We start from the raw sequence: 56915 nt of genomic DNA on the forward strand, positions 1-56915 counted from the left end.
ACCTCCGGCGACGCGGCGAAGGCGCTGATGGCAGGTGCCGACACCGTGATGCTCGGGAGCCTCTTCGCCGGCACGGAGGAGGCGCCCGGCGCGGTCGTCGAGGTCGACGGGACGCGGTACAAGCGGTCCCGGGGGATGGCGACCACCGCCGCCGCCGAGGACCGCGACGACAAGGGGGCGGACGTGGGCGCCGACGAGGGCGTCGAGGCGCTGACGCCGTACAAGGGACCGGTCGCGACGGTGGCCGAGGAGTTCTGTCAGGGGATCCGGTCGGGGCTCTCGTACTGCGGCGGCCACACGATCGAGCGCGCCCGCGACCGGGCCGAGTTCGTGCGCGTCGCGCCCGGCGCGAAGGAGCGTGAGGGGTTCCACACCGACGACGACTGGGAGGGGATCAGCGTGGACAGCGAGACGAAGCGCGTCGCCGACTCAGCCGGCGGGTCGGCGGCCGAGAGCGACGACTGACCGGCCGTTTCGGTGTCGGAGCGCGCAGATACACCGTGTGATTGTGTGACTAACTCGCGTGCGGTTTTTCACGGTGACGCGGGTCGTTCGAACCATGACCGACGCGTTCGGACGCGCGATCCGGGACCACCACCGCGGCGACCGGACCGGACCCCTCCGACAGGGCGACGGCGAGGAGACGCGCGACCACCCGATCGAGGCGTTCTACTTCGACGAGTTCGACCCGGAGAGCGACCCGGGCTCGTGGCTGGCGTCGCGGCTGGACGGGCCGCTCGTCGACCTCGGCGCCGGCGCGGGCCGGCACGCGCTGGCGTTTCAACAGCGGTTCGAGACGGTCGCGGTCGAGCCCAGCCCGGCGCTCGTCGAGACGATGCGCGACCGCGGCGTCGCGGACGCCCGCGAGGGCGACATGTTCGCGCTCCGGGACGCGTTCGAGCGGGACCGGTTCGCGTCGGCGCTCGCGATCGGCACGCAGGCCGGACTGGCCGGATCGATGCGGGGGCTCTCGGCGTTCCTCGGCGACCTCGCGTTCGTGACGACGCCCGGCGCGACCGCGGTGGTCGACTGCTACGCCCCGGCTCACCCCGAGGCCGCGGCCCTCCTCGGCTACCGCGAGGACCCGACGCCGGGGCTCGCGCACCGAGTCATGTGGTTCGCGTACGAGGGCGAGCGGGACCCGACGCTTCAGTTCCGGCTGTTCTCTCCGGACCGGCTCCGCGAGGCGGCCGTCGGGACCGGGTGGGAGATCGAGGCGATCGACCACGAGGGGACCGGGGAGGGGCCACATTACCGGGCGGCGCTCCGGAAGCGGTAGGGTGATCCCGCGGCGGAGACGAGGGGAGGGGTAACGCGCCCTACCACGCCGTCAGCGCCGCGCGCCCGTGGTCGTGCGCGAGGATCGCGAGGAACGCGAGGACGCCGGTGATCGCGAACGCGCCGCCGACGTAGAAGACGGAGGCCATGCTCACCTCGACCATCAGCCAGCCGGCGATGAGGGGGCCGGCGACGGAGCCCGGCCGCCAGACGAGCTCGCGGATGCCGAAGCTGGAGGCGACGCCGCCGTCGTCGGTGCCCTCGTCGGCGAACAGCGCCATGCTCGCGGGCTCGCGGAAGGAGTCGGCAACCCCGAGGAGTCCCGAGAAGGCGACAAGCGGGAGGTACGCGGCCGGGAGCGTTCCGAGCAGCGGCAGCGTCACGTCGGTTCCGACCGCGGTCCCGATCGCGGTCGAGAACGGAATGGCGACCGCGATCAGCCCGTAGGCGCCGCCGCCGGCGAAGACGAACAGGGACCGACCGTAGGCGTCCGAGAGCCGGCCGGTGAACAGCTGGCCGACCATGTTCGTCGCCTTCTCGGCGGTGACGGTGACCGCGATGGCGATGCCGGCCACGCCGAGGCCGCCGGCGGCCATCTCCGTGCCCGCGTAGATCGGAATCCACGTCCGCACCATCGTCACGGCGAAGGCGTACTGGGCACGGAAGCTCGTCATCGTGAGGATCCGTCGGTTCACGGCCAGGTCCGAGAACGGGAACCCCTCGACGCGGGTGTCGTCGTCGTCGAGGACGAGCCACGTGACGACCCAGGCCGCGACCATCAGCAGCGCGATGATCGTGAAGATGGGACCGAAGCCGAGCGCGTCGTATATCGCGCCGGCCGACAGCGAGCCGACGATCGACGCGGCGAAGGAGGCGGCGTTCGCCTTGCCGATCTTGTCGGCCCGCGTGCCCACGTCCGCGATCTGGCCGACCAGCGACAGCGTCATCAGCCCGGCGCCGGTGACCACGAGCCCCTGTAGGGCGCGGACCAGGATGAACGAGGCCGAGGAGTCGACGAGCGGGAAGAGGGCGTAGACGCCGGCGCCGACGCCGAGCACGCCGAGCAGGACCCGCCGCTTGTCGAAGCGGTCGCCGGCCCACGCCAGGGGGACGACGGCGACGGTCTGTGCGAGGGTGAACCCGGTGGTGTACATCCCGATGATGAATCCGGCCGAGACGGTGACGCCGAGCACCGTCGTCGCCTGCGGGTCGAGCGTGTTGATGTACGGGCCCAACAGGGTGACGAGCGTGATGAAGCCGAACCCCTCCGCGAACCGGGTCAGATAGAGCGCCCAGAACTGCGATCGTCTCGTCCCGTTGCCGGCGTCCGCGTTGCTTCCGTTGCCGGCGTCCGCGTTGGTCACACCGGATCGGTGCCCACCGCTTCAAAAGGGGTTTCGGTTCGAAGCGTCCTCAGGGCTCGGACCCGCGGAGCGGCCGGCGTCGGAGTTATGTCGCGCGCGAGTGAATCCGGACGCATGGGTGATCAGGCCTGCGACCGCCGGTTCTGCCCGGAGTGCGATCTCGCGGTGTCGTGCGCGAAAGAGGTATGTCCCGAGTGCGGGGCGCGGATCGAAGGCGTCGACGCCTGAGCCGGGAGGCCGTCGAGGCTTGTCCCCGGAGGCATGGACGCCTGAGCCGTGGGGACACGTCGGGACGCGGTTCGGAGCCGTCGGAGGCCGACCCTCGTCCTCGGCGTCCTCGCTTTTCGTCTCACTCCGCGGACGGGAGCACGAGCGTCACGGCCGTCCCCTCGCCGTCGACCCCGGGGCCGAACCGGATCTCGCCGCCGTACGCCTCCACGACCCACGCGACGATCCACAGGCCGACGCCGGTGTTGTGCCTGAGCTGCGTCACTTCTCGCTCGCCGGTGATCACCTCGCGGACCGTCGCCGGGATCCCCGGGCCGTCGTCGGCGACCGTCACCCGCGTAACTCCGGCGTCCGGGTCGCGGTCGGCGGTCACCTCGACCCGCGGCGCGTCGCCGGCGTGGTCGACCGCGTTCTCGACGAGATGATCGAGCGCCGTCGCGAAGCGGCCGTCGCCGCGGACGGCGATCCCGTCGGGGACTCTCGTCCGGATATCGGCGTTCGGTGCCCGCTCCGCGTGTCTCTCGACGACCTCGTCGGCCACGGGGCGGACGGCGATCGGGTCCGGGTCCGTGACGTACCCCTCCTCGACCACGCGCCGGATCGTCGCGGCGCCCTCGGCGACGTCGACCAGTCGCTTGCCGGTCGCCTCGATCCGCCGGGCGTGGTCGCGGATCGTCTCGTCGGCGGTTTGCGCGGCGATCTCGCCGGCGAAGCCGAACACGACGTTCAGCTCGTTCCGGAGGTTGTGCCGGAGGATCCGGTTGACGATCCGCACGTACTGCTCGCGGCGCTTCCGGTCGGTGATGTCGGTGTAGATGCCGAACGCGCGCCGCGTCCCGCTCGCCTCGTAGGTGAAGCCGCGGAAGAGGAACTCCCGCGGGCCGTCGACGGTCCGTCGCCGGATCTCCTCGGTGACGAAGCCGCGCTCGCGAAGCAGCGCGTCGAGCGATTCGGCGCCGAGCCCGCCGCGGCTCTCGTCGCCGCCCAGCCGCTCCTCGTCGATGTCGAGGGCGTCGATCGTCCGCCCCCGGAGGGCGGTCCCGTCGGCGCCGAACCGGTCCTCGAACGCCGGGTTGAGCCCGTCGATCACCGTCTCGTCGTCGTCGAGGACGACCTCGATCACCGGGTCCGGGATCCGGTCGAACAGCCGCTGGAAGCGGTCGCGCTCCGCGGACAGCTCCGTCCGAGTCCGGCGGAGGTCGGTGACGTCCGACAGCGACGCGACGACGCCGTTCGTGCGCCCCGACAGGGCGGACAGCCGCAGCTCGCCGTGTCTCGCGCGCGACTCCCCCTCGCGTCGGAGCGTCAGGTCGACCGTCCGCGTCGCGTCGTCCCGGCGCTCGCCGTCGACCGCCGGGCCAGACAGCGACGCGATCGCGTCGCCGAGCCGCTCCCCGTCCGGCCCGGAGACGAGCCCGTCGAGCCGCCGTCCCGCGATGCCGGGGCCGTCCGCCGTGCGGGGGTCTCCCGGGTCGCGACCTCGCCGTTCGCGGTCTCGCGAGCCGATCCCGAACCACGCCGCGAACGACGCGGTCGCGTACGTGACGACGCCGTCGTCGTCGAGGACGCACACCATGTCGTCGACGTTCTTCAGGGCGTCCTCGTAGGTGTGAAGCCGCCGGCGGCGCTCGTTGGCGTCCATGGTGGCGACCGCGTTCGTCGCCAGCAGCTCGAGGACGGTGACGTCGCTCTCGTCGAAGGCGTGCGACTCGACGGACCCGACGATGAACACGCCGTGACTCCCGAGCGGGACGGCGACGAACGAGCGCATCCCGTGGTACTCCCGGTCGTCGTCTCCCGCCGACAGATCGTCTCTCGCCGGTCCCTCACCCCCCGCCGCGAGGTCGTCGCACACCCGGGTCTCTCCCCGCTCGAACACCCGTCCGGTGATCCCCTCGCCGGGGGGACGCGGCCCGCGGGAGGCGGCGAACTGCTCGCCGACCCCGTCGCTCGTGACGGCGAGCCGGAGCAGCCCGGCGTCGGGGTCGAACAGGCGCACGCCGCTTATCTGGTGGTCGAGGACCTCGTCGGCGGCCTCGACCAGCCGCCCCGCGACCCCCTCGGCGTCCCCCTCGCGCTGGATCCGCTCGACGGTGCCGAGGAGGCGTTCGAGCGTTCGCTCGCGGCGCTTCCGCTCCGAGGCGTCCGCGAAGAACACCGACAGCCCGTCCGGCGACGGGTACGCGGTCACCTCGGTCCACAGGTCCAGCGGCTCGTAATGCGCATCGAAGGAGACCGACTCCTGGGTCGCCATCGCCCGGCGGTAGCGCCCCTCGTACTCCGCTCCGAGCGCCGCCGGGAACTCCGTCCAGACGTCCTCGCCGATCAGCGCGTCGGGATCGCGGTCGAGCAGCGCGGCCGCCTTCCCGTTGACGTAGGTGAACCGCCAGTCGGCGTCGAGCGCGAAGAACGCGTCGTCGATGCGCTCTAAGGTGTTCTCGAACCGCTCGACCGCGGCCTCGCGTTCCTCGAGCGCCCTCTGCCGTTCGAGCGCCCGACCGAGCCACGCCGCGAGCAGCTCGACGAACGTCCGCTCCGACTCGTCGAACGGTCGGTCGCGACGCTCCGGGTCGAGGAAACACAGCGACCCGAACACCTCGCCGTCGACGACGACGCGCCCGCCGACGTAGCTGCCGAACCCGAAGCGCTCGTAGGCCGGATCGCTGCCCAGCCCGGCGGCCTCGGGGTCGGTGAACGCGACCACGCCCTCACCGCCGCCGTCGTCCGTATCGCCTCCGGCTCCGCGGTCGCCCCGTATCGTCCGCCGGCAGTACGTCAGCTCCAGCGGGATCGATCCGTCGTCGTCGAGGGCGGTCGCCGAGAGCGACTCCAGGAGTCCCGCCCCGTCGCGGTACTGCCGGAGCCGGAGCCGGTCGCCGTCGACCCGGGAGGAGTAACCGATCGACAGTCCGAGGTGGTCGCGGCCGAGGTCCAGCAGCGCGTCGACCTTCTCCTCGAGGTCGGTTCCGCGGTCCGAGACGATCCGGACGAACGGCTCGAGGAACCCGTCGCCGCGGTCGGCGGTCTGGGAGCGCTCCCTTCGATCGGCGGCCCCAACCCGGTCCGCGAGGGTCTCGCCGTCGGCCGCGAGCCGCCGGCCGGAGACGTATTCCACGCCCAGGCGGCTCGCGTCGATCGCGGCGTCGGGATCGTCGCGGACGGAGTACGCGAGGATCCGCGCGTTCGGATAGCGCTCGCGGATCGTCTCGATCCTCACGGGCGCAGTTGCACGGCCGGCGCCGTGAGCCTCGCTGCCGTCGGAGGCGTCGCTTCCGCCGCGGTCGCTCTCGGCTCCGCCGTCCGACTCGGCGGCGCCTCGCAGGCGAACGATGACGACGGGCGGATCAGCGTCGACCCCTCGCTCGGCCGGCTCCCGGATCGTCTGCGTCCCCTCGGGGAGCGCCCCCCACGCGGCGTCCACCGGCTCGCCGACGTGAACTGACGGTTCCTCAGGTGTCATACCCCTCGCCCGCGGATCGGTGCGCACGAGCGGTCGGCCGTCCGCGGAGCGTCCTCCGCACCGGACGCACCGGTCGCCGCCGGCACCCGTTCGGTCCTGTCACTCACGCGACTACGACCGCCGTTATAATAACCGTTCGCTCGAATTCTCAGGGCAGACAAACTCGATTTTGAGATGCGAGGAGACGGGATATATTACCGAACAAACATATCTGCTATCGGTTCCGGATCGATCCGATTGCCGTCACGCGATTTACGCGACTCGGGATTTGTCGGTACAGGAGCGGGCCGGGCGCGATTGTGAACGACGAGAAGACGATCGCTCGCTACGCTCGCGCTGCGACTTCTCTACTTCAAATCGCTTCCGTCAGGTTCCGTCACCGCATCGCTGTCGCTCTGCGGTTTGGAACACGGGCCGGGCGCGATTTGAACACGCGACCGACGGATTAAGAGTCCGTCGCTCTCCCTAACTGAGCTACCGGCCCTCATCCAACCGTATCCCCGTCGACGTAAAAGGCCTTTTCATTCGCCGGCGCGGGTCGCGTCTTCCGGTCAAAAATTCGACCGAAGAAGCCGGGATAACCGGATGGTGTAGTCGCGCCCATGGGAAACCGTTATCAACGCCCGTTGTGTATCACATGTCGTATGTCAGACAACCCAATCAGCGAACGGATCGACCGGCGGACGCTCCTCCGCGGGGCGGCCGCGGCCGGCGTCGTCGGCATCGCCGGCTGTTCGGATAACGGTGGCGACGGCTCCGACGGATCCGACGGCGAAGACGGCAGCGACGGAATGGACGGCGACGACGGCTCCGACGGATCCGACGGCGAAGACGGCGGGAGCAACGACGTCATCCGCTGGCACGCCGGCGGCACGGGCGGGACCTACTTCCCGCTGTCCGGCGAGTTCGAGGGGATCATCGAGGACAACACCGACTACCCGGTCGAGGTCTCCTCGACGGGCGCGTCGGTCGAGAACGTCGGCAGCCTCGGAAACGGCGACGCCGACTTCGCGCTCATCCAGAACGACGTCGCCTACTTCGCCCGCAACGGCGAGGGGCTCGACGCGTTCGACGGTTCTCCGGTCGAAAACCTCCGCGGCGTCGCGACGCTGTACCCGGAGACGATCCACGTCCTCCTCAACCCCGAGTCGGACGTGAGCTCGCTGTCCGACCTCGAGGGCATGCGCGTCAACACCGGCGACCTCGGCAGCGGGACGCAGGTGAACGCGCTCCAGATCCTCGAGTCGGCGGCCGGCCTCACGACCGACGACTTCGACGAGCAGAACACCGACTTCACGCAGGCGGCCAACCAGCTCCGCGACGGCGACGTCGACGCGGCGTTCGTCGTCGGCGGGTGGCCCGTCGGCGCGGTCGAAGAGCTCGCGACGACCACGGACGTTGAGATCCTCAACATGTCCGACGAGGAGCGGCAGGCGGCCCGCGACGACGCCTCGTGGTTCGCGGACGACACGATCCCCGGCGGCACCTACGAGGGCATCGACGAGGACGTCGACACCGTCTCCGTGCAGGCGATGATCGCGACGCGGTCCGAGTACTCCGCCGACGCGGTCGAGGCGGTCACCGAGGCCATCTTCGAGAACCTCGGCGAGCTGTCGATCAAGACGGACTTCATCAGCGCCGACTCCGCGCAGGACGGGATGTCGATCGAGCTGCACGAGGGCGCGGCCCGCTACTTCGAGTAACGTGGCGCTCCGGTCGCGACTCCCGTCGGGTCGGCGCGGAACCGCCCTGGCCGCGGTCGCCCTCGTGGCGGTCCTCGCGGCCACCACGGGGGCGGCGTTCGCCGTGGGGGCGGTCGACACCGTCGCCGGCGGCCCGACGCTGGTCGTGACCGACGAGCGCGGCACCGAGCTGGTGACGGCCCCGGTCTCCGACGAGACCGAGATCGTCATCGAGTATACGCACAGCGTCGAGAAGACGACCGTCCGCGACGTGTACGCCCCGAGAGACGGTGAGCTGGTGATGACTCGAATGGAGTTCAGCTCGTTCGGGGCCGGGCTCCCGTCGCAGGCGGACGTGACGGAGCGCGACGGCCGGTACGTCTTTGAGCCCCCGTCCGAATCGTACGCGACGCTGCACCTCAAGACGGGCACCGTCGCCGATCACGACCTGATCGTCGGCGACGAGCGGTACGACATCGCGGGGATGACCGACGGCGGCGCGGTCGATCTGACGGTCGAGCGGCGGGTGGCGCCGGGGCTGTAGCCGTCGTCGCACCCGCCGGGCGCGGAGACCGAGGCGAGACAGGACACGAGAGGGTGACACAACTGTGACGACGAACACATCAGACGGGATCGAACCGGACGCGGAAGGAACCGAAGCGGCCGACCAGGTATTCGAGGAGATCGACAACCGACGCTCGCTGACGGGCGTCGCGCTGGTCGCCGTCGCGCTCGTCGGGATCGCCTTCTCGGCGTACCAGCTGTGGCTCGGCGCCAGGGGGTTCGTCTTCGAGTTCACGATCCCGGGGCTCACCACGGTGCGGCTCGGCTCGCTCTCCTCGCTGCAGGTGCGCGCGATCCACGTCAACTTCGCGCTCGTGATGGCGTTCCTCCTCTTCCCGGGATCGACAGGCAACGGGGCGATCACGGGGCGGCTCGCCGCGCTCCCCTCGATCGCACGGGACCGGTTTGGCGACTCGCCGGTGACGAGAGCCGCCGAGGGGATCCGCCGAGGGATCTGGTGGCTGTTCGTCGACGAGGAGTCGACTCGGATCGCGCCGTCGGACCTCGCGTTGGTCCTCCTGTCGACGTTCCCGACCGCCTACTACCTCACCCAGTACGACGAGATCACGGACATCATCCGGGTCCGGGGACTCGCCGGCGCCGGCACGCTCGGCGAGGTCGTCCCGTGGCTCTCGGCCGCGGAGGTCGGCTTCCTCGCCGAGTACAGCCTCGCGTACCTGATGGGCGTGCTCGCCATCCTGCTCGTGTTGGAGGCGACGCGACGGGCGCTCGGCCTGCTGCTCACGCTGCTCGTGAGCCTCTTCCTCCTGTACGCCAAGTACGGGTACCTCCTGCCGCGCGACCTGCCGGTGGCGCAGACGTTCGCCACCTCCGAGCTGCGGTGGAACCAGATCGTCCAGAACCTCTGGTACACGGTCGAGGGGATCTTGGGCGTCCCCGTCGGCGTCTCCGTGCGGTTCATCTACATCTTCATCCTGTTCGGGGCGTTCCTAGAGATGTCCGGCGCCGGGAAGTGGTTCATCGACCTCGCGTACTCGATCACGGGCACCCGGAAGGGCGGTCCGGCGAAGGCGAGTGTCGTCGCCTCCGGGTTCATGGGGATGCTCTCCGGCTCCTCAGTCGCGAACACGGTGACCACCGGGGCGCTGACGATCCCCCTGATGAAACGCTCCGGCTACTCGCCTGAGTTCTCCGGCGCGGTGGAGTCGTCCGTCTCCTCCGGCGGGCAGATCCTCCCGCCGGTGATGGGAGCGGCCGCGTTCCTCATCGTCGAGTACACGGGGACGCCGTTCCGCGACGTGGTCATCGCCGCGACGCTGCCGGCCATCGCCTTCTTCTTCGGGATGTGGGTGATGGTCCACTTCGAGGCCGCCAAACACGGGATCGGCGGGCTGAGCCGGTCCGATCTGCTCGATCTGGGACCGCACATGCGGCGCGGGTGGTTCTACCTCGTCCCGCTCGGGCTCCTCCTGTACTACCTCGTGATCGCCCGGCTCTCCGTGGGCCGCGCCGGGTGGCTCACGATCATCGCGACCGTGGCGCTCATCTCGATGGTCGCCGCCTACAACGAGCGGACGGGTCCGTACCTCGTCGGCGCCGTCGCGGCCGGCTACGCCCTGTTCGCCATCTCGCTGGCCTCGCTCGGGGTGACGCCGATCGAGCTGGCGTACGGCGCCGACGCCGCCGAGTACGGCGTGACGGGAGCCCTCGGCGAGGCGCTCTCCTCCCTGCCGACGATCATCACGGCGATCAGCGTCGCCTTCCTCCTCGCCGACCCGCGCGGGGACGCGCCCCTGCTCGACCTCGACGACGACGTGGTCGACGCGGCGACCTGGTTCGACGATCGGACCGGCTTCGAGGTCGCATCGTCGCGGGCGGGACAGTTCGGATCGTTCGTGCTGAAGGCGATGGACTCCGGCGCGAAGACCGCGACCATCGTGGTCGTCGCGGTCGCCGCCGCCGGGATCATCCCCGGCGTCATCGGGATCACCGGGCTCGGCGGGAGCCTCCGTGCGCTCATCATCAGCGTGAGCGGCGGGTCGCTCGTCCTCCTGTTGATCCTCGCCGGACTCGCGGCCGTGATCGTCGGCATGGGAATGCCAACGACGGTGATGTACATCATCATCGTCGTGCTGCTCGGTCCCGTCCTCCCCGAGTTCGGGATCGCGATCTTGGCGGTCCACCTGTTCGTCCTCTACCTCGGGCTGATGGCCGACGTGACCCCGCCCGTGATGGTCGCCGCGTACGCGGCGGCCGGCATCGCGAAGTCCGACCCCTTCGAGACCGGGAAACAGGCGTTCCTCCTCTCGCTGAACAAGATCCTCGTTCCGTTCGCGTTCGTGTTCTCCCCCGGGATCCTGCTGCTCCGCACGACCGACGGGCAGGGATCGATCCTGACCGGTGCCGACGTCTCCGACCTCGGCTTCTTCCTACCGGAGGTCGTTGCGCCGGTCGTCGCGGTGTTCGCCGGCGTGTACGCGCTCGGCGTCGCGATCATCGGCTACTACCACACGGACGTGCGGGCCGGGGCGCGCGTCTCGCTCATCGCGGCCGCGGTGTTGCTGTCGGTCCCCGGCATGGTGCTGTTGCCGGCCAGCGCCGCGTTCGGGCTCGTCGGGATCGACGTCGCGCTGTACTCGGTCACCAACGAGCTCGTCGCCCGCGGCGTCGGCGGCGCGCTGCTCGTGGTCGGCCTCGTCCGCAACCGCCGGCGGGCGGGCGGCGAGGAGGGAGACGACGCCGGGTCGGACCGGCGCGAGCGGCCGGACTCTCAGACGGCGGCCTCGCAGTAGGTCCGGGCCCCCGCGCGGAGAGCGCACTCGTTAAGTGTCGTCCCGCGGAAATCACGGGCAATGAGTAGTGGGGCATCCGGATCGGCGCGAACGCGATACGCCATCCTCGGCTGTGGGAGCGTCGGGCACGCCGTCGCGGAGGACCTGACCGGCCGCGGCAAGGACGTGCTCATCCTCGACCGCGACGAGAGCCGCGTCGAGGCGCTCCGCGACCAGGACCTCAACGCCCGCGTGCAGGACATCGCCGACCCGGACGTGATCGAGGCGCTCGACGACCGGGACATCGTGTTAATCTTAGCGAGCGACGTCGAGGCCAACAAGGCGGCCGTCTCGGCGGTGCGCGACACCGGCGGCGACCACTACGTCGTCGTCCGCGCCTCGGACCCCGTCAGCGAGGACGAGCTGCGCGAGCGCGGCGCCGACGTGGTGATCAACCCCTCGACGGTGATCGCCGACAGCGCGCTCCAGTCGCTCGAGACCGGCGAGCTGGAGTACATGGCGCGCCAGCTCGCGGAGATAATCGAGGGCGGCGACGGGCGGATGGCAATCTTGACCCACGACAACCCGGAGCCGGACTCAATCGCGTCGGCGACCGCGCTCCAGGCCATTGCCGGCGCGTTCGGCGTCGACGCCGATATCCTCTACACCGGCGACGTGGGCCACCAGGAGAACCGGGCGTTCGTCAACCTTCTCGGGATCGACCTGGTGGCGCGCTCGGAGGCGCCCGACCTCTCGGAGTACGGGACGGTCGCCGCGGTCGACCTGGCGAAGTCCGCCGAGGACGGCTTCGACTTCGACGTCGACATCGACATCTACCTCGACCACCTGGAGGCGGAGGTCCCCTTCGACGCCCGGTTCGTCGACGTGCGGACCAACGTCTCCTCGACGTCGACGATCCTCACGAAGTACCTCCAGGAGTTCGACCAGTCGCCGACGGAGGCGGTCGCGACCGCGCTCCTCTACGGGATCCGCGCCGAGACGCTCGACTTCAAGCGGGACACGACGCCCGCGGACCTGACGGCGGCCGCCTACCTCCACCCGTTCGCGAACCACGACACGCTCGAGCAGGTGGAGTCGCCGTCGATGAGCCCCGAGACGCTGGACGTGCTCGCAGAGGCGATCCAGAACCGCGAGGTGCAGGGGAGCCACCTGTTCTCGACGGCGGGGTTCATCAGGGACCGCGAGGCGCTCGCCCAGGCGGCCCAACACCTCCTCAACCTGGAGGGGATCACGACGACGGCCGTGTTGGGGATCGCCGACGACACCATCTACCTCGCGGCGCGCTCGAAGGACATCCGGCTGAACATCGGCAACGTCCTCGACGAGGCGTTCTCCGAGATGGGCGACGCCGCGGGCCACTCGACGCAGGGATCGTTAGAGATCCCGCTCGGCATCTTCACCGGGATCCAGTCGAGCGGCGACAACCGCGACACGCTGCTCCACCTCACCGAGGAGGCCGTCCGCCGGAAGCTGTTCGACGCGCTCGGCGTCGAGGGCGGCGGCGAGGGCGGCAACGGGTCGTGATCGGATCGCCGGAGCGATTTTCTTCCCCCGGGCCGTAATCGGAGCCAACAGGGACTCCAAGCATGTACGTCCCCGAGGACCCCCCGGAGACCTGTCCCGCCTGCGGCGACCCGTACGCGTCGGTGTCGCGACACGACGACGGGTTCGTCGTCAACTTACTCGACAACGAGCGGTACCGACGCGTGTGTTTCCACCCGGTCGACCCGGACGCCGACCCGGGGGCCGCGTTCGACTGCTTCCACCACACGCACCGACAAGCCGGGAGCTCCGCGGGGGAGTGACGGGGGAGAAAATCGGCATCGAAGGCCGAGCGCCCGGCGATCGATGACGCCGCGTTAGAACTCGTCGCCCTCGGTGATCGAGGTGTACGAGCCGATCAGCGCGCCGGAGAGGTCCACGTTCTCCAGGGTGACGCCCTCGTCGAGCACGGAGTTTCGGATCTTCGAGTCCGTGATCGTCGCGTCCGGGAAGACGACGGTGCGTTCGAGCGTTGAGTCGGTGACGGTCGCGCCCGACATGACGTGGACCACGTCGCCGAGCTCGGAGTTCTCGACGGTGGCGTCGTCGGCGACGAGCGTGCCGCCCTCCAGGGCGTACTCCACCGCGTCGAGGTAGCTGGCGGCGGTGCCGATGTCGAACCACGCGCCGTCGAAGGTGAACGCGTGGACCGCGCCGCGCTCTTGGAGCCACTGGAGGAACCAGCCCGGCTCGTCGGGGTTGTTCCCGTCTTCCAGGTACGTCGAGAGGTCCGGCAGCGTCTCGGCGGGGAACGCGTAGCAGGCGATGGAGACGAGCGTGCTCTTCGGATCGTCGGGCTTCTCTTGGAAGTTCACGACCTCGTCGCCGTCGAGCTCGACGAGCCCGTACGACTTGGCTCGCTCGCGGTCCTCGACGTCGTAGGCGGCCAGCGTCGGCGTCCCCTTCGACTCGAAGAAGTCGGCGAACTCGCCCAGATCGAAGCTGATCATGTTGTCGCCGGCGACGACGATCAGGTCGTCGTCGACGCCCTCGCGCTCGACGAGCTGGGCGAGCGCCCCGACGACGCCGAACTTCTCGTCCTCCTCGACGGTCTCCTCGACCGAGAGGGTCGGCTTCTCGAACGGGCTGTCGGCGATGTACTCCGCGAACGTGTCGGCGAAGCGCTCGTTCGTCGAGACGAACACCTCGTCGACGCGGTCGTCGGCCTCGAGGTCCTCGAAGATCTCGTCGATGACGGTGTTCTCGCCGACCGGCAGGAACATCTTCGGCCGGGTCTCGGTGATCGGCCAGAGCCTGGTCGCATACCCCCCAGCGAGTACGACTGCTTTCATACGGGTCTCGTCTCACCCCGGTGCCATACTTCTTGTGCTCCTGTCAACGGTCGAAAACCGGAGTGAAGTGGCGATCGCGACGATCGCTGGCGGGGGGCGCGACCCTACTCGCTCAGCCGGTCGGTGTCGATGGTGACGCCGGGCGGCGTGACGATCAGGAAGCCGCGGAAGTGCATCAGCTCGCCGCCCATGTCCTTGACCTCGCGCGCGAACCCCGCGGCCAGCTCGTTGAGGTCGCCGTCGACGGACAACACGAGGGTGTTCCCGTAGTCGACGCTGCGGACCCACTCGTCGGGGTCGGTCGTCCCGTCAAGGACGCCGAGGACGACGTCGCCGGCGGCCGCGAACGCCTCGTCCATCTGCTCTTCGGCGTCGCGTAGATCGAGGTCCCAGTCGCTCATACCTCAGGGTCGCGAGGCGGCGGCAAAAACGTTCGGACGCGTTCACGTCACCCCCGGCGGCCCGGCGGCACGAGAGCCGGGCCGGCCCGCCGCGGAACTCCCCTTCGCCGCCCGCCGGTTTCCCCTCTCGGTGCGGTTAAGTGCGCTCCGACCGGATCGGCGGTATGGAACACACGCGACGGTCCCTGCTCGCGGGGGCCGCGGCGGCCGGCGTCGTCGGCGCGGCCGGCTGTCTCGGCGGCGGAAGCGGCGGCGGTGGCGGCGGAACCGGCGACGGAAGCAGCGACGGGGGCAGCGACGGCGATGACGGCCTCGACCTCGGCGGCGTCGACCTCGATCCCGGCCAGTACGACTGCGACCTGACCGAGCCGGAGGGCCCGGACCTCGGCTACCGGCCGACCCTCGGCGACCCCGACGCCGACGTGGTCGTGCAGGCGTTCGAAGACTTCACGTGTCCGCACTGCGCGACCTACAAGCTGGAGGAGTTCCCGACGGTCCGCGAAGAGTACGTCGATCCCGGCGAGGTCCGGTACGAGCAGTGGGACTTCCCGATCCCCGTCGACGAGCGGTGGGCGGTCCCCGTCGCCAGCGCGGCCCGCGGGGTCGGCGACCGGGAGGGAGACGAGGCGTACTTCGAGTTCTCGTCGGCCGTCTACGAATCGCAGGGGAGCTACAGCGGAGAGGCGATCGGCGCCGCCGCGGAGACCGCCGGCGCGGACCCCTGCGCGGCCATCGCCGACGCGCGGTTCGCGGCGTACGGGGAGGCCTCCGCGAGCGACCGGAGCGAGGGGGTGTCGATGGGGCTCAGGGGGACGCCGACGATCTTCGTGAACGGCGAGGCGGTCGACGGGGCCGACGCGGACGCCATCGCGGCGGCGATCGAGTCGGCGCTGTAGGCGGGCACACGCCGCGTCAGTCGCGGTTCGGCCCGAGCGTCGGCCTTTTGAGCGTCCGGCGCGTTTTATAAGTAGATGACGGGGGACGACCGCGGCGACCGGCGGCGGCTGGGCGCCGTCGTGCTCGCCGTGCTGATCTCGCAGGTGCTCCTGTACCCGGGAGTGCCGGGCCTCGTGGTCGCGCTCGGCGCCCCCGCCGGCATCGACGCCGGGATGTGGTTCCTCGTCGCGGAGTTCGGCGCGTTCGTCTCCTTCGCGGTCGTCTGGGGCGCCGCCAGCGACGCGCTCGGGCGGCGGGCGCCGCTGATCGTCGCCGGCGCCGTCGGCGGCGCGGCCTCGTACGTCGCGCTCGCCGCGGTCCCCGAGCTCGGGTTCGGCTTCCGGGCGGCGCTCGCGGTCCGAGTCGTCGGCGGCGCGCTCACCATCGGCGCCTTCTCGCTGGCGATCACCTCGCTGATGGATCTGGAGGGCGGCAACGGCCGCAACATGGGGACCGCCGGCGTCGCGATCGGGCTCGGCGCGGCGGTCGGATCGGTCGTGGGCGGGACGCTCGCCGACATAAACGCCTTCTACCCCGTCTACGCCGGCGCCGCGGTGCTGGCGGGGTCGGGACTGATCGCGGCCACCGTCGACGACCGGGTCGTCGCCGGAGGGGAACGCCCCGAAGACGACGTGGGCTTCCGCGACGTGCTCGCCCGGGCGCGGACGACCCGGGGACTCATGGTCCCGCTCGCGTTCGGCTTCGTCGACCGACTCACGGCCGGCTTCTTCGCCCTGGTCGGCGTCTACTACTTCCAGGACCCCGAGACGTTCGGCCTCTCCGCCGGGGCGGCGGGCGCGACGCTCGCGCTGTTCTTCGTCCCCTTCGCGGTGTTACAGGCCCCGTTCGGCTCGCTGTCGGACCGGGTCGGGCGCTTCCTCCCGGTCGTGTTCGGCTCGGTCGCGTACGGGATCGTGACGATCGGTGTCGGCGCGGCGCCGATCTATCCCCTCGCGGCCGCGCTCATGGTGTTCGTCGGCGTCTGCGGCGCGCTGATGGCGCCGGCGACGATGGCGCTCGTCACGGATCTGGTCGAGCCGGAAGCCCGCGGCGCGGCGATGGGGCTGTTCAACGTGTTCGGCTCGCTCGGCTTCCTCGCCGGCTTCCTCATCGGCGGGAGCGCGACCGACGCGTTCGGCTACACGCCGGCGTTCCTCGCGGTCGGCGGCCTCGAACTCGCCATCGCGCTGGCGCTGTTCCCGGCCGTCAAAGCGATCGCGCCCGGCGGTGGCCTCCTCGGGCTCGGCGGCGGGACCGGCCGGTCGCCGTCGGAGTGAGCCCGATCGCGAGCGGAACGAGGGCCGTGCCACCCGGCCGAGTCGAGTCCTTTTAAGGCGCTCGCCCCCTCCGTACGGACGACAGATGGACCTCCTCGTGGTGGGCGCCGGCGAGATCGGCCGCTGGATCGCCGACACGGTGTCGGCCGACGAGTCGCCGGTCGACGCGACCGTCTCCTTCGCCGACAGGGACCCCGACGTGGCCGCCGACGCGGCCGCGCCGCGCGGCGCGGAGACGGTCCCGACCGACGGCGACACCGCCCACGACGCGGTGTGTCTCGCGGTGCCGATGTCGGCCGTCCCCGCCGCCGTCGAGGCGTACGCCCCCCGCGCGGAGCGGGCGATCCTCGACGTCTCCGGGGAGATGACCGACGCGGTCGCGGCGATGCGCGAGCACGCCCCGGGGCTCGAACGCGCGAGCTACCACCCGCTGTTCGCCCCGCCGCGCGTCCCCGGCAACGTCGCCGCGGTCGTCGACGAGGGCGGCCCGGTCGTCGAGGGGATCGCGGCGGCGATCGAGGCCGGCGGCAACGAGGTGTTCGAGACGACGCCCGCGGAGCACGACGACGCGATGGAGACGGTGCAGGCCGGCGCGCACGCGGCCGTGCTCGCGTGGCGGCTCGCGGGCGACGACGTGCGCGAGGAGTTCCACACCCCGGTCTCCGCCGCGCTCGACGACATCGCCGACACCGTCACCGAGGGGTCGCCCGCGGTGTACGCCGAGATACAGCGCGCCTTCGACGGGGCCGACGACGTTGCCGCGGCGGCCCGCGAGATCGCCGACGCCGACCCGGAGGCGTTCGCCGACCTGTACGAGGCGGCCCGCGGCGACCGCGAGGAACGCGAGCGACACGAGTGAGCAGAGGCCGAGCGACACGAGTGAGCCGACCGACCACCCAGTGATTTCATGATAGACAGAGCAGCCGTCCGGAACAACGCCAACTACCTGCGCAACGTCAGACCGATCGACCCCGAGGAGATCGCGGAGTACATCGAGGGCGGCGCCCACCCCGCGGTCGTCCGCGAGACGCTCCGCGAGGAGGCGTTCGACCTCCGACTCCGCGAGCGCGAGGACGGCGCGTTCGAGCCGGTCCCCGACGAGCCCGTCGCGGCGCCCGGCTGGGCGCCGACGGCGTTCCCCGAGGAGTACTCGTTCGCCCTCGAAGACCTGCTCGTCCGCGAGTTCGGCGCGAACTGGCACCGCGGGGAGTCCGGCGCGGAGCTGCGCGAGGCCGTGCGCCGGCTGAAGGACGACTACCTCTACGGCAACGATGTGGCGTACGACCGCGTCGCGGCGCTCGGCTACGCGATCTACCACCTGCCGGCCTACTACGCGACGATCGGCTACGTCCTCGACGACCTCGTCGAGAACGGGCTGCTCGACCGGACTCTCCGCGTCCTCGACGTGGGCGCGGGCGTCGGCGGCCCCGCCTTAGGACTCCACGACTACCTCCCCGACGACGCCGTCGTCGACTACCACGCCGTCGAACCGAGCGCGGCCGCCGACGTGCTCGACCACGTGCTCGGCGAGACCGGCCGGAACTTCCGGCCGACGATCCACGAGGCGACGGCCGAGTCGTTCCTCGGGACCGACGGCGGCGGCGGACCGGAGGGCGGGGACGCGGCGGCGCGCGACGCAGTCCCCGAGGAGTTCGATCTGGTCGTGTTCGGGAACGTCCTCTCGGAGCTCGACGACCCGGTGGCGGTCGTCGAGGCCGCGCTCGGCCGGCTCGCGGACGACGGGAGCGTCGTCGCGTTCGCGCCCGCCGACCGCAACACCGCCATGGGGCTCCGGGACGTGGAGCGCGCGGTCGCGACCCCCGAGAGCGGGGTGTCGGCGTACGCGCCCGCGCTCCGGCTCTGGCCGAACGCGACGCCCTCGGACGGCGGGTGGTCGTTCGACGTGGCCGACGACCTCGAGGTCCCGCCGTTCCAGCGCCGACTCGACGAGGCGGCCGAGCGCGGCTCCGGCGACGAGCCGGGCGAGTTCGTCAACGTCGACGTGCAGTTCGCGTACGCAATCTTGCGCCCCGACGGAAAACGGCGGGTGGACGTTCAGGCGACCGCCGACCGCTGTGCGCGCATGGCCGACTCCGAGGACCACGTTACCGACCGCGTGAACTACCTCGCCGTGAAGCTGAGCCACGACCTGAGCGACGGCGACAACGCCCTCTACCGCGTCGGCGACGGCTCGCAGGCGGTCGACCACTACCTCGTCTGCACGCGAGAGACCGTCCTCAACGACGACCTTCGGGCGGCCGACTACGGTTCCGTGGTCTTCGTCGAGAACGGGCTCGTGCTCTGGAACGACGACGAGGGGGCGTACAACGTGGTCGTCGACGACGAGACGGTCGTCGACTTGGTCGCGCCCTGACCGGGCCGCGGCCCTCCGATCGCGGAGGAGCCTCGAACCGGGGTCACGGTCGACTGCTCGCGGTCAACCCGTTTCCGCCGACCTCGTCGCGGACGACGAGGTAAAGCGTCCAGACCACGACGCCGCCCAGAAGCGCGGCGATCGTCCACGCGAGCACGTGGCCGCTGTTTCGCTCCACCGCGTCGAGATAGATGATCAGGGAGGCGCACACCGCCGCGACGGCCGCCACCGCGGCGAGGAGGAGGACGACGATCAGTTCCGCGCCGCCGGGAACGCCGACTTGGAGGACGGAGGGCATCACTCCTCGTTTACCTAACAGAAATATAAAGATTACCTCCAGCGGACACGTTGTGGGGCCATCACCCCACCGGCTCGATCAGCTCCGGCGCGTCGACGCCCGGCGAGTTCACGCGCGTCGAGACCGAATACGCCGTCATCTCGTCGGCCAGATACGGGTCGAGCAGCGCGGCGGCCTCGTCGGGGTCGCCCCGGAGCCACGTCTCCTCTTCGCTCGGATCGAGGATCACCGCCATCCGGTGATGGAGGTCGTCGACGAGCGCGTTCGGCTCGGTCGTGACGATCGTGAACGTCTCTACGGGCCCGGCGTCGCCGTCCTCGCCGCCTTCGCCCGCGCCGCCGCCGAACGCGCTGAGCCCCGTCTGCGTCGTCTCCGGCTCGGGCGGCTCCCACCGCTCGTAGAGCCCCGCCATCGCGAACGGGCGGTCGTCCTCGAAGGCGACGCGGTAGGGGGTCTTCCCGGCGCCGCTGCCGGCGTCTCTATCGTCGCCTCGCCGTCCCCCCTCGACCCACTCGTAGAACCCGTCCGCGGGGACGAGACACCGCCGCCGCTCGAAGGCGTCGGCGAAGCTCCGCTTCTCGCGGACCGTCTCCGCGCGGGCATTGATGAGGTCGAACGACTCGTCGGCCCACGAGGGCGTGAGTCCCCACTCCATCCGCGTCGCGGCTGTCGGGTCCTCGTCGGCGATCACCGGGAGGTCCTGTCCGGGCGCGCAGTTGTAGCTCGGCTCGTGGTCGCCGAAATCGGCGTCGAACCGGGACTCGAGGTCGGCGGTGGAAGTGAAGAGGGTGTAACGGCCACACATCGATGGCGGCGATTGGCGCGGGAGACACTTAACTCCGCGACGGTCTGGCCGCATCTCCGAGCACGTCCCACCGGTCCGCGATGATCCCGTCGACGCCGGCGTCGAGGAGCCGCTCGGCGTCGGCGCGGTCGGTGACCGTCCACGCGTTCACGCCCAGACCCGCCTCGTTCGCGGCCGCCACGAACCCCGGCTCGGTCGCGAGGTCGATTTCGGGATGGATCGCGACGCAGTCCAACGCGACCGCGCGGTCGATCACCCGCTTCACGCGCTCGACCGTGCGGCCGCCGTCGACATCTGCGTCGGCGACGAGCAGTGCCAAGTCCGCGTCGGGATCGAGCTCCCGCAGTGACTCCAAGACCCCCGGCCGGAACGACGAGAACCACACCTCTGCGTCCGCGCTGCGGGCGACGGCGAGGGCGTCGGCGGCGACGCCCGACTCCTTGATCTCGACGTTGACGGCGGTCCCGGCCGGGGCGGCGGCGAGCGCGTCGGCGAGCAGCGGGATCGGCTCCCCGGAGTCGAGCACGGTCAGCTCCCGGAGGTCGGACCACGCCGCGTCCGAGACAAGTCCGGTCCCCGCGGTCAGCCGATCGAGCTCCGCGTCGTGGAAGACGACGAGCTCCCCGGTCGCGCACCGGCGAACGTCGATCTCGACGGCGTCGACGTGCGGCGCGGCTCGCTCTATCGCGGCGACGGTGTTCTCCGGGTATTGGCCGGCGCAGCCGCGATGGCCGATCAGCGCCGCCGGTGGTCGCGTCATCGCCTCCTCGTCGGCGGCGGAGCGAGTTAACGGATCCCCTCGTGACGGGGCGTGGTACGCCAGCCGGACGGCGCCGCGCGGCCGCGCACCCGCCGACTTTTTAGCCGCGCGTCGCCCGGAGACGGACATGCGCATCGAGAACAGCTTCATCCCGGTCGAGGGGGTCGGCGAGACGACCGAGCGGCGCCTCTGGGAGCGCGGCGTCACCACGTGGGAGGCGTTCGATCCCGCGGTCGATGTCGCCGGCGTCGGATCGACCACCGCCGACCGGATCGAGTCGTTCATCGCCGAGTCGCTGACGCGGCTCGACGACGGCGACGCCGCCTACTTCGACCGCGCCTTCCCGAGCGGGGAGCGCTGGCGGCTCTACGAGAACTTCCGCGAGGAGACCTGCTTCTTCGACATCGAGACGACCGGCCTCGACGAGCACCGCGACCAGGTGACGACGGTGAGCTTCCACCAAGACGGCGAGACGACGACGCTCGTCGCCGGCGAGGACCTGACCGCGCGGCGGCTCCGCGAACGGTTCGCCGACGCGAGTCTGCTCGCGACGTTCAACGGGGCCCGCTTCGACGTGCCGTTCCTGGAGACCGCCTTCGATATCGAGATCGACACGCCGCACCTCGATCTCATGTACCCCTGCAAGCGGATCGGGCTCTCCGGCGGGCTAAAACCGATCGAGAAGGAGATCGGGATCGAGCGGGATCGCCCGGACATTTCGGGCCGCGACGCCGTCCGGCTCTGGCGGGAGTACGAGCGCGGCGACGACGACGCGCTCGATCGGCTCGTCTCGTACAACCGCGAGGACACGGAGAACCTCCGGACCCTCGCGGACGTCGTCGCCGAGACGCTCCACGAGGACGTGTTCGTCGGCGGGACCGTCGAAGGATAGCGGCTGTCGCCCCGATAGCGGGCCTCTCGCGGCTACGTCGCTTCCGCGTCGGCGTCGATGTCTTCGGTGTCGGAATCGGCCTCCGCAGCGTCCGCGTCGTCGGAATCGGCCTCCTCGGTATCGGACGGATCCGCATCTGACTCCGCGGGATCGGCACCTTCCCCGTCGGCCGCCGGCTCGGGAGCTGTCGCGTCCTCCTCGTCCGTTTCGTCCCCCGACTCGGAGTCCGTGGTCTCGGAGTCCGTGGTCTCGGAGTCGGTCCGCTCATCGTCAGACCTCTCCGCGTCAGATTCCGGGTCGCTCGCGGCGTCGTCGGCCGATTCCTCGTCCTCGTCTTCCTCGGCGCTCTCACCCTCCTCAGCTTGGCCCGTTTCTTCGTCCGTGTCGTCGTCTTCGTCCGCCTCTTCGTCGGCGCCGTCGCCTTCGTTCGACTCTCCCGCCCCTTCGTCCCCACGGTCGCCTTCGTTCGATTCGTCCCTCTCGGTCTCCTGGACGAGTTTCATCTCGCCGCGGGCGCGGAGGGTCCCGTCGATCTGGGCGCCGTCGTGCACGACGAGGTCGCCGGCGGAGACGTCGCCGAGGACCCGCGCGCCGGCCTCGACCGTGACGGTTCCGCCGCGGGTGGTCACGTCGCCGTGGATCGTCGTGTCCGCGCCAACCGTGATCTCCTCGCGAGCGCGGAGGGAGCCGAACACCTCGTTCCGTTCGCCGACGCGGATCGACTCCGCGCGGAGGTTGCCGTGGAGCCGGCAGTCGTCGCCGACCGTCGCGGGCGTCGAGACGCGCCACGCGTCGTCGGAGATCTCGGCGCCCCGCGGAATCAGTAGGGGGTCGCGAACCTCCTCGCCGTCCGCGAGCGCCTCCGCGAGGTCGTCGGCCGCGTCGGTCTCGCCGAGCCGCAAGAGCTGAGAGAGGACGATGAAGTAGAAGACGAGGGTGGGGACGGGGTTCCGGATGACGATCCAGCCGTTCGCCTCGAACCCCTCCTCGATCGTCACGTCGTCGCCGATGTCGAGGTCGCCGGAGACCATCAGCCGGCCGGTGATGTGCACGCGCTCGCCGAGGTACGCGTCCTCGCCGACGAGGACGTTGCCGTCGACGGAACACCACGTGTCGAGCCGGCAGTCGCCTTCGGCCTCGATGTCGTTCTCGACGCTCACGCGCTCGCCCAGGGCGACGTTGCGCCCGCGGAGCCCGAACTCCACGGTCGACTGGCCGCCCACGAGCACGTCGCCGTCGGTGACGAGGTCGTGCTCCTCGACGGTCGTCCCGGACGGGACGGCGAGCTCCTCTACCGGACCGCCTCCCCTCAGCGACACACCGGGAACACTCCCTCCGCCCGTATAAACCGTGTGGGGTCGTCCGACGGGCGTCGGACGACTCCGGACGCTCCGTGGCCGCCGCGCCCGCACCGCTCCGCACGCTCCGTGTGCGGGGCGTTGCCGAACCGTCCCGGTGTCACTACCCTTTTCAGGCCGGCGTGGAAGGCTCAGACATGGGATTCGGATCGTACGACGAGAGCGAGCAGAAGGACCAGGACGTGGACACCGACGACGACGGCGCCGTGAACGTCCACGAGAACGACCACGACGGCGAGGTCTCCATCGAGGGCGGCGCGTCGACCGACGATCTGGTCGGGCGCCTCTCGGAGATGAAAGACGACGCGGACGACGAGTAACCCCCTGCGCAACGCGAGAACCGTCTTCGAGTCGGATCGCCGCCGTATCGCATCCCCGCCGTGTCACGCCCCTTTTATCCGGTCGCGACCTACCGACTTCCATGAGCACCGACCTGACGTTCACCGACGACGGCGTCGACGTCGTCTACGAGGGTACCGAGTTCGAGCTCGACAAGGACCTGATCGAAGAGGCGACCGGAAAGGGGTACCGCGACGTCACCGACCACGAGGTCTTACAGATCGTCGCGGAAGAGCCCGACCTCGACGGCGAACCCGTGCGGATCGGCGACGTGCTGTAGGCCGCCCCGGGGGCTGTTGGCGATCCGACCGGTGTGCGATCCGGTGACGATGCGGTACGATTTTACGATCCGACGGGGTTGACCGAGTATGAACCCGAGCGACGCCGTCTCCGCGCTTGTCGGCTCGAAGCTCAAGATCGCGCTCCTCGGACTGCTCGTCGTCGGCGGGGCCGTCGGCGGGGCGTTCGCCCTCGGGATACTCGGCGTGCCGAGCGTCGCCGCCGTCGATAACACGTTCGGCGACGTGACGAACGAGACCACGGAGATCGAGACGGATCTGGTCGTTTCGAACCCCAATCCCGTCGGCGTCGGCCTCGACGGCGTCTCGGTGAACTACACGGTCTCGATGAACGACATCGAGATGGCGCAGGGCGGCCGAGAGGGCGTTCGCGTCGGCACCGGAAACTCAACGCTGGCGCTGGAAACGCAGCTGCGGAACGACGGGATTCCGCCGTGGTGGGTGAGCCACGTCCGCAACGGCGAGCGCACGACGCTCGACATCGACGCGACGGCGACCTCGGACCGCCTCGGACGGGGCGTCGACTTCTCGCGGAGCCGCGAGATCGAGACGGACCTCCTCGGCGCGTTCAACTCCGACGAGACGCGGCCGGTGAACGCCGACAGCCCGCTGGCGAGCGACCCCGTCCTCTACGTCAACGAGACGCGCGGCGAGTGGGGGAGCGTCAGCGAGTCGGAGACGCCGATCGACATGGCGTTTACCGTGTACAACCCGAACTTCGAGCCGTACGCGGTCACCGAGATCGGCTACGACATCACGATGAACGGGGTGGAGATGGGCTCGGGCCAGACCGAGGAGGGGTACGTGATCCCCTCCGAGAGCACCGAGACGATCGAGTTCACCACCGCGCTCCAGAACCGCCACCTCGACGACTGGTGGGTCACCCACCTCGACGAGGACGTTCGCGGCCACCAGGTGACGGGCCTCCGGATCGAGTTCTACGCCGTGATCGAGTTCCCGGGCGGCGAGGAGGCCACCGTTCCCCTCGACTCGCTCACCTACGAGGAGACCATCGAGACGGACATCTTCGGCGAGGGCGAGGACGTGCGAGACGGGAGCGACTCGTCGGACGACGGCTCCGACTCCGGGGACGACGGCGACGAAACCGACGATACGTCCGACGGCGGCGACGAAACCGACGACGGCGACGGGAGCACCGAAAACGAGACCGACGACGGGTCGGGCGACGGAACGGAAAACGAGACCGACGACGGCGACGATGACGACGGCGTGTTGCCGCTGTGAGCCGGTTCGGTACCGATTGACGGCGACACCGGCGACGCGCGTGACTCATTTCGGCACGTCGGCGTCGTGGACGCTGTCACCCTCGCAGAAGACGCGGTCGATCTCGACCGAGCCGTCGACGATCCGCGCGTCGAGCTGCCAGTCGTACTGGTCCGCGGCCGCGATCTCGACGCGGAGTTCGCGCCGACGCTGGCGACCGCGAGCGCGTGATCGGGGCCGCGAATCCCCTCCGCGTCGAGCTCGATGTCGAACTCCTTCGTCTGTGCGCTGCCGCTGTGGACCGGTTGCTTCGGGGCCATACTGGCGGCTGGTCGTCTGGAGGGGTTTAGCCTGACCCGCGGGGTTCCGGCCGGTTCCGGACGGTCGTGAGCCGCGAACCGTCCGCGAGGTAGACCGTTCCAGATGTTTCCAGATGGTTGACCTCGACGAGGGACCCCGCTTCGGCTCCCGCGCTACCCGATGTCGCCCGTCCCCGGGCTCTTGCTCACAAAGACGCCGGCACATCACGAGATACGTCCACGAACCATGCGTTCCGAACGCGTGGTGTCCGTCGCTATTGACCCCACAACGCGACGAGATGACTGGTAACGAAACCGTGTCGCACCCACCGAGTACGCAGTGAAAGCCCACCGCGTCACATAGAGGGTGATGCCGGTTCAGAGACTCCCACCGGTTGCGGATGTTCAGCCGATACACCGCGTATCTCGAAGCGTGTGCCTCCAGCGTCGCTCTCCCTGACCGAGACATCCCAGCCGTGGGCGTCGGTAATACGCTTAATAATCGTTAGACCCATACCCGTCCCGCCGTCGGTCGAGTATCCGGCCTCGAACACGGACTCCCGCTCATCGGCGGGAATACCCGGACCATCGTCCGCGACGTAGAACCCCCCGCCGTCTTCGAGTCCTCCGACCTCGATTCGAACGGAGCCCGATCCGTGCTCCACAGCGTTACGAAAGAGGTTCTCGAAGACGTGTCGCAGGCGCTCGTCGTCGGCCCGGATAGTCAAGTCGGTCCTCACATTGAGGGTAGCGTTACCGCTCTCGACGGTCTCCCAGCTTTCCGCTGCGACCGACTGGATCTCGACATCTGAGACTTCTTCGACGATCTTGCCTTGGCTGGCAAGCGTCAGGGTATCTTCGATGATCGCCTCCATTCGGTCCAGCGAACGCTCGATAGACTCGATCGTGTCCGTTTCACCGCTATGGTCGTCTTCTAACATGGAGACCCGACCTTTGGCCACCTGAAGCGGGTTTTGTAGGTCGTGGCTGACGATGGAAGCGAACTCCTCCAGCCGAGAGTTTTCGCGCTGGAGATTCTGCTGGGCGCGTTCGCGTTCGAGTTCGTACCCGATCCACTGAGCGAGGACCTTTACGGCAGATCGCTGAGATTCGAGGATGGGATCATCGCGTGATTCCGTGTCGGCGAAACAGAGCGTTCCCCAGACCTCCCCGTCGACCATTACCTTCGCACCGAGGTAACACCGGAGACCGAACCGCTGATAGGCGGGATCGTCTTCCCATCCCTCTTCCGGTGCATCTCGAAAGACGACCGGCCCGTCGGCCTCGACGGTCTTCCGGCAGTAGGTCCGCTCCAGCGGGTCGGTCTCTCCCTGCTGGATGAGGTCGTGATCTCCGGTCGCGGCCCGGATCTCCTGGGTTCCCTCATCGATCCGAGTGAGATAGCCGATGGAGTAGCCGAAGTACTCTGCACCGATTTCGAGCGTGCGGTCGATCCGCTCTCCGAGCGAGTGGTCTTGGTCGGTGGTCACGTCATAGAGCCGCGTAAGAGCGGTCGCGGTCCGTTCGAGTTGGATTTCGAGCTGACTACGCTCGGTCACATCGCGCTGGATGCTGACGAACTCCTTGACCTCCCCGTCATCGGTGATTGGGGCGATCGTCTGGTGAGCACAGTAGTGTTCACCGTCCTTGCGTTCGTTGATAATCTCTTCCTCCCAGGTCTCACCAGAGAGGATGGTGTCCCACAGTCGCTCGTAGTACTGATCGCTTTGCTCACCCGAATTGAGGATGTCCGGTGTCCTGCCGAGTACTTCTTCCGTTGAGTACCCGGTCACTCGCTCGAAAGCCGGGTTCACGTATCTGATGGTACCGTCGGTACTGGTTATCAGGATCGCGTCGGCAGCGTGTTCCAGCGCCTGTTCGGCCCGTTCGAGGCGATTCAAGGCCTTCCGGCCGCGGTAGCTCGCGACGGCGTTTTCGATACGGTTTGCGAGCAATTCGTACTGTTCGGTGCCGGTCCGCTTGCGGAGATAATCGGTCACGCCAGCCGAGATCGCCTCGCTTGCGATCTTCTCAGATCCTTCTCCGGTAAACAGAATAAACGGAAGAGTCGGATACCGCTCACGAACGGCCTCGAAAAGCTCCAATCCGTTCATTTCGTCCATCTTGTAATCGCTGACTACGCAGTTGATCGGCTCCTCCGCTAACACGTCGAGGGCCACCTCTGGACGCTGTACCGTCCGCACCTCAAGATCCGGTTCTTCGAGGGCGTCTTCGAGGTAGTCGCTAGTCAGATTCAGGATGCCTTTGTTGTCGTCGACGTGTAACACTGTAATAGTCGTCATCCTGTCTGAGTTCGTATGTCTCTTGACCGTATATGATGACGCACAGATTCTAAGTGTCTGAAAAGAGCTGGATCGAATAGCAATATACCTCAGCCGCGACAAGAGTCCACTACTGTGGGTTTACTACCTGAGTTGTGTACTGTTCTGGATAACGGTCAGTTCAGAACCATATTGCTGCACCTCCTAAACTACCAGTAGATCAACAAAAACTCCCACAATAACTCGACGAATATCCCGAATCAGAGCTGTTCCGGACGCGGTCCGATCCGGCAACCCCAACGAAGTAGTACCGCTTCGACCCGCCGCGATACTCGACGTCGACGAGGGTGTAGTGCTCCAGCTTCGGCAGGTGGTTCTCGCGGAGATACCGCAGCGCCGTGATCGCCCGGCGCGCGTCACCTTCGAAGCGGCGCGCGGTGCGTGCGAGTACGTCTTCGTCGACGGCATCGGCGCCGAGCGCGTCACGGGCGCGGCGGGAGAGGATCTCCGTGATCGTGTCCTCGCCGGTGGCGTCAATCGCACGCGGTAGGCGACGCTGATCCGTGAGGTGGTGCGCTCGTCGAGGTCGGCGAGGAGATCGACCTCGCGGTTCGCGATGCCGATCCACGAGAGCCCGCTGATCTCGTGGAGATCGGAGAGTACCTGCGCCTCGCGCAGCTGGTCGTCCTCGTCGGCGAGCTCGTCGGGAAGGTTCCCGTTCTCCTCGGCGACTCGGAGCTGGTTCGCGACGGAACTCGCGTGACCGAGATCGTCGTCGCTCACGCGGACGCACCCCCGTCGGTGTCGACGCCCGTGTCGTCGGGCGTGTACTTGTGCCCGCCGTCAGCGGTCCCGATCGTGAACTGGTCGGGCCGGTTCGGACATCTGACCAGGTGACCGTACTCGAGCTCGCCGTTGATACTCCGGGTGCAGCGCGCGCCGCAGGTGTCACAGAAGCACTCGCGGTCCTTCTCGGCGGTGAACGAACCGGAGTGACCGAGGCTCACGCACCGACACCCCCGTCGACGGAGGTGTTTTTAGTCGAATAGATACCTCTCGGTAGCGATAAGATAGAGTCAAGATAGGAATGGGGCCGGAGGGATTTGAACCCCCGATCGACTGATATCTCCGGTGCGCCTCGGAACTCCAGAGGGTCGTCAACACGACCGATGATCAGTCGGCCGCTCGGTATATCAGTCTGGAGTGTCGTCCCGGGCGCAAGCCTCTGGAGTCAGTCGCCATGCCTGGCTTGGCCACAGCCCCGCGCTATCTCGTAAGCGTTGGTTGCCGAAACGCGGATAAAGGGGTTTCGATCGCGAGCGATCGGGCGACGGGACGGCCGAGCGCGACGGAGCGAAACGGAGCGAAACGAGACGAGAGCGCGCGCGACGACGCCGCGGGGTCACTCCTCCCGGTCGTCTGCGCTCCAGTCGCACTCCTGGCACTTGTAGCCGGTGACGAACTCGGTGACGCTCGGCATGTAGCCGACGGAGATGACGTCGCCGCCGCATTCCGGACAGTCGCGGTCGGCGTCCGCGATCGATTCGGCCTCGAGGATAGACTCGCCCTCGACCAGCTCCGCGAGCTTCTCGGGCGTCACCATCCGCCCCTGCACGACGCGATTGGACATACCCGCCGTTCGCCGTCGAGCACCTAAACCCCGGCGACACGCGGGGCGCGGAACCGTTCCCGTCGACCGCGTCCGGCTCTCGGAGTCAGTCGACGCCTACAGCCACGGCGCGCGCGAGTCGTCGTCCGCGAAGGGGTCCGTGCCGTCCCCGTCGTCGCTCGCGGTCGAGGGGTCGCCGCCGTTGGCGATCACCGCCACGTCGTCGTCGACGATGGGACCGGGTGCGGTCGGCGCGTCGAGCGGGGGTTCGGTCGGGTCAACGCGACCCTCGTCGGAGGCGTCGCCGTCGGCGGCCTCGTCCGCGCCGTCGGCGGCGGTCTCGGCGGCGTCGTCGGGGTCGTCGGGGGCATCGCCGGCGGAACCGTCCGCCGGCCCGGCGTTCGGGTCGTAAGCGAACAGGGTCGTCACGGCCAGCACCGCCAGCGCGATGGGCGCCTCGGTCTGCATGAGATCGAAGGGGCCGAGCAGGATCGGCAGCGCGAGCACGCCCAGCGCGACGGCGGAGCCGAACCGGAAGCGGTCGATGTCCACGCGGCCGCGGAGGTGCGGCGACAGCAGCGCGATCGCCAGCGCGAACGCGACGCCGACGCCGGCCGCCGCGGCGCCGTTGAGCACGTACTCCGGAGAGGTCCGGAGCACGAACCCGGACGGCTCGAAGCTGGCGACGAGCCCGAGCGAGATGATGACGCCGGGGCTCGGCAGGTACTCGCCGATCTCCGAGCTCGCGGTCTTGGCGGCGATCGTGAGGATCACCAGCCCGGCGAAGCGCTCGAAGACCGGGAGGTTCAGGAATCCCCTGAACGTGGGCGCGAAGGCGGCCTCCAGCGCCGCGAGGGGGATGATGATCGCACCGATAAGCAGCACGGAGCCGGCCATCTGCCGGCGGCTGCCGTCCATCTCCGCGAGGATCACCGCGGCGGTCGCTGAGCCGCCGAAGATGAGGATCCCCGTCTCGATCACGCCCGTCGCGGTCGTCAGGACGCCGGCGACGACTAAGGCGGGGAAGATCCCGTCGACGAGCGGCAGCACCATCACCGTCGCGAGCAGCTTCGTCGCGCTCCCGACCTGCTGTTCCAGTCGGAGGGCGATCGGGTGACGTGAGACGCTCATTCAGGGGCGATGACCCTGACCGACGGGTACACGGTAGGAAGCGGACGACCCGCGATAGCCGAGGGCCCGGCGTACGGAGTCGAATCCGCGAGCGGCCCGACGAGCCCATGTAAAGCGTTTGCGCGGATTGCCGGCTGTAAAGCGGGCGCCGAGGTTGAGAATCGGCTGGCCGGCGATGCGCGCGTTCACGGGACTGTCGGAGTCCATACTTCATATATCTATTTCGGTTGCGTTAAAGGTTGTGTGAGACGTGCCCGCACGGAACGAGAGATCGATGTGCGATATCTGTGTAAGTCTTCGATGCGTCGACGCAACGGCGACGCGACTGACGATTCATCGGAGGTTACGCCGATCGAGGCGACCGATACGTGTACGATCGTTTCACGAGTCGGTGCGTGGACCACGAACGACGATCCCGACGCATATAATCGGGGAATAGCTGCCAAATCGATCGACGCTCTTCTGTAGGAGATTGTTGATACTGCTGAGCTGTTGCTGTCGAGTCGAAGAGGACAAGGACACCGCGTCAGCGGTGTCCGACACGAATGATTCCGCTCGATGTGTTTGGGTCGGAATCGGTCGCAGCGGACCTGCTCCAACAGGTTCGCTGGCGTGACGGTGTTTCCTGTCCTCGCTGCCGTTCTGACCGAACGGTCAGAAACGGCAGCTATGGGCACTTTCAGCGGTATCTCTGTAAGGATTGCGGCCGCACATTCAACGACAAAACCGGCACGATCTTTGCTCATTCGAAGATCGCACTCCGCAAATGGCTGTTTTCGATCTACGCCTTTTTGCGGTTTAATACGAGTCTCAGGCAGTTACAGTGCGAAATTGAAGTTACCTACAAAACGATCCACAGGCGTGTCGAGCGCTTCGCCGAAGCGCTCGACGCGCCGTCACTCGATCTCCGTGGCCCGGTCGAAATCGACGAGTTCTACGTCTCTTCTGGCCTGAAAGGCCGCGAGCGCGACCGCTGGTCGCGCTCTCGCGGCCTCTCCCGACGCGGGCGCGGGACGTATGAACAGGACAAACCGCCGGTGTTCGTCCTCGTGGATCGTGGCACTGGCCAACGCTATCTTGTGCCGGCGAAATCCGCAGACGAATCGACGATCCGGCTCCTGCTGGCTGACCGCCAGCAGGAGCCTCTCACCGTCTATACAGACGGATTTTGCGCGTACGATCCTCTTGAGGAAGACGAGAAATTCGACCGCGAATACGTCGTTCACGGAAACGGTGAGTACGCCGACGACGCGATCCATGTGAACACCTGCGAGAGCCACGCGTCGCTGGCGCGACGGTGGCTCTCACCGCATCGAGGTATCTCAAAAAATTGTCTCACACAGTATTTCCGAGCGTTCCAACTCAGACGAAAACTCTATCGCAAACCCGGACGAGAAGCGCTTAAACACGCTGTGAAAGCTACTCTCTGAGATCAACAATGTGCTACACAAGAGCGATCGATCGATTCTGTCCCGTCTGTTCGCCTGTCGGCGACGAATCCGCGGTCGAACCGACGGCCGCCCGGCCGCTGGAATTAGTGAGAGGCCTACCACCCCTCCAAGATCGATCCACGAAATTGCATATTACGTGGATCTGGATGACAACGACGTGCACGTCTGTGCTGACTCGCAACGCTTTTTATCGGCGACTCACGACGGTTTATATGGCGACAGACTCCGACCGATTCTCGGCGAAACTCGATGTCCCGGAAGCGTTGACGTTCGACGACGTGCTCTTAAAGCCCAAGGAGAGCCGCGTGGAGCCCGACGACGCGGATCTCTCCGCGCGCGTCTCGAAGAACGTCGAACTCACGGTCCCGGTCCTCTCGGCGGCGATGGACACGGTGACCGAGAGCGACCTCGCGATCGCGATGGCCCGCGAGGGCGGGCTCGGCGTCCTCCACCGCAACATGACCGTCGAGGAGACGGCCGCGGAGGTCGAGCGCGTCAAACGCGCCCACGAGCTGGTCATCCGACGCGAGAACGTCGTGACCGTCTCGCCCGACGACACGGTCCGCGAGGCCGACGCCGTGATGGAGCGGCAGGGCGTCTCCGGCGCCCCGGTCGTCGACGAGGACGACGCGGTCCTAGGGATCATTTCGGGCACCGACATCCGTCCCTACCTCGAGGTCGGCGAGGACGACGCCGTCAGCGAGGCAATGACCGACGAGGTCATCACCGCGCCCGAGGACGTCGACGCCCGCGAGGCGCTCGAGCTGATGTACGACCACAAGATCGAGCGCGTCCCGATCGTGGACGACGCCGACCGGCTCGTCGGGCTCGTCACGATGCAGGGGATCCTCCAGCGCCGCGAGCACGAGGAGGCCGCCCGCGACGAGGACGGTCGCCTGCTCGCCGGCGTGGCGGTGGGTCCCTTCGAGGAGGAGCGCGCCGTCGCGGCCGACGAGGCCGACGTCGACGTGATCTTCATCGACTGCGCGCACGCCCACAACCTCAACGTGCTCGACTCGGCGCGGGCGATCAAAGAGACCGTCGACGCCGACGTGGTCGTCGGTAACGTCGGGACGCGCGAGGCCGCCGAGGCCGCCGTCGACTTCGCGGACGGCCTCAAGGTCGGCATCGGCCCGGGATCGATCTGCACCACGCGCGTGGTGAGCGGCGCGGGGATGCCCCAGATGACCGCCGTCTCGCAGGTGGCCGACGTGGCCGCCGAACACGGCGTGCCCGTGATCGCCGACGGCGGTATCCGCTACTCCGGCGACGCGATCAAGGCGCTCGCCGCGGGCGCGAACGCGGTCATGCTCGGCTCGTACTTCGCCGGCACCGACGAGGCGCCCGGCCGCGTCATCACGATGCAGGGGAAAAAGTACAAGCAGTACCGCGGGATGGGGTCGGTCGGCGCGATGAAGTCGGGCGGCGGCGACCGCTACCTCAAGGAGGAGGACGAAGACGAGGAGTTCGTTCCGGAGGGCGTCGAGGCCGCGACCCCGTACAAGGGGAGCCTCGCCTCCGAGCTCCACCAGCTCACGGGCGGCATCTGCTCCGGGATGGGATACGTCGGCGCCGAGACGGTCCCGGAGCTCCACGAGCGCGCCGAGTTTGTCCGCGTCTCCAGCGCCGGACAGAGCGAGAGCCACCCGCACGACGTGATGATCACCGACGAGGCGCCCAACTACAGTCCGAACGAGTGACGCGGCGGTAGCGCCCGGCTCGACGGCGCGAACCGCGTCCGGGGCGACTGACTCCCGATCCCGAAACCGGTGACTCGGACCCGAAGAGGTATTTTAATATAGTCCGCGCAGAGACGAAACGTGTGAGCGAACACGTCGTCGCTCCGAGAATCCATGAGTGAGCAACCGCCGCTGGTCCTCGTGGTGGAGGACGAGCCAGACCTGGCCGACCTGTACGCCGCGTGGCTCGGCGACGAGTATCGCGTCCGGACCGCGTACGGCGGCCAGGAGGCGTTAGACGAGCTCGACGAGGCCGACGACGGGGTCGACGCGATCCTGCTGGACCGACGGATGCCGGGGCTGTCCGGTGACGAGGTCCTCGCCGCGGTCCGCGAGCGCGGCATCGACTGCCGCGTCGCCATGGTGACCGCAGTCGAACCCGACTTCGACATTCTGAAGATGGGCTTCGACGACTACCTCGTGAAGCCGGTCACCAGCGACACCCTCCGCGATACGGTCGAGGGACTGCTTCGCCGCGGCGAGTACGACACCGAGATGCAGGAGCTGTTCTCGCTGACCTCGAAGAAGGCGATGCTGGAGACCGAGAAGAGCGCGACCGAGCTCGCGGACCACGAGGAGTACCAGCGGCTCACCGACCGGATCGCTGAGCTCCGGTCTCGCGCCGACCAGTCGCTGGAGGCGGTGACCGAGGACGACGACGACTTCGAGAAGCTGTTTCAGGAGTTCGACACCGACGCCGAGGAGTGACGGCGACGCCGAGCCTCGGCCGGTGAGTCCGTCCCGCGCGACTTTTTAAATACGTTGCCGCCGAACCCGCAGATCGAATGCGCGTTCGCGATCTCCCGCTGTCGGAGCGGTTCGTCGAGCACTTCGCCGACCGGGGGATCCGCGAGCTGTATCCCCCGCAGGCGGCCGCGGTCGACGCCGGCGTCTGCCAGGGCGAGAACGTCGTCGCCGCGGTGCCGACCGCCTCGGGGAAGACGTTCGTCGCCGAGCTGGCGCTGCTGACCGCGGACGGGCCCGGCCTCTACGTCTGTCCCCTCCGCGCGCTCGCCCGCGAGAAGTACGAGGCGTTCGCGGCGCTGCCCGGCGTCGAGGCCGCGATCTCGACCGGCGACTTCGACGCGTCGGGCGAGGACCTCGCGGGCAACGACGTGGTGGTCGCCACAAGCGAGAAGGTCGACTCCGCGATCCGCAACGGCGCGTCGTGGGTCGACGAGCTCGCCTGCGTCGCCGTCGACGAGGTCCACCTCCTCGGCGCGGAGCGCCGCGGCCCGACCCTCGAGGTCACCCTCGCGACGCTCCGTCGACGGAACCCCGAGCTACAGGTCGTCTCGCTGTCCGCGACGGTCGACAACCCGGAGGCGATCGCGGAGTGGCTGGACGCGGCCCTCGTGGAGTCCGAGTGGCGGCCCGTCGACCTCCGCACCGGCGTCGCCGTCGGCGGGGACGTGACGTTCGACGACGGAACGGAGATCTCGGTCGCCGTCGAAGGAGACTCGAACGGCGGAAGCGGTGACGACGACGGTTCCGACGAGGATCCCCCCGACGACGATCACCCCGACGACACCGAAATCACCGCCGCCCTCGTCGCCGACGCGGTCGACCGGGGCGGCCAGTGTCTCGCGTTCGTCCGGTCCCGAACGGAGGCGGTCGCGCTGGCCGAGCGGCTCGCGGACGACGGGCTCGCCGACCGATTCGGCGTCGAGTCGGCCGCCGTGACCGCCGCCGACGAGGCCGCCGAGGTGGACGGCACCGCGACCGGCCGGCAGCTGGCGGACTGCCTGCGGTCCGGCGTGGCCTTCCACCACGCGGGGCTGCGGGCCGGTCACCGGGCGGTCGTCGAGGAGGCGTTCCGCGACCGCGAGATCGCCTGTATCTGCGCGACGCCGACGCTGGCCGCCGGCGTCAACGTCCCCGCGCGGCGGGTCGTGGTCCGCGACCAGAAGCGGTACGCGGGGTCGGCGATGGAGTGGCTCCCCACGCTGGAGGTCCACCAGATGTGCGGGCGCGCCGGGCGTCCCGGGCTGGACCCGTACGGCGAGGCCGTGCTCGTCGGCGACGCGGACACCGAGGCCGAGCTCGTCGAGCGGTACGTCGAGGGGGAGCCGGAGGCGGTCGAGTCGACGCTCGCCGACCCGGCGTCGCTGCGGACGCACGTCCTCTCGGCGGTCGCGACCGGGTTCGCCGAGACCGAGGCCGAGATCCTCGACGTGTTCGAGGGGACCTTCTACGCGCGAGAGGCGGGCGCGGGCGGACTGGCTGACGCCGTCGCCGTCGCGGTCGACGACCTCGTCTCCGGCGGGTTGATCGACCGGGAGACCGGCGAGGGCGGCGTCGAGGCGTACCGGCTGGTCGCCACTCCGGTCGGGGAGACGGCCTCGAAGCAGTACGTCAGGCCGGAGACCGCAGAGCGGATCGTCTCGGGGCTCCGGACCGCCGCGGCGATGTCGAACGCGACGACGCTCACCGCCTTCGAGGTGGTCTGTGACACGCCGGACATGCAGGACACCTACCTCGGCAACGAGGAGCGCGCCGACATCTACCGGTTCGCGCGGGCGAACGCGGGGACGCTGACGACCGCGATGGACGAGGCTGACGACTTCGAGGAGTGGCTGGAGTCGGTGAAGACGGCGCGAATCCTCGACGAGTGGATCGGCGGCGCGACCGTCGAGGAGCTGGTCGAGTCGTACCGGATCGGGCCGGGCGACCTCGACTCGCGCGTCGAGCGCGCCGAGTGGTTGTTGAGCGCGGCCGAGGCGCTCGCGGAGACGATCGGCGTGCGCGTGCCGGCGATCACGAGGGCTCGCTCGCGGCTGTGAGCGGGAACGGGAGAGAAGATGGCAGAGAGGGAGAGAGGGAGAGAGAGAGGACGACAGAGAAGGAGAGAGCGAGGCGGAGAGACGGCGATCAGTCCGCGGGCTCGACCGCCCGGTGGAACGGCGTCCGCGCGATCGTCTGTCGGAGTTCGGCGAGCGAGTCGCGGCCGGCGTCGCCGGCGACGGACATCACCGCGAACACCTCCTGTCTGGAGATCTTCACGCCGGTCTCGGTGAGCGCGTCCTCGGGGCGGGAGCCGAGCTCGCGGAGGGTGCCGACCGCGAGCAGGTACGGGACGGTCCACGCCTCCATCGTGTTCCCGTTCGAGAGCGGCATCGTCTCGAGGTACGCCTGCGCGTCGTCGAGGAACGAGCGGGCGTAGTCGGCGGTCCGGTCGACGACGCGGGCGGACGACTCGCGGTTCTCCGGGTGGACCACGCGCTCCTGATCGACCCCCTCGTCCGCGAGCCACTCCGCGGGGAGGTAGACGTTGTTCTCCTCGGTGTAGTCGTCGTACACGTCCTTCGAGACGTTCACGAGCTGGAGGAGGAGCCCGAACTCCTCGGCGGTGTCGCGGAGCCGCTGCGCCCGGTCCTCGGTGACATCGCCGCGGGTGAGCAGGTTCGTGATGAGGTTGCCGACCGTCCCGGCGGCGTAGTAGCAGTACTGCTCCAGCTCGTCGCGGTCGTCGATGCGGAGCCCGCCCTCGGTGGCGTGCCGGTCGACGAACATCGCCATCCCCTCGACCATCTCCAACACCGGTGGGACGATCGCCTCGCGGGCCTCGGCGTCGAACTCCGCGAACGTCGCCACGATCGTCGGCGCCTCGGCGACGACCTCCCAGTCGTCGTTGCGCTCCGCGGGGGCGGGGAGCCACTCGTCGACGGCTTCGCGGAACGCCGCGATGTCGGCCTCGTCGTCGGGGTCGATCGCGCGTCGGTACGTCCGCAACACGTCGCTCTGGGCCTCTGGAGGGATGTGGCCCGCGTCTTCGACGGTGTCGGCGACCCGACAGAGGAGGTACCCCACGCAGATGTGCGAGGCCATCGGCTCCTCCAACACGTCGACCGTCAGCGCGAAGGTCCGGGAGACGCCTTGCACCGCCTCGTGACACCACTGGAGGTCGGGCTCGACGGGACCGCGTTCTCGTCCGCTCATTCGGTTACGGACTCTTACGTCACAACGCATAAAAAGCCTCGTGGAACGCCGGGCGGGCCCGCGGTGGGACTTCCGTTCTCGTGGGTCCGGCTTCCGCCCCCGCGGTGTCCGGCTTTTCTCCGGACGAGGCCGCCAAACGCCCGGCCCGTGTACAACCGTGTGGAAACGGCTAAGTTGCCGTGCGGTCACCCCCGATCATGGACTTCTCCCTCTCCGGAGAGCAGCGTCAGATCCGCGACACGGTCGCGGAGTTCGTCGACGAGGAGGTCGTTCCGCGCGCCGCCGAGATCGACGAGACTGACGAGTTCCCGGCCGACCTGATCGACGAGATGGCCGACCTCGGCCTCATGGGGATGCCGTTCCCGGTCGAGTACGAGGGGGCCGGACTCGACTACCACAGCTACGCGATCGGCCTGTCGGAGATCGCTCGCGGCTCCGGCGGCCTCGGGACGGTCGTCGCGGCTCACACGTCGCTCGCGGGCAACATGCTCTACGAGTTCGGCGACGAGCGACAGAAGGAGGAGTACCTCACCGCCCTCAACACGGGCGAAGACATCGGTGCCTTCGCCCTTTCGGAGGCGGAGGCGGGCTCGGACGTGCCGGCGATGTCGACGACCGCCACCGCGGACGGCGACGGCTACGTCGTCGACGGCGGGAAGCTGTGGATCTCGAACGGCTCCGTCGCCGACACGGTCACGCTGTTCGCGAAGACCGACCCCGACGCGGGACGGAAGGGGATCTCCGCGTTCGTCGTCCGCCCCGAGGAGGACGACGGGTTCGTCGTCGAGGGCACCGAGGACAAGCTCGGCGACAAGGGGTGTCCGACCGCCGAGCTGCGGTTCGACGACATGTGGATCCCGGAGGAGCGCCGGCTCGGCGAGGAGGGCGAGGGGTTCGTGCAGGCGCTGAAGACGCTGAACGGCGGGCGGATCACCATCGCGGCGCGCTCGGTCGGGATCGCGCGGGCCGCCCTCGACGAGGCGACCGACTACGCGCAGGAGCGCGAGCAGTTCGATCGCCCCATCTCGGATTTCCAGGCGATCCAGCACAAGCTCGCCGACATGGACACGAAGGTCCGCGCCGCCGAGCTGCTGATGCACGAGGCGGCCGACCTGAAGATGCGCGGCGAGGACTTCATCAAGGAGGCCGCGCAGGCGAAGCTGTACGCCTCCGAGATCTCCCGCGAGGTCGCCAACGAGGGGATCCAGATCCACGGCGGCTACGGCTACACGAAGGACTTCCCGGCGGAGCGGTTCTACCGCGACGCGAAGCTGTCGGAGATCTACGAGGGGACCAGCGAGGTCCTCCGGAACACGATCGCGCAACAGCTGCTCGACGAATAGGCCGGACCCTCAACGAGCAGCGACCGAGCCGCACCGAGCAGGGGCGTCGGGTGCGGGTGAGGACCGACCCTACTTTTCGGCGTCGTCCGCGTCGGCGCTGTCGGCATCGTCGCTCTCGCGGGCACCGATCTCGTCTTCCCCGCTCACCTTGTCGTCCTCCTCGTTGCCGCTCTCGTCCTCCCCGCTCGCGTTCTCATCCTCGCGGTGGATGTCTGACGGATGTCGGTCCACCGCGTAGTCGCCGGTGTCCACTCGCTCGGCCGGTTCGGAGTAGTCGCGATCGCTGCCCGCGAAGTCTGGTCGGATCACGCCGTCGTCCGGGATCTCCGACTCGCTTTCGTCGCTCTCGGAGGGGACCCCGTCGGCGCCGTCGGCGGTCGTCTGCTCGCCGATCCGAGCGTCGGCTTCGGAGATCGGTTCGCCGGTCTCGTCCGGCCCGTCCACGTCGCCCTCGAACCACTCGAACCGGTCCCGTCGATCGCGGCGGTCCACGACGGCGACCCGGAGCCGCTCCCGGAGGGTCTCGCGGAGCTCAACCGCCTCGTCGGTCGCGAAGTCGACGGCGGCGGCGTCGCTGCCGGCGATGGAGCTGCTGCCGGCGGTGTCTGCGACGATCGTCGCCACGTCCCAGCGCCGCTGGAAGACGGTCCGGGTGTCGATGACGTTCTGGATCCGGTAGTACGGCACAACCGTCACCGTGCGGCTCCAGAACCCGTTCCGGGCGAGCAGGTGGTCCTCGCCGAGCCAGTAGCCGCGGTGTTTCCACTTCAGGTGCGCGGCCGGCGGCACGGCGAGCAGGAGCGCGGCCGGGGCGTACCACGGGAGGCCGGCACCGAGGTACCAGTCGACGCCGAACGCGATCCCGACGAGGACGCCGACGACGATCGCGTATCGGAACGCGTACCGCCAGCGGATCCGCTTGGGCGGGCGGTTGAAACGCGGGTCGCCGAACGACTCGACCTCCCGCGCCAGTCGGTACACCCGGTCGGTCGCCGCGATCGGGACGGCCGCCTGACTCCCCTGATCGCCGCCCTGTCCGGGGGCGTAGCCGGCGGTCTCGATCGAGAGGCTGGCGTAGCCGAGCGCGCGCTTGGCCGGGTTGTCGGCGATCCGGAGTGCCTGCACCTTCTCCGTCGGGATCGACCCGCTGTACCGGCGGAACAGCCCGCGCTCGTACCGGAGCTCGTCGCCGGCACGGGAGAGTCTGAATCCGTAGTAATTCGTGAAGGCGACCCCCGCGCCGAGCACCCACGACACGAGGAACAGCCCGCCGACGCCGACGATCGCGGTCGCCGTGAGCGCGACCGCCGACGCGTCCGGGATGAAGCTGGAGAGCACGGGAACCGACCCGGAGCTCAGAAAGGCCAACAGCCCGATGAGCCGCCCGTCGAACGACAGGGCTCCCACGAGGGCGAGCTCGCCGGGCGAGATCGCGAACAGCTCCTCTTCGTCCGGGCCGATCCGGTCCCCTCCCGCGCCCGCTCCCGGCCTCGCTCCCGTCCCCGCCTCGCTTTCGGCACGGTCCGCTCCCTCGCTCCGCGTCTCCCCGCCGGACCCGGCCGACTTGCGGCGCTGAACCTCACGCTGGAGCCGGGTCGCCTCGTCGGGCGTGACGAAGCGGATCGACCCCTCGGTGCTGGAGCCGCCGGCGGTCTCTAAGTCCACCGCGGCGACGCCGATCGCGCGCTGGATCACACTCCGGCTCACGTCGACGTTCTGGATCCGCCGGTAGGGGATCTCCCGCTCGCGCCGGGAGATGACCCCGGAGGAGATGTCGAGGGTGTCCTCGGTCAGCTCGTAGTCGAACCGCCGGTAGTACGCGACCTCGTACGCGAACGCGGCGAGGACGACCGCGGCGCCGACGGCGGTCGCGGCCGCGAACCCCCAGTCGGGGTTGTTGTTCACGACGAAAAAGAGGACCACGACGATCCCGGACACCTTCTGGAGCGCGCGGTACGGGACCGACTGGGGCGCGAGCTTCACACCGCGTCCTCCCCGTCCGCGCGGATGGCCAGGCGCTTCAGCTCCTCGCGGAGGTCGCTCGCCCCCTCCGGGGTGAGCCCCGGAATCCGGACGTCGGCGCCGCGGGAGCCGGCCGTGTACACGACGCAGGAGGCGAGCCCGACGCCGCGCTCGACGGGGCCGCGCCGGGAGTCGACGTGCTGGATCCGCACCAGCGGTACCGTCGTCCGGACCTGCGTGACCACGCCCCGGTCGAGGTACAGCGCGTCCTCCCGGATCTCGTAGCTCCAGCGGCGGTATCGGAGGAGCGCGTGCGCCACGCCGAGCACGAGGAAGGCCGCGCCGGCGGCGACCGGCACCCACTCCGGGAGCCGGTCAAAGTAGACGGCGCCGGCGAACGGCGCCGTCAGCACCGCGGCGATGAGCACCGCACGGAGGACCCACACGATCTGAACGCGGGGATGGAGCGTCTGCGTCGTCATCGACGCACCCCCCGCGAGCGTCCGAGTGTCATGGGCCGCCGTTGTCGGCGCCGACGTATAAGTCCGGGCGAAACCGACGACCGCCGGGCGTCGGGACCGCGTCGTCGGCGTCCCGTTTTTCGTGCGAGTCATTCTCAACCGAAGGTGATACTTGCCGAAACCGATATCACCCGGGGCCGAGTCGGGCCGACTATGACGGACGACCCGTTCGAGAACATGCTCGCACAGATGGACCGCGCGGAGGAGTACGCCGACGTGGACCACGGTATCTTCGAGCGGCTCAAACACCCGGAGCGAACGCTCAAAGTCACGCTCCCGGTAGAGCTCGACTCCGGCGAGGTCAAGGTGTTCGAGGGGTACCGCTGTCAGTTCGACAGCGCCCGCGGCCCGTTTAAGGGTGGCGTCCGGTTCCACCCCTCTGTCACCCAGCGCGAGGTCGAGGCGCTCGCGGGATGGATGACGTGGAAGACGGCGCTGGTTGACCTCCCGTACGGCGGCGCGAAGGGCGGCGTCATCTGCGAGCCCAAGGACCTGACCCAGAACGATCTGGAGAGCCTCACTCGGCGGTACACCGAGGGGATCCGTCGGATGATCGGTCCCGAGACCGACGTGCCCGCGCCGGACATGAACACGAATCCGCAGACGATGGCGTGGATGATGGACACCTACTCGATGTACGAGGGGTACTCCGTCCCGCAGGTCGTCACCGGAAAGCCGCTGGAGATCGGCGGGACGCCGGGGCGCGTCGCCGCGACCGGCCGCGGGGTCTCCATCGTCACCGAGCGCCTCTTCGAGTACCTCGACCGCGACCTGTCGGACGCCAGCGTCGCGATCCAGGGGTTCGGCAACGTCGGGTCGCACGCGGCCCGGCTCCTCGACGAGGCGGGCGCGCGGATCGTCGCCACCTCCGACGTGAGCGGCGCGGCCTACGATCCGGACGGGCTCGACGTGGCGGCGCTCGGCGCTCACGTCGACGCCGGCGGCCTGATCGAGGAGTACGTCGCCGGCGAGCCGCGGGCCCTGCCCGAAGACCGGCGGACCAGCGGCGGGAACCAGTGGGACGATCCCGACCAGATCACGAACGAGGAGCTGTTGACCCTCGACGTCGACGTGCTGATCCCCGCCGCAGTCGAGGGCGTGATCACCGCGGACAACGTCCACGACCTCCGCGCGTCCGCGATCGTCGAGGCGGCGAACGGGCCGACGACCGTCGCCGCAGACGAGGTGCTCACGGAGCGGGACATCCAGGTCGTCCCTGACATCCTCGCGAACGCCGGCGGGGTCATCGTCTCGTACCTCGAGTGGGTCCAGAACGCCCAGGAGTTCTCGTGGCCGCTTGAGACGGTCAACGCCGAGCTGGAGCGCCGCATCGGCACGGCGTTCGACCAGACGATCGACCAGTACGACCAGAAGGAGCTGCCGGACCTTCGGACGGCGGCATACACGCTGGCCCTAGAGCGCACCGCGAGCGCCCACGAGTACCGCGGGCTGTTCCCGTAACCGGCGAGCGATAGCGGGAGTACGTGAGTCACTGCGGCGGGTCGGTTGTTTATAAGTCGGATTGTGGTGGTGCTGGCGGATGTTTATAAGCGATCGACGACGCTGGAGTGACGGCCTCCAAAGGCCCAGCCGCTCGGCTGTACGGTACTTATAAACCGACGATCGACACGAACGCTTCCAAAGCCCCAGCCGCGAGGACGGCGCACGCTCGCTGCGCGCTTCAGTCGCTCGCGGTGCTCGCTCCTTCCAGTGCTTCCGTCGCCTGCGCCGTCCTCGCGGCAGCGAGGCGCTTCGCGCCTCTGGCAGCCGGCGGCTCCGCCGCCGGCGACTGCCCCTTTGAGTCCCACCCACCCGCAACCGCACAGCAGCCTCACGCCTCCCCAGCCTCGTCGGCCGGCGCTTCTAAGCGCCGGCGACCTCGCGCGTGCTGTCTCGCGCCCTCCGGGCGCTCGCAGGCACGCGCCGCCTCACGATTCTTTATAAGTAATCGTCGTCGTCGCTCTTGGCTGTTTAAATACCGGATCGCCGATATCGATCTGCAACACTCACCTCCGAAGTCGATCGCTGGACCGGGTTCACTGGCCGGCCGTTCCGAACAAGGATATGTTCGAGAACAGCATCTCACCGAACCGATCGAATCCGGTCCGCGCCCACCTCGATCGGCTCCGCGTAGCGGACGATCGGATCGTCGTCGGGGCGGTCGAAGCCGTTCGCCTCGAACAGGGTGTTCGCCCGGGTGTCGACGGTCGCCTCGCGCAGCGTCCACGGCTCGTGGGCGATCTCGCCGCGGTACAGCCGGTTTCCCTGCGCGTAGAACCGGTAGTTCTCGACGAGGAACGCGTCGAGCGACCCCGGCTCGGCCGCGAACGCCTCGCCCGTCGGCTCGTAGGTCGCGTCGAACCGCGCGTGCGGGACGCCGGAGTGCGTCCGGCGGCTGGTGAACCGGACGGGAGCGCCCGGGCCGTCCCGGGCGTCCGGGCCGCCGGCGACACCCGAGCTGTCGGCGCTCCGGGGACGGGTCACGTCCATCTCGGCGCGGTAGTACGGGAGGGCGAACAGCCGCCGCGCGACCGCGACGCCGATCGGGTCGGCGGCGTCGAGGTTGTAGAAGTACACGCCCCGACCGGCGGGCCCCTCGACGTATGTCCGGAGGTTGAGCTCCGGGAACGAGAGCCCGACCGGCGCGCCGCGCGGGCGGATGTCGTCCATCGCGAAGGCGACGACGCTCAGGTACGCGTCGCCCTCGTGGGTGGCGACCGAGAGCCGGTCTGGCAGCGTTCCGGCCACGACGGCGGGATCGACCGGCCAGTGGCAGAACAGCGCGTCGCGCCACGTCATCTCCAGCCAGCGCCGCTTGACCATACGAGCGGTAGGGGCGCCGGCCGGGTAAGCCGCACGCCGGGAGCGGTCAGTCCCGGTCGCGGGCGTCGTCGGCGTCCTTCCACTCGCCGACGCCCGAGGGATCGAGGTGGACGTGCACGTCGCCCACGTCCTCCAAGTTCCGGAGCCCCGTGACCAGCTCCGTCTCGATGTCGTGGGCCTCCCGGAGCGTCATCTCGCCGTCGACCTCGACGTGGACCTCGACCTCAAGATCGGTGCCGTCGTAGAACACCGTCAGGTCGTGGACGCCCTCGACCGCGGGGTTCTCGCGGAGCGCGGCGGTGACCCGCTCGCGGTCGGCGGCCGGCGGCGCGGCGCCCACGAGGTACGTGACGTTCTCGCGGGCGATCTCGACGCCCTGATAGACGACGAGGACGCTGACGAGCGCCCCGGCGACCGGGTCGAGGATCGGGAACCCGAGCAGGAGCCCGAACACGCCGACCAGGGCGGCGATCGTCGTGTAGATGTCGTTGAGACAGTCGGCCGCGAGCGCGGTCAGCGCGGTCGATCCCAGCGTCGCGTTCACCCGCTCGGTGTACCAGTAGAGGAGGTACATGTCGGCCATCGCGAACAGCAGCGCGGCGACGAGGACCGGGCTCGCGGCGACCTCGACCGGCCCCACGAGTCCGAGCGCCGACTCCCGGAGGAGCAGGAGTCCGAGCAGCACGATCGTCGCGCCCACGAACAGCGCGGTCAGCGGCTCGATCCGCTGGTGGCCGTGCGGGTGGGTCTCGTCTGCGTCGTCGTACCGCGACCCGCCCCAGACGAACACGACCGCGCTGGCGACGAGGTCGGCGACGGAGTGGGCCGCGTCGGCGAGCAGGGCGACGCTGCCGAACGCCAGCCCCGCCGCCCCCTCCACCGCGATCTTCACCGTGTTCCCGACGACGTTCACGCCCGCGGCCCGCTGGAACCGCGCCTTCTCGCCGCTTCCCCAGGGGCCCCACATACGTGTCGGTGGTCACCGCCCGGACTTAAGGACCTCGGCGTCGGGTGCGCGCTCACCCGCCGAGCGCGCGGCGGTACACCCGTCGTAACGACTAAGAACGAAACGCTCCTCGGTTACGGTAATGAACAACGAGTTTTTCGCCCGAGGTGGTTCCCGTGGGCGTCGAGATTAAGGAAACGGAGGTGAGCGACGAGGACTTCGAGGAGATGAAAGGGTTTGTGAGAGATTACCTCGCGGCAAGCGTCGAGAGCGAGGAGGACGGCGGTCGCATGCGCTGGTACCCCTGGCACTCGGCCGACTACCGGTTCAACCACATCCTCAACGTCGTCGACCTGGCGGCCGACATCGCCGAGAGCGAGGGGGCCGACGTCGACGTGGTTCGGGTGGCCGCGGTGTTCCACGACGTGGCGAAGCTGGAGGCCGAGCAGGACGTGCACGCCGAGGCCGGCGCGCGCGTCGCCCGCGAGTACCTCCAGAGCCGCGGCAACTACCCGGAGTCGTTCATCGAGGAGGTGTGCGGCGCGGTCGTCGAGCACTCCTACACGGGAGACCTGGCGGACGTACCCCTCGAGAGCCGGTGTCTGATCGAGGCCGACGTGCTCGACAAGGTCGGCGCGAACGGCGCCGTGCTGATGCTGCTCCGGATGGGGTACGAGTCGCGGACCCACATGGACGCCGCGATGATGGTCGACCGCGTGCTCCAGCGCGCCCGCGACCACACCGAGCGCGTCGTCTCCGACACCGCCGAGAGCATCGCTCACCAGCGCATCAAGCGCGTGAAGTGGCTGCGCGAGTGGCTCGAAGAGGAGGTCGCACGGATGGATCCCGAGGGCGTCACCGACCGCTGACGCGGGAGGCGACCCCTCGCTTCAGGCGTCGGTCTCGACCCGGGGGAGCACCGTCTCCACGTACCGGTCGATCCCCCGCCGGGTGTCGTCGGTCCACTCCCGATCCGTCGTCGTCGCCCAGCGCAGCATGCCCCCGGTGGCGAGCGTCTGAAGCGTCGACGCGACCTCCGCGGGCGAGACGGGGTCGGCGGTCGCGTCGGACCGGTCCGCGTCGCCCGTCTCGTCGCGTACCTCTGCGGTCGCCTCGCGTACCTCCACGGCCGCCTCGCGGACCGTGCGTTCGAGGTACGATCCGAACACCCGGTCGCTGCGGTCGAAGTGATCGCGGTACGCCTCGTCGGTCGCGGCCTGCGCCCGAAGCTCGACGATGGCGGTCATGAACCGCCCGTCGGGGCCGTACTCGCCGGGGATGGAGTCGGGATCGGTCGTCGCCGCGACGTAGGTGTCGAGCTGCTCTCGGGGCGTCATGTCGAACGCGCCCTCCGAGACCGACTCCTCGAAGCCGTCGAGCAGGAAGCCGAGCAGGTCGACCAACAGCTCGTCTTTCCCGTCGTAGTGGTGATACACGAGCGAGGGGCTCTTGTCGAACTCCTCGCCGATCCGCTTTATCGTGAGATCGGCGTACCCGTGCTCGCAGAGCGCGCGGAACGCCGCCCCGAGGATGGCCTGTCGAGTGTCGGCCGGCTCCGCGAACGGGTCCTTCATGGTCCACCTACCGCGGCCGCGCATATAGGGACCCTGATTGAACGTTCATTCAACACGCTTATGTCGGGAGCGTCCGACACGACCGTATGACTCGACTCGACGCGGTCGGTGGACGGGCTGTTGGCCTCCGCGGCGCGGACCGGGCGAACCCGCGTCACCCGGCTACCGGAGGGCGGAGATGAGCCGGGGCGCGCGGATCGCCACGCTGGCGCTGGCGGTCGTCGCGGCCGGGGCGCTCGTCGCCGGCGTCGCGCTCTCCGGCGCGGCCGCGTCCGGGTCCGGCGACGCGCTCGACCGCGGGCAGGCGGCGCTGGTCGGGACCGACGCGATCGGCGCCGATGCGACCGGCGATGGAGCCGGCGACGCCGTCGCGCAGGCCGGCGGCGAGCAGGTCCGCGGCTCGCCCGAGCTCGACCTGTTCCTCTCGCAGCGGACCGTCCCGAGCGGCGCCGAGTCGGCGGTGACGGTCGACATCCTCAACACGGGGACCATGGAGAGGGGCAACGACCTCGACCCGCGCGTGACGACCGCCCGCGGGCTCAGACTGGAGGTCGACGACGGCGACGTGCCGATCGAGGTCGGCGACGGCACGACCGTGGTCGGCGACGTGCGGACCGACGCGAGCCCAGTCTCCGTCCCGCTCGACGTCACGGTCCCCGACGACGTGCCGGACGGTGAGTACGAGGTCGAGGTGACCGCCCGCTACCGGTACACCTTCGAGGTGGTCCCCGAGTTCAACAACCACAAGGACACCCGCGGGAGTGACCGCTTCGACCTGACGGTCGTCGTCGACGACGGCGCGCGGTTCGCGATCCTCGACACCGAGACGGACGCGCAGGTCGGCGGGAGCGGCGAGGTGACCGCCACGCTGCGGAACGTCGGCGACGAGATCGCCCGCGACGCGGTCGTCACCGGGACGACCACCGGCAGCGGCGCCGTGATCGGCGGCGACGGCAGCGGCGAGGCGTTCGTCGGGGACTGGGAGCCCGGCGAGAACCGGACCGTAACCTTTGACTCCGCCGTCTCGTCCGACTTCGGCGGCGGGGCGTACGCGCTCGTCTCCACGGTCGACTACCGCGACCGCGACGGGATCGACGAGACCGCGCCCGCCTCGCGGGCGGGGGTCGTCCCGGCCGCGGAGCAGTCGTTCTCGGTCGAGAACGTCGAGGGGACCCTCGAAGTCGGCTACTCTGGGACCGTCTCCGGGACGCTCGCGAACGAGGGCCCGCTCGACGTCGACGACGCGGTGCTGGTCGCGGACCCGCAGAGCCAACGGGTGAGCGTCGGCGAGAGCAGGTACGCGCTCCCGGAGATTCCGGCCGGCGAGTCGGTCGAGTTCTCCTTCGACGCCGACGTGAACGGCAACGCGGACCCCGGACCGCGGCAGTTCCGGTTCACGACCGAGTACGAGAGCGGCGACTCGACGGTCGCGGTCGACGAGACGCGGCGGATCGAGGTCGCACCGCGTCAGCCCGAGTTCGACCTGGTCGCCGACAACACGACGGTCCCGGCGGGCGAGACGCGCCGGGTCTCATTCGAAATCACGAACCAGCGCCCGGAGACGCTCTCGTCGATCAACGCCGGCTTATACGCCGACAGCCCGCTGTCGGCCCCCAACGACGAGGCGTTCGTCGACGAGCTCGAACCGGGCGAGTCGACCGAGATCTGGTTCGAGGTGTCGGCCGCGCCCGGCGCCAGCGTCGAGACCCACCCGGTCGAGTTAGACTTCCGGTACGACGACGAGCGCGGCAACGACCGGATCTCGGACGTGACCCAGTACCCGATCGAGGTGACCGAACCCACCGACGACGGCGGGTTCCCGGTGGGCTCGCTCGTCGTCGGCCTGCTCGTCGTGGTCGCCGGCGCGGGAGCGGTCGTCTGGTACCGGCGGCGGTAACCGGATGACGGAACCCACACCGGACCGAGCGAGCGAGCGCTCCCCGCCGTTCGCCTGGCGATCGCGGTCCGACGACCGCCGGGGGCGACCGTGACCGCGGCCGACCGGCTCGTCGAGCGCGTCGACGAGTTCGTCACCGAGCAGCCGGTGACGGTGGTCGTGGTCTTCCTCCTCGTCAGCGTCGTCGCCGTCGGCGGGATCGGGGGGATCGAGACGAGCGCCGGCGCCGACCAGTTCACGCAGGACATCCCGGCCCAGCAGGCGTTAGACGACATCGACGAGGAGTTCGAGACGTCGATCGGCGGGTCGGCCACCGCCGCGCAGGTGATCGTCACCGACGACAACGTGCTCTCCCGGACGACCCTGATACGGATCTTAGAGACTCAACACCGGCTGGAGTCGCGGTCGACGCTCAGGGTGGGGTCCACCTCGAGCCACGCGGACGCGATCGCCCGGCGGCTCGACCCGACCGCGGAGACCGCCGCCCAGCGGCGCGACGCGGTCGAAGAGGCGACGCCGCGGGAGCTGCGGACGGCGATTAACGAGGCCGACGCTGCGGGCGCGGTCGAGGCGCAGGTGTCCGTCGACTACAACCCGACCGCCCAGACCGCCGACGCCGCGATCGTCGGGATCACCTACGACGTGCCCGACGCGGCGACGACCGCCCGCGTGACGGAGCTGCAGACGCGCAGCATCGAGACGCTCGACACGGTGCCGGGCAACGAGGCCGGCGAGAACGCGATCCTCTTCGGCGACGGCGTGCTCCAGTCGGAGATCACTGCGCTGCTCGGCGACACGGCGATCATCGTGTTCCCCGCGGCGCTGCTTCTCATCTTGGGCTTCCTCGTGTTCGCCTACCGCGATCCGATCGACATGGCGATCGGGCTCGCGGCCCTCCTGATGTCGCTTCTGTGGACGTTCGGGTTCATGGGCTACGCGGGGATTCCGTTCTCCGACTCCCTCATCACCGTCTTCCCGCTGCTGCTCGCGGTCGGGATCGACTTCGGGATCCACATCGTCAACCGGTACCGCGAGGAGCGGGGCGAGGGGCTCTCGATCGCGGCCGCGATGCGGACGACGACCGACCAGCTGCTCATCGCGTTCCTGCTCGTGACGATCACCACCGTGTTCGGGCTGGTCTCGAACGTGGCGAGCCCCTTCGAGCCCAACCGGGACTTCGGGATCGTCGCCGCCGCCGGGATCACCTTCACCCTCGTGATATTCGGGGTCTTCCTGCCCGCGACGAAGGTGCTCGCGGACCGCTGGCGCGAGCGGCTCCCGATCCCCGCGTTCGGCACGACGGCGCTCGGATCCGGCGGCTCGCGGCTCGGCCGCGCGCTCCGCGTCGGCGTCGACCTCTCGAAGGTCGCGCCCGTCCTCGTGGTCGCCGTGATCCTCGTCGGCGGCGCGGTCGGCGGCGCGTACGGCACGGGGGTGAACACGGAGTTCTCCGAGGAGGCGTTCTTCCCCGACGAGGACCGGTTGGAGACGTACTCGAACCTCCCGGAGCCGTTCGCGCCGACCGACTACACGTTCCTGCGCGTGCTCACGCTGTTCGAGGAGGAGTTCGAGCAGGACTTCGTCGGGAGCGTGACGCTGTACGTCGACCAGTCGGTGAGGGACGACGACGCCTTGGAGCTGATCGACCGGACCACGCGCAACCCCCCCGACACCTTCGAGACGACCGACGAGCGCCGGGCGGCCTCGACCAGCGTCGTCACCGTCATCGAGGACCAGGCCGCGCGGGACCCCGAGTTCGCGGCGGTCGTCGAACGCAACGACCGGCTCGGGACGGGCGTCCCGGACCGCAACGTCGACGAGGTGTACGATGCCCTGCTCGACTCCTCGGCCGAGGGGCAGGCCCGCGGCTACCTCGCCGCCGACCGCGGGAGCGCGCGGATCGACTACACGATCCGGCCGGGCGTCGACAACTCCGAGGCGGTCGCGGACGTGCGCGAGCTGGCCGAGCGCACCCCGCTGGAAGCGGTGCCGACGGGGGACCTCGTCGTCAACGAAGCGGTGATCGACCGGCTCACCGAGTCCGCGATCCGGAGCCTGATCGCCGCGTTCGCGCTCACGGCGGTCTTCCTCGCGATCTCGTACGCCTACCTGGAGGGGAAGGCCGTCTACGGACTTTTAAACCTCGTGCCCGTGCTCGTCACGGTGGGGCTGCTCGTGGGGTCGATGCGGCTCCTCTCGATCCCGCTGACGCCGATCAACGCCCCGATCCTCTCGGTGTCGATCGGGCTCGGGGTGGACTACACCGTCCACTTCGTCCACCGGTTCGTCGACGAGTACAAGGCCGGACACGGGATCGACGAGGCGCTGGACATCACCATCGCCGGCACCGGCGGCGCGCTCACCGGGAGCATGCTCACGACCGTCTGCGGGCTCGGCGTCCTCTGGCTCGCCGTGATCCCGCTCCTGCGGGACTTCGGCGTGCTGCTCGCGCTCGGCGTGTTGTACGCGTACCTCTGCTCGATCCTGCTCGTCCCCTCGCTCGTCGTCGTCTGGGACCGGTACGGCGACCGGGTCGGGCTCGGGCTCGACGGCGGGCTCCGGGGATCGACGGGCGAGCGGGCCGAGTAGCCGCCGGCTTACTCCTCCGCGACCGGCGCCCCGTCCCCGGCCCGCCGCGACTGAACCTTCCCGGCGAGCACCGCCGCGACGTAGACCCCGACGGCGACGAGGACGATGGTGCCGCCGGCGGTCGTGTTGTAGCGGAACGACAGCGTGATCCCGACGAGCACGGCGATCTGCGCGAGCACGACGGACGCGAGCAGCGCCTCGCGGAACCCCCGCGCGAGCTGGGCGGCGGCCGCGACGGGGACGACCAGCATCGCCGCGACCAGGATGACGCCCATGATCTGCATCGCGCCGACCACGACGAGCGCGGTCAGCGTGGTCATCAGGCGGTTGTACCAGGGGACGTTGACGCCGGCGACGCGGGCCGCGGTCTCGTCGAAGGTCACGTACAGCAGCTGTTTGTAGGTGACCGTCACTACCAGCGCGACGACCGCGAAGAGGACCACGAGGAGGACCGCGTTCTCCCGCGACACCGTCGAGAGGTTCCCGAACAGGTACTGGTTGATCCCGACCGCGAGCCCGCCGGTGTTCAGGCTGATGAGGACCGCGCCGAGCGCGAACCCCGTCGACAGCACGATCGCCATCGACACGTCGTTGTACGCGTCGGTGGTCTCGGAGATGAGCTCGATCGCCAGCGCCGCGATCACGGCGACGACGATGGCCGTGACGTACGGGGAGATCCCGGTGCCGAGCAGCGAGTTGACGAACAGCCCGACGGCGACGCCCGCGAACGCGGTGTGCGCGAGCGCGTCGCCGATCAGCGCGAGCTGGCGGTGGACCAGGAACGTACCGATCAGCGGCGCCATCACCGCGATGAGCGCGCCCACGAGGAGCGCGTGGTGCATGAACACGTACTCCAACATCGCGATCCCAAGCCGCTCGCCGATCCAGCCGAGTCCGTCACTCCACAGCCCGACGAGCCGGGTGAGGAGGTCGTAAGGGGCGGAGAGGAGGGGGACAGAGAGGAGAACGGCGGAAAGAGCAGCCGTTGTCACGTGACGATCCCTCCCTCCTCGCGGCGCACGTTCGTCCCGTACGCGCGGTCGAGCGCGTCGCTGTCGGCGAACTCGACCGGGTCGCCGTCGAAGTACGCCTCGCGGTTGAGACAGACCACCCGCGAGGCGTGTTCGATGACGGCGCCGATGTCGTGTTCGACCAGCAGGACGGTCATCCCGTCCGCGACGAGCCCGTCGAGGAGCTCGAAGAACGCCTCGACGGACTCGGCGTCGACCCCGACCGTCGGCTCGTCTAAGACGAGCAGCTCGGCCTCCCCGGCGAGCGCCCGAGCGATGTACGTCCGCTGGCGCTGCCCGCCGGAGAGCGCGGTGATCTTGCGGTCCGCGAGGTGTTCGATCCCGACCGTCCGGAGCGCCTCGCGGGCGCGGTCGCGGTCCGCGGCCGTCACCCGACCGAACCCGGCGTGCGGGAACCGGCCCATCAGGACGACCTCGCTCACCGTGATCGGCATCCGCTTCTCGTCTTCCGTCACGTCCTGTGCCACGTAGCCGACGCGCTCGCGCTCCGCGAACGCCCGGGCGGGGCGACCGAGCAACTCCGCCGAACCCGAGTCGGGCTCGTGGAGCCCTAAGAGGAGCCGGAGCAGCGTGCTCTTCCCGGAGCCGTTCGGGCCCACGATCCCGACGTACTCGCCGCGCTCGACCCGGAGGTCCACGTCCTCGACGACCGGTGCCGCGGCGTAGCCGAACGTCAGGTCGCGGGCCTCGACGAGGGGCGCGTCGTCGCCGGCGTCGGTCGGCGCCGATTCCCGGCTCATGGCTCGAAGTTGCGCCCGTAATCGGCGAACGTTACCTCCTCGGGGTCGTCGACGCCGAGCAGGACCCGGAACGTCGGGAGGTTCACCTCCCGGGCGATGTCGAAGTACCCCCACCCCCGCTCGACCCACGACTCCGCGGTCCCCGCGTACGGCGTCACGGGGAAGTAGCCCGTCACGTCGGTCTGTTCCAATAGTTGGCGCGCCGGGCGGATCGGCTCGAAGACGGCGGCGCCAATGTGCTCGATGCCGTGCTCGGCGATCGCGTCCTGCGCGCGCTGCATGTCCGCGGGCCGCACGTCGTCGTTCGCCGCGAGGTTCACGACGAGGGGCTCGATCGTCGCGTCGTACCGCTCCGCCAGGTAGCCGAAGGCGTTGTGCGCGGCCAGGAACGCCACGTCGCGCTCGGCGGCGTCGAAGGCAGCCTGCCACTCCTCGTCAAGGCGATCGAGCTCCGCATCGATGTCGGCCGCGTTCTCCCGGATCGTCGGTTCGTCGTCGGGCGAGACCGCCGCGAGGCCGTCCGCGATGTTCGCGACGGCCGTCTTCGCGCGTCGGGGGTCGAGCCAGAAGTGGGGGTCCTTCGCGTTCTCGACGGCCTCCTCCTCCTCGTCGAGCGAGTCGGCCAGCGGGATCAACTCGACGCCGGCTCGGCTGTTTATGAGGGTCGTCTCCGCCGACTCGGCCGCGAGCGCGTCGATCGCGCGGTCGACCCACGGCTGGAAGTCGGGCCCGACGTGGACTAAGGCGTCGGCGTCGGTGATCCGGCGCTGGATCGACGGGTCCGGCTCCCAGCCGTGGCCGTGGAGCCCGGTCGGGACAAGGTTCTTGACCGCGATCTCCGTCCCCGCCGCGAGCGAGTCGGCGAAGTCGTAGAACGTGAAAAACGAGGCGACGACGGTGTACTCGGCGTCGCCGGTGCTGTCACCGCCTCCGCCACCGTCGCCATCGCTCCCGTACCCGCCGCCGGCCGACCCCCCGTCGGCCGCGTTCCCCGTGCAGCCGGCGAGTCCGCCGGCGAGCGCGCCGGCGCCGATCGCGGTGAACCGGCGTCGAGAGACGTTCGACGAACTGTTCGCGTTCGTGTGCATACCGTGTTTTAGAGAAGGCATGTATAATATACTTCTGGTCAAAGAAAAAGATTAGACTAATCTAATTTTCGCGCGGTCGTTCGGTCAGGAGGCGTTTTCCGGCCGCTCCGTCGCCTTGACCGCCGCCCGGCTCTCTCTCCGATCGCCGACACGACTTTGTCCCCCGGCGAGGACGGATACGTCGATGGCGGACACCTCCACGCGCGAGCGGTTCAGACGGAACGCGAGCGGCATCGCCTCGACGGTGGTGACGGGGACGTGGCTCGCCGCGCTGCTGCTCGGGTTCGACTGGTGGCTCGGATTCATGCTGTTCGGCTACATCGTGATCGTCCCGGTGGTCTCGATGCTATTCGACGAAGAGGAGGAGTCGGAGTGGGTCGACGACGACCCGTCGACGGAGTGGGAGACGAACCGGGAGACTGGGCGCGAGCGCGGACGAGAGGGGGGACGGAGCCCGATCGGGGACCGCAGCGGCGACCGGGAGCCCGGAGACACAGCCGACGCGCTCGACCGACTCCGGGCCCGGTACGCCGAGGGCGACCTCACCGACGAGCAGTTCGAGCGGAAGCTCGACCGGCTGTTAGAGACGGAGACGCCGGAAGACGCCGCCGAGTACGCGGATCGAGCTCGCGCGGAGCGCGAGGCGAGTGACGCCGGCGGGGACACCAACCGGGTCGTCGACCGCGACGCCGAACGGGAACGGGATCTGTAGGCCCTCCGCGAGGCACGCGATTCGCGCTGTCCGGGCCCGAACCTCAAGCTTCAATGCGCGCGGCCGACTCCACCGTGTATGAGCGACCAAGAGCTTCGCAAGGAAGCGCACGACCTCGACGTCACCGTCTGGGTCGGGAAGAAGGGCGTCGACGCGGTCGTCGACGAGACGGCCGACCAGCTCGACGACGCCAAGCTCGTGAAGGTGAAGTTCCTCCGCGCCGCGCGGGGCGGGACCACGACCGACGAGCTCGCCGCGGAACTGGCCGAGGCGGTCGACGCCGAACTGATCGAGACGCGCGGGAACACGGCGGTGCTGCACTGATGGGCGCCCCCGCGGGGGCGCTCGGGACCGTCGCGGTCGCGGGCACGCTGGAACCGCTCCTCGGCCCGCTGACCGGGATCGTCGTCGACGCCGCGATCTTCCTGGTCGTCGTCGTCGCGGCGTACGTGCTTCATAAGGCGGTCATCGCGCCGCTCGCCGGGCGGGTGTTCGACAGGCAGGGGCTCGACGAGCACGCCCGGCGCCCGCTCCAGAAGATCGTCGCGTTCGTCGTGCTGTTCGCGGGGGTCACGGTCGCGTTCGGCGCCGCGGGGTATCAGGGGTTCCTGCGGTCGCTGGCGACGATCGCCGCCGCGGCGACGCTGGCGATCGGCTTCGCGCTCCAAGACGTGATCAAGAACTTCGTCGCGGGCGTGTTCATCTACACGGACAAGCCGTTCCGCATCGGCGACTGGATCGAGTGGAACGGGAACTCCGGGATCGTGGAGGACATCTCCCTCCGGGTCACCCGCGTGCGCACGTTCGACAACGAGCTGCTCACGGTGCCGAACCACGCCCTGACGAGCGACGTGGTGAAGAACCCGGTCGCGAAGAAGACGCTCCGCCTGAAGTTCGTCTTCGGGATCGACTACGAGGACGACGTGGAGCGGGCGACCGAGATCATCGTCGAGGAGGCCGAGCAGAGCGACGCGATCTTGGACGACCCCGCGCCCTCGGTGCGGCTGACCGAGCTCGCCGACTCGTACGTGGGGCTGCAGTCGCGGATCTGGATCGACGACCCCTCGCGGGCCGACTTCGTGAAGGCGCGCGCGGACTACGTGAAGGCGGTCAAACAGCGGTTCGACGAGGAGGACATCACGATCCCGTTCCCGCAGCGAACCGTCTCGGGACGGGACGCGTGGGAAGAGCCGGCGTCGTTCGGCGGCGACGCGTAGACGGGCCCACCCGAGTCCGCCGGGACCGCCGGGCGCGCCTGCGGCGCGTCCGGATCCTCGCTAGCGATAGTAACGAACTTCAGGGTCCGGTCTCTGGTTGGGCCCATGCACGTGGTCATCATCGGGGCCGGCGAGGTCGGGACCAGCATCGCTGCGAGCCTCGCGTCGGACCACGAGGTCGTCGTCGTCGACGTCGACCCGGACCGCGCGGAACAGCTCAAGTACGAGCTCGACGTGCTCACGATCGCCGGCGACGGGACCACCTCGGAGATCCAGACGGCTGCCGACGTCGGACGGGCGGACATGGTCATCGCCTGCACCGACAACGACCAGACGAACCTCGTCGCCTGCGGCACCGCGAAGACGCTCGGCGAGGGGTTCACGATCGCCCGCGTGAAGAGCACGGACTTCCTCCGCACGTGGGAGGGCAACGAGGGCGCCTTCGGCGTCGACTTCATGGTGTGTACCGATCTCCTGACTGCGGAGAACATCGTCCGGGTCATCGGGCTCCCCGCCGCCATCGACGTCGACCCGTTCGCGAGCGGGCTCGTCCAGATGGCCGAGTTCGAGATCGCCGAGGGGAGCCCCGTCGCCGGACAGACCGTCTCGGAGGCCGACCGCTTCGAGTCGCTCACGTTCGTCGGCCTGTTCCGCGACGGCGAGATGACGATCCCGCGCGGCGACACCGGGATCGCAGTCGGGGACCGCGCGGTCGTGATCGGGAGCCCGGAGAGCGTCCAGTCGTTCGCAACCGACGTGGCGCCGGAGACGACCCCCGACCGCGCCGACGAGATCGTCGTCGTCGGGGGCAGTGAGATCGGCTACCAGACCGCCCGACTGCTGGAGGAGCGCGACTTCAAGCCGCGCCTGATAGAGCGCGACGCCGACCGCGCGCG

The 56915-nt window shown here is 69.4% G+C and carries 50 protein-coding genes, 2 tRNA genes and 1 pseudogene (2 of these 53 cut by a window edge); 29 read left to right on the top strand and 24 right to left on the bottom strand.

The features are described from left to right. Both CK500_RS04085 and CK500_RS04090 read left to right on the top strand, forming a co-directional pair. Positions 1 to 465, top strand: the 3' portion of a protein-coding gene (locus tag CK500_RS04085) for a guanosine monophosphate reductase (RefSeq protein WP_095635975.1). Its footprint begins 645 nt before the window's first position; 465 of the gene's 1110 nt are visible here — the last part of the coding sequence; its start codon lies beyond the left edge, outside the window; its stop codon occupies positions 463 to 465. A gap of 94 nt (positions 466 to 559) precedes the next feature. Continuing rightward, a complete protein-coding gene (locus CK500_RS04090) occupies positions 560 to 1279 on the top strand; it encodes a methyltransferase domain-containing protein (RefSeq protein WP_095635976.1) in 720 nt (239 codons plus the stop codon). 40 nt (positions 1280 to 1319) lie between these two features. On the opposite strand, the gene CK500_RS04095 is transcribed toward CK500_RS04090, so the two are convergent. From CK500_RS04095 to CK500_RS04105, 3 genes are all read right to left on the bottom strand, one after another. Beyond that, entirely contained in the window at positions 1320 to 2642 is a 1323-nt protein-coding gene (locus CK500_RS04095; RefSeq protein WP_095635977.1) for an MFS transporter, read from the bottom strand. Positions 2643 to 2991: 349 nt separating this feature from the next. After that, a complete protein-coding gene (locus tag CK500_RS04100; RefSeq protein WP_095635978.1) occupies positions 2992 to 6330 on the bottom strand; it encodes a PAS domain-containing protein in 3339 nt (1112 codons plus the stop codon). 410 nt (positions 6331 to 6740) lie between these two features. After that, a tRNA-Lys gene (locus CK500_RS04105) sits at positions 6741 to 6814 on the bottom strand. Positions 6815 to 6974: 160 nt separating this feature from the next. On the opposite strand from CK500_RS04105, the gene CK500_RS04110 reads away from it, so the two are divergent. The 5 genes from CK500_RS04110 to CK500_RS04130 all read left to right on the top strand — a co-directional run bounded on the left by CK500_RS04110 (position 6975) and on the right by CK500_RS04130 (position 13134). Continuing rightward, a complete protein-coding gene (locus CK500_RS04110; RefSeq protein ID WP_095635979.1) occupies positions 6975 to 8033 on the top strand; it encodes a TAXI family TRAP transporter solute-binding subunit in 1059 nt (352 codons plus the stop codon). A 1-nt stretch (position 8034) separates the two neighbouring features. Then, positions 8035 to 8556 carry a DUF1850 domain-containing protein gene (locus tag CK500_RS04115; RefSeq protein ID WP_095635980.1) on the top strand — a complete coding sequence of 174 codons (522 nt, stop codon included), beginning with the start codon at positions 8035 to 8037 and terminating at the stop codon, positions 8554 to 8556. 64 nt (positions 8557 to 8620) lie between these two features. Then, positions 8621 to 11329, top strand: a complete 2709-nt coding sequence (locus tag CK500_RS04120; RefSeq protein ID WP_095635981.1) for a TRAP transporter permease — start codon at positions 8621 to 8623, stop codon at positions 11327 to 11329. 60 nt (positions 11330 to 11389) lie between these two features. After that, a complete protein-coding gene (locus tag CK500_RS04125) occupies positions 11390 to 12853 on the top strand; it encodes a DHH family phosphoesterase (protein ID WP_095635982.1) in 1464 nt (487 codons plus the stop codon). Positions 12854 to 12915: 62 nt separating this feature from the next. Further along, on the top strand, positions 12916 to 13134 hold the full coding sequence (locus CK500_RS04130) for a hypothetical protein (RefSeq protein ID WP_095635983.1): 219 nt from the start codon (positions 12916 to 12918) through the stop codon (positions 13132 to 13134). Between the two features lie 54 nt (positions 13135 to 13188). Here CK500_RS04130 and CK500_RS04135 read toward each other — a convergent pair whose 3' ends face one another. Beyond that, complete coding sequence (locus CK500_RS04135; protein ID WP_095635984.1) at positions 13189 to 14163, bottom strand: sugar phosphate nucleotidyltransferase; 975 nt, start codon at positions 14161 to 14163, stop codon at positions 13189 to 13191. A 107-nt stretch (positions 14164 to 14270) separates the two neighbouring features. Further along, a pseudogene (locus CK500_RS04140) lies at positions 14271 to 14564 on the bottom strand (DUF5779 family protein); the annotation flags it as partial. Between the two features lie 164 nt (positions 14565 to 14728). On the opposite strand from CK500_RS04140, the gene CK500_RS04145 reads away from it, so the two are divergent. From CK500_RS04145 to CK500_RS04160, 4 genes are all read left to right on the top strand, one after another. Further along, a complete protein-coding gene (locus CK500_RS04145) occupies positions 14729 to 15460 on the top strand; it encodes a DsbA family protein (RefSeq protein WP_095635986.1) in 732 nt (243 codons plus the stop codon). 75 nt (positions 15461 to 15535) lie between these two features. Beyond that, positions 15536 to 16777, top strand: coding sequence for an MFS transporter (locus CK500_RS04150; protein WP_095635987.1), 1242 nt, complete (start codon positions 15536 to 15538; stop codon positions 16775 to 16777). An 85-nt stretch (positions 16778 to 16862) separates the two neighbouring features. Beyond that, positions 16863 to 17636 (top strand): NAD(P)-binding domain-containing protein, encoded by a 774-nt coding sequence (locus CK500_RS04155; RefSeq protein WP_095635988.1) that lies wholly within the window; start codon positions 16863 to 16865, stop codon positions 17634 to 17636. Positions 17637 to 17684: 48 nt separating this feature from the next. Beyond that, positions 17685 to 19151, top strand: a complete 1467-nt coding sequence (locus CK500_RS04160; protein ID WP_095635989.1) for a small ribosomal subunit Rsm22 family protein — start codon at positions 17685 to 17687, stop codon at positions 19149 to 19151. Between the two features lie 43 nt (positions 19152 to 19194). Here CK500_RS04160 and CK500_RS04165 read toward each other — a convergent pair whose 3' ends face one another. The 3 genes from CK500_RS04165 to CK500_RS04175 form a co-directional block, all read right to left on the bottom strand. Further along, a complete protein-coding gene (locus CK500_RS04165) occupies positions 19195 to 19449 on the bottom strand; it encodes a hypothetical protein (RefSeq protein ID WP_095635990.1) in 255 nt (84 codons plus the stop codon). Positions 19450 to 19510: 61 nt separating this feature from the next. After that, positions 19511 to 20254, bottom strand: a complete 744-nt coding sequence (locus CK500_RS04170) for an SOS response-associated peptidase (RefSeq protein WP_095635991.1) — start codon at positions 20252 to 20254, stop codon at positions 19511 to 19513. 28 nt (positions 20255 to 20282) lie between these two features. Then, positions 20283 to 21014: a glycerophosphodiester phosphodiesterase gene (locus CK500_RS04175; RefSeq protein ID WP_095635992.1), complete on the bottom strand. Its 732-nt coding sequence runs from the start codon at positions 21012 to 21014 to the stop codon at positions 20283 to 20285. A 127-nt stretch (positions 21015 to 21141) separates the two neighbouring features. Between CK500_RS04175 and CK500_RS04180 the strand changes: the two genes are divergently transcribed. Next, positions 21142 to 21906: a ribonuclease H-like domain-containing protein gene (locus tag CK500_RS04180; protein ID WP_095635993.1), complete on the top strand. Its 765-nt coding sequence runs from the start codon at positions 21142 to 21144 to the stop codon at positions 21904 to 21906. A gap of 32 nt (positions 21907 to 21938) precedes the next feature. Here the strand turns inward: CK500_RS04180 and CK500_RS04185 are convergent, their stop codons facing one another. Beyond that, positions 21939 to 23225, bottom strand: coding sequence for a polymer-forming cytoskeletal protein (locus CK500_RS04185; RefSeq protein ID WP_095635994.1), 1287 nt, complete (start codon positions 23223 to 23225; stop codon positions 21939 to 21941). Positions 23226 to 23401: 176 nt separating this feature from the next. Here CK500_RS04185 and CK500_RS04190 point away from each other — a divergent pair, with 176 nt between their 5' ends. From CK500_RS04190 to CK500_RS17160, 4 genes are all read left to right on the top strand, one after another. After that, a complete protein-coding gene (locus CK500_RS04190; RefSeq protein ID WP_095635995.1) occupies positions 23402 to 23584 on the top strand; it encodes a DUF5786 family protein in 183 nt (60 codons plus the stop codon). A 101-nt stretch (positions 23585 to 23685) separates the two neighbouring features. After that, positions 23686 to 23883, top strand: a complete 198-nt coding sequence (locus CK500_RS04195; protein ID WP_050026971.1) for a DUF5800 family protein — start codon at positions 23686 to 23688, stop codon at positions 23881 to 23883. A gap of 88 nt (positions 23884 to 23971) precedes the next feature. Beyond that, positions 23972 to 25147 (top strand): LEA type 2 family protein, encoded by a 1176-nt coding sequence (locus tag CK500_RS04200; RefSeq protein WP_095635996.1) that lies wholly within the window; start codon positions 23972 to 23974, stop codon positions 25145 to 25147. 66 nt (positions 25148 to 25213) lie between these two features. Continuing rightward, positions 25214 to 25357, top strand: a complete 144-nt coding sequence (locus tag CK500_RS17160) for a hypothetical protein (protein ID WP_158224023.1) — start codon at positions 25214 to 25216, stop codon at positions 25355 to 25357. A 424-nt stretch (positions 25358 to 25781) separates the two neighbouring features. On the opposite strand, the gene CK500_RS04210 is transcribed toward CK500_RS17160, so the two are convergent. The 6 genes from CK500_RS04210 to CK500_RS04230 form a co-directional block, all read right to left on the bottom strand. Next, positions 25782 to 27713 (bottom strand): hybrid sensor histidine kinase/response regulator, encoded by a 1932-nt coding sequence (locus CK500_RS04210; protein ID WP_158224024.1) that lies wholly within the window; start codon positions 27711 to 27713, stop codon positions 25782 to 25784. A gap of 198 nt (positions 27714 to 27911) precedes the next feature. Next, positions 27912 to 28490, bottom strand: a complete 579-nt coding sequence (locus CK500_RS04215) for a hypothetical protein (RefSeq protein ID WP_321166834.1) — start codon at positions 28488 to 28490, stop codon at positions 27912 to 27914. Beyond that, complete coding sequence (locus tag CK500_RS04220; protein WP_095635998.1) at positions 28487 to 28714, bottom strand: hypothetical protein; 228 nt, start codon at positions 28712 to 28714, stop codon at positions 28487 to 28489. The genes CK500_RS04215 and CK500_RS04220 overlap by 4 nt, the downstream gene beginning before the upstream one ends. A gap of 81 nt (positions 28715 to 28795) precedes the next feature. After that, positions 28796 to 28970: transfer RNA gene (locus tag CK500_RS17165), tRNA-Trp, on the bottom strand. 139 nt (positions 28971 to 29109) lie between these two features. Then, positions 29110 to 29337: a DUF5795 family protein gene (locus tag CK500_RS04225; RefSeq protein ID WP_095635999.1), complete on the bottom strand. Its 228-nt coding sequence runs from the start codon at positions 29335 to 29337 to the stop codon at positions 29110 to 29112. 96 nt (positions 29338 to 29433) lie between these two features. Beyond that, positions 29434 to 30447 carry a DUF5794 domain-containing protein gene (locus tag CK500_RS04230; RefSeq protein ID WP_095636000.1) on the bottom strand — a complete coding sequence of 338 codons (1014 nt, stop codon included), beginning with the start codon at positions 30445 to 30447 and terminating at the stop codon, positions 29434 to 29436. 545 nt (positions 30448 to 30992) lie between these two features. On the opposite strand from CK500_RS04230, the gene CK500_RS04240 reads away from it, so the two are divergent. From CK500_RS04240 to CK500_RS04255, 4 genes are all read left to right on the top strand, one after another. Then, a complete protein-coding gene (locus CK500_RS04240) occupies positions 30993 to 31877 on the top strand; it encodes an IS1595 family transposase (protein WP_095636002.1) in 885 nt (294 codons plus the stop codon). A gap of 233 nt (positions 31878 to 32110) precedes the next feature. Next, complete coding sequence (guaB, locus tag CK500_RS04245) at positions 32111 to 33598, top strand: IMP dehydrogenase (protein ID WP_095636003.1); 1488 nt, start codon at positions 32111 to 32113, stop codon at positions 33596 to 33598. 153 nt (positions 33599 to 33751) lie between these two features. Then, positions 33752 to 34345 (top strand): HalX domain-containing protein, encoded by a 594-nt coding sequence (locus CK500_RS04250; protein WP_095636004.1) that lies wholly within the window; start codon positions 33752 to 33754, stop codon positions 34343 to 34345. A 77-nt stretch (positions 34346 to 34422) separates the two neighbouring features. Next, positions 34423 to 36420 carry a DEAD/DEAH box helicase gene (locus CK500_RS04255; RefSeq protein ID WP_095636005.1) on the top strand — a complete coding sequence of 666 codons (1998 nt, stop codon included), beginning with the start codon at positions 34423 to 34425 and terminating at the stop codon, positions 36418 to 36420. 88 nt (positions 36421 to 36508) lie between these two features. Here the strand turns inward: CK500_RS04255 and CK500_RS04260 are convergent, their stop codons facing one another. Beyond that, a complete protein-coding gene (locus CK500_RS04260) occupies positions 36509 to 37576 on the bottom strand; it encodes a phytoene/squalene synthase family protein (protein WP_095636006.1) in 1068 nt (355 codons plus the stop codon). A 197-nt stretch (positions 37577 to 37773) separates the two neighbouring features. Between CK500_RS04260 and CK500_RS04265 the strand changes: the two genes are divergently transcribed. Continuing rightward, the gene (locus CK500_RS04265) at positions 37774 to 38919 is read left to right on the top strand and encodes an acyl-CoA dehydrogenase family protein (protein WP_095636007.1); all 1146 of its coding nucleotides are present in this window, start codon (positions 37774 to 37776) and stop codon (positions 38917 to 38919) included. A gap of 69 nt (positions 38920 to 38988) precedes the next feature. Here CK500_RS04265 and CK500_RS04270 read toward each other — a convergent pair whose 3' ends face one another. Further along, positions 38989 to 40902, bottom strand: a complete 1914-nt coding sequence (locus CK500_RS04270; protein WP_095636008.1) for a PH domain-containing protein — start codon at positions 40900 to 40902, stop codon at positions 38989 to 38991. After that, positions 40899 to 41363, bottom strand: a complete 465-nt coding sequence (locus CK500_RS04275; protein ID WP_095636009.1) for a PH domain-containing protein — start codon at positions 41361 to 41363, stop codon at positions 40899 to 40901. The genes CK500_RS04270 and CK500_RS04275 overlap by 4 nt, the downstream gene beginning before the upstream one ends. A gap of 192 nt (positions 41364 to 41555) precedes the next feature. Between CK500_RS04275 and CK500_RS04280 the strand changes: the two genes are divergently transcribed. Further along, positions 41556 to 42863, top strand: coding sequence for a Glu/Leu/Phe/Val family dehydrogenase (locus CK500_RS04280; RefSeq protein ID WP_095636010.1), 1308 nt, complete (start codon positions 41556 to 41558; stop codon positions 42861 to 42863). A 621-nt stretch (positions 42864 to 43484) separates the two neighbouring features. Here CK500_RS04280 and CK500_RS04285 read toward each other — a convergent pair. Both CK500_RS04285 and CK500_RS04290 read right to left on the bottom strand, forming a co-directional pair. Beyond that, positions 43485 to 44225, bottom strand: coding sequence for a YqjF family protein (locus CK500_RS04285; RefSeq protein ID WP_095636011.1), 741 nt, complete (start codon positions 44223 to 44225; stop codon positions 43485 to 43487). 46 nt (positions 44226 to 44271) lie between these two features. Further along, positions 44272 to 45192: a cation diffusion facilitator family transporter gene (locus CK500_RS04290; protein ID WP_095636012.1), complete on the bottom strand. Its 921-nt coding sequence runs from the start codon at positions 45190 to 45192 to the stop codon at positions 44272 to 44274. A 146-nt stretch (positions 45193 to 45338) separates the two neighbouring features. Here CK500_RS04290 and CK500_RS04295 point away from each other — a divergent pair, with 146 nt between their 5' ends. Continuing rightward, complete coding sequence (locus tag CK500_RS04295; protein WP_095636013.1) at positions 45339 to 46040, top strand: HD domain-containing protein; 702 nt, start codon at positions 45339 to 45341, stop codon at positions 46038 to 46040. Positions 46041 to 46061: 21 nt separating this feature from the next. Here CK500_RS04295 and CK500_RS04300 read toward each other — a convergent pair whose 3' ends face one another. After that, the gene (locus CK500_RS04300) at positions 46062 to 46745 is read right to left on the bottom strand and encodes a TetR/AcrR family transcriptional regulator (protein ID WP_095636014.1); all 684 of its coding nucleotides are present in this window, start codon (positions 46743 to 46745) and stop codon (positions 46062 to 46064) included. Between the two features lie 178 nt (positions 46746 to 46923). On the opposite strand from CK500_RS04300, the gene CK500_RS04305 reads away from it, so the two are divergent. Then, on the top strand, positions 46924 to 48642 hold the full coding sequence (locus tag CK500_RS04305) for a COG1361 S-layer family protein (RefSeq protein WP_095636015.1): 1719 nt from the start codon (positions 46924 to 46926) through the stop codon (positions 48640 to 48642). Between the two features lie 90 nt (positions 48643 to 48732). Then, complete coding sequence (locus CK500_RS04310; RefSeq protein ID WP_095636016.1) at positions 48733 to 51231, top strand: efflux RND transporter permease subunit; 2499 nt, start codon at positions 48733 to 48735, stop codon at positions 51229 to 51231. An 8-nt stretch (positions 51232 to 51239) separates the two neighbouring features. On the opposite strand, the gene CK500_RS04315 is transcribed toward CK500_RS04310, so the two are convergent. From CK500_RS04315 to CK500_RS04325, 3 genes are read right to left on the bottom strand one after another with little or no spacing between them, the layout of a single operon-like run. Continuing rightward, positions 51240 to 52223 carry a metal ABC transporter permease gene (locus CK500_RS04315; RefSeq protein ID WP_095636017.1) on the bottom strand — a complete coding sequence of 328 codons (984 nt, stop codon included), beginning with the start codon at positions 52221 to 52223 and terminating at the stop codon, positions 51240 to 51242. Further along, complete coding sequence (locus tag CK500_RS04320) at positions 52220 to 53002, bottom strand: metal ABC transporter ATP-binding protein (RefSeq protein ID WP_095636018.1); 783 nt, start codon at positions 53000 to 53002, stop codon at positions 52220 to 52222. Before CK500_RS04320 ends, CK500_RS04315 begins: the two co-directional genes overlap by 4 nt. Beyond that, positions 52999 to 54090 (bottom strand): metal ABC transporter substrate-binding protein, encoded by a 1092-nt coding sequence (locus tag CK500_RS04325; protein WP_095636019.1) that lies wholly within the window; start codon positions 54088 to 54090, stop codon positions 52999 to 53001. Before CK500_RS04325 ends, CK500_RS04320 begins: the two co-directional genes overlap by 4 nt. A 184-nt stretch (positions 54091 to 54274) precedes the next feature. Between CK500_RS04325 and CK500_RS04330 the strand changes: the two genes are divergently transcribed. The 4 genes from CK500_RS04330 to trkA all read left to right on the top strand — a co-directional run. Further along, complete coding sequence (locus tag CK500_RS04330) at positions 54275 to 54802, top strand: SHOCT domain-containing protein (RefSeq protein WP_095636020.1); 528 nt, start codon at positions 54275 to 54277, stop codon at positions 54800 to 54802. 78 nt (positions 54803 to 54880) lie between these two features. Continuing rightward, the gene (locus CK500_RS04335; protein WP_095636021.1) at positions 54881 to 55126 is read left to right on the top strand and encodes a YhbY family RNA-binding protein; all 246 of its coding nucleotides are present in this window, start codon (positions 54881 to 54883) and stop codon (positions 55124 to 55126) included. Continuing rightward, positions 55126 to 56019, top strand: coding sequence for a mechanosensitive ion channel family protein (locus CK500_RS04340; RefSeq protein ID WP_095636022.1), 894 nt, complete (start codon positions 55126 to 55128; stop codon positions 56017 to 56019). Before CK500_RS04335 ends, CK500_RS04340 begins: the two co-directional genes overlap by 1 nt. Before the next feature lie 105 nt (positions 56020 to 56124). Next, a protein-coding gene (gene trkA, locus CK500_RS04345; protein ID WP_095636023.1) for a Trk system potassium transporter TrkA crosses the window boundary here: on the top strand, positions 56125 to 56915 show its 5' portion. The gene runs 547 nt beyond the window's last position; only the first 791 of its 1338 coding nucleotides appear in the window; it begins with the start codon at positions 56125 to 56127; its stop codon lies off the right edge, out of view.

Origin of the sequence: Halorubrum salipaludis (assembly GCF_002286985.1) — an archaeon.
Classification (GTDB): Archaea; Halobacteriota; Halobacteria; order Halobacteriales; family Haloferacaceae; genus Halorubrum; species Halorubrum salipaludis.

What these genes read in the sequence shown, in the direction of transcription:
- CK500_RS04125 (WP_095635982.1), top strand. Translation starts at nt 11,390, where the DNA reads ATGAGTAGTGGGGCATCCGGATCGGCGCGAACGCGATACGCCATCCTC.
- CK500_RS04330 (WP_095636020.1), top strand. Translation starts at nt 54,275, where the DNA reads ATGGCGGACACCTCCACGCGCGAGCGGTTCAGACGGAACGCGAGCGGC.
- CK500_RS04170 (WP_095635991.1), bottom strand. Translation starts at nt 20,254, where the DNA reads ATGTGTGGCCGTTACACCCTCTTCACTTCCACCGCCGACCTCGAGTCC.
- CK500_RS04160 (WP_095635989.1), top strand. Translation starts at nt 17,685, where the DNA reads ATGATAGACAGAGCAGCCGTCCGGAACAACGCCAACTACCTGCGCAAC.
- CK500_RS04100 (WP_095635978.1), bottom strand. Translation starts at nt 6,330, where the DNA reads ATGACACCTGAGGAACCGTCAGTTCACGTCGGCGAGCCGGTGGACGCC.
- CK500_RS04340 (WP_095636022.1), top strand. Translation starts at nt 55,126, where the DNA reads ATGGGCGCCCCCGCGGGGGCGCTCGGGACCGTCGCGGTCGCGGGCACG.
- CK500_RS04230 (WP_095636000.1), bottom strand. Translation starts at nt 30,447, where the DNA reads ATGAGCGTCTCACGTCACCCGATCGCCCTCCGACTGGAACAGCAGGTC.
- CK500_RS04155 (WP_095635988.1), top strand. Translation starts at nt 16,863, where the DNA reads ATGGACCTCCTCGTGGTGGGCGCCGGCGAGATCGGCCGCTGGATCGCC.
- CK500_RS04240 (WP_095636002.1), top strand. Translation starts at nt 30,993, where the DNA reads ATGATTCCGCTCGATGTGTTTGGGTCGGAATCGGTCGCAGCGGACCTG.
- CK500_RS04260 (WP_095636006.1), bottom strand. Translation starts at nt 37,576, where the DNA reads ATGAGCGGACGAGAACGCGGTCCCGTCGAGCCCGACCTCCAGTGGTGT.
- CK500_RS04165 (WP_095635990.1), bottom strand. Translation starts at nt 19,449, where the DNA reads ATGCCCTCCGTCCTCCAAGTCGGCGTTCCCGGCGGCGCGGAACTGATC.
- CK500_RS04335 (WP_095636021.1), top strand. Translation starts at nt 54,881, where the DNA reads ATGAGCGACCAAGAGCTTCGCAAGGAAGCGCACGACCTCGACGTCACC.
- CK500_RS04290 (WP_095636012.1), bottom strand. Translation starts at nt 45,192, where the DNA reads ATGTGGGGCCCCTGGGGAAGCGGCGAGAAGGCGCGGTTCCAGCGGGCC.
- CK500_RS04110 (WP_095635979.1), top strand. Translation starts at nt 6,975, where the DNA reads ATGTCAGACAACCCAATCAGCGAACGGATCGACCGGCGGACGCTCCTC.
- CK500_RS04305 (WP_095636015.1), top strand. Translation starts at nt 46,924, where the DNA reads ATGAGCCGGGGCGCGCGGATCGCCACGCTGGCGCTGGCGGTCGTCGCG.
- CK500_RS04300 (WP_095636014.1), bottom strand. Translation starts at nt 46,745, where the DNA reads ATGAAGGACCCGTTCGCGGAGCCGGCCGACACTCGACAGGCCATCCTC.
- guaB (WP_095636003.1), top strand. Translation starts at nt 32,111, where the DNA reads ATGGCGACAGACTCCGACCGATTCTCGGCGAAACTCGATGTCCCGGAA.
- CK500_RS04180 (WP_095635993.1), top strand. Translation starts at nt 21,142, where the DNA reads ATGCGCATCGAGAACAGCTTCATCCCGGTCGAGGGGGTCGGCGAGACG.
- CK500_RS04225 (WP_095635999.1), bottom strand. Translation starts at nt 29,337, where the DNA reads ATGTCCAATCGCGTCGTGCAGGGGCGGATGGTGACGCCCGAGAAGCTC.
- CK500_RS04175 (WP_095635992.1), bottom strand. Translation starts at nt 21,014, where the DNA reads ATGACGCGACCACCGGCGGCGCTGATCGGCCATCGCGGCTGCGCCGGC.
- CK500_RS04325 (WP_095636019.1), bottom strand. Translation starts at nt 54,090, where the DNA reads ATGCACACGAACGCGAACAGTTCGTCGAACGTCTCTCGACGCCGGTTC.
- CK500_RS04265 (WP_095636007.1), top strand. Translation starts at nt 37,774, where the DNA reads ATGGACTTCTCCCTCTCCGGAGAGCAGCGTCAGATCCGCGACACGGTC.
- CK500_RS04145 (WP_095635986.1), top strand. Translation starts at nt 14,729, where the DNA reads ATGGAACACACGCGACGGTCCCTGCTCGCGGGGGCCGCGGCGGCCGGC.
- CK500_RS04320 (WP_095636018.1), bottom strand. Translation starts at nt 53,002, where the DNA reads ATGAGCCGGGAATCGGCGCCGACCGACGCCGGCGACGACGCGCCCCTC.
- CK500_RS04255 (WP_095636005.1), top strand. Translation starts at nt 34,423, where the DNA reads ATGCGCGTTCGCGATCTCCCGCTGTCGGAGCGGTTCGTCGAGCACTTC.
- CK500_RS04200 (WP_095635996.1), top strand. Translation starts at nt 23,972, where the DNA reads ATGAACCCGAGCGACGCCGTCTCCGCGCTTGTCGGCTCGAAGCTCAAG.
- CK500_RS04280 (WP_095636010.1), top strand. Translation starts at nt 41,556, where the DNA reads ATGACGGACGACCCGTTCGAGAACATGCTCGCACAGATGGACCGCGCG.
- CK500_RS04130 (WP_095635983.1), top strand. Translation starts at nt 12,916, where the DNA reads ATGTACGTCCCCGAGGACCCCCCGGAGACCTGTCCCGCCTGCGGCGAC.
- CK500_RS04190 (WP_095635995.1), top strand. Translation starts at nt 23,402, where the DNA reads ATGGGATTCGGATCGTACGACGAGAGCGAGCAGAAGGACCAGGACGTG.
- CK500_RS04250 (WP_095636004.1), top strand. Translation starts at nt 33,752, where the DNA reads ATGAGTGAGCAACCGCCGCTGGTCCTCGTGGTGGAGGACGAGCCAGAC.
- CK500_RS04275 (WP_095636009.1), bottom strand. Translation starts at nt 41,363, where the DNA reads ATGACGACGCAGACGCTCCATCCCCGCGTTCAGATCGTGTGGGTCCTC.
- CK500_RS04090 (WP_095635976.1), top strand. Translation starts at nt 560, where the DNA reads ATGACCGACGCGTTCGGACGCGCGATCCGGGACCACCACCGCGGCGAC.
- CK500_RS04150 (WP_095635987.1), top strand. Translation starts at nt 15,536, where the DNA reads ATGACGGGGGACGACCGCGGCGACCGGCGGCGGCTGGGCGCCGTCGTG.
- CK500_RS04195 (WP_050026971.1), top strand. Translation starts at nt 23,686, where the DNA reads ATGAGCACCGACCTGACGTTCACCGACGACGGCGTCGACGTCGTCTAC.
- CK500_RS04285 (WP_095636011.1), bottom strand. Translation starts at nt 44,225, where the DNA reads ATGGTCAAGCGGCGCTGGCTGGAGATGACGTGGCGCGACGCGCTGTTC.
- CK500_RS04135 (WP_095635984.1), bottom strand. Translation starts at nt 14,163, where the DNA reads ATGAAAGCAGTCGTACTCGCTGGGGGGTATGCGACCAGGCTCTGGCCG.